Origin of the sequence: Methyloterricola oryzae, from assembly GCF_000934725.1 — a bacterium.
Lineage (GTDB): Bacteria > Pseudomonadota > Gammaproteobacteria > Methylococcales > Methylococcaceae > Methyloterricola > Methyloterricola oryzae.
Map to the genome: position 1 here is coordinate 1 of NZ_JYNS01000006.1, position 56065 is coordinate 56065.

Consider the following 56065-nt stretch of genomic DNA (forward strand, 5'->3'; position numbering starts at 1 on the left):
ATCCCCACCTTCCTCCGGTTTATCACCGGCGGTCTCCTTAGAGTTCCCGGCATTACCCGCTGGCAACTAAGGACAAGGGTTGCGCTCGTTACGGGACTTAACCCAACATCTCACGACACGAGCTGACGACAGCCATGCAGCACCTGTGTCTTGGCTCCCGAAGGCACTCCCACATCTCTGCAGGATTCCAAGCATGTCAAGGCCAGGTAAGGTTCTTCGCGTTGCATCGAATTAAACCACATGCTCCACCGCTTGTGCGGGCCCCCGTCAATTCATTTGAGTTTTAACCTTGCGGCCGTACTCCCCAGGCGGTCAACTTATCGCGTTAGCTGCGCCACTGAACACTTAATCGCGCCCAACGGCTAGTTGACATCGTTTACCGCGTGGACTACCAGGGTATCTAATCCTGTTTGCTCCCCACGCTTTCGCACCTCAGCGTCAGTGTTGGTCCAGGGTGCCGCCTTCGCCACTGGTGTTCCTTCCGATCTCTACGCATTTCACTGCTACACCGGAAATTCCACACCCCTCTACCACACTCCAGCTTGCCAGTATCCAATGCCGTTCCCAGGTTAAGCCCAGGGCTTTCACATCAAACTTAACAAACCGCCTACGCGCGCTTTACGCCCAGTAATTCCGATTAACGCTCGCACCCTCCGTATTACCGCGGCTGCTGGCACGGAGTTAGCCGGTGCTTGTTCTGTGGGTAACGTCAATGTCCCAGGGTATTAACCTAGAACCCTTCTTTCCCACTCAAAGTGCTTTACAACCCGCAGGCCTTCTTCACACACGCGGCATTGCTGGATCAGGGTTGCCCCCATTGTCCAATATTCCCCACTGCTGCCTCCCGTAGGAGTCTGGGCCGTGTCTCAGTCCCAGTGTGGCTGGTCGTCCTCTCAGACCAGCTACGGATCGTCGCCTTGGTAGGCCTTTACCCTACCAACTAGCTAATCCGACGCAGGCTCATCCACCGGCGCGAGGTCCGAAGATCCCCCGCTTTCACCCTAAGGTCTTATGCGGTATTAGCTCTCCTTTCGGAGAGTTATCCCCCACCCGTGGGCAGATTCCTACGCGTTACTCACCCGTCCGCCACTCGTCAGCACCCGAAGGCCTGTTACCGTTCGACTTGCATGTGTTAAGCATGCCGCCAGCGTTCAATCTGAGCCATGATCAAACTCTTCAGTTTTATATAGCCCTTCCGGTTTCCCGGAAAATATCTCTTGAATCGACAAGCGCTTTTATGTAAAAGACACTCGCGAAAGTTTTTTTAGCTTACGCCTCAAACCGCCGCCAGCGCCCACACAAAATTATTTGATCGTCTTGTTAAAGTCAGCGGTTCTGCTTCAGTTCCCCGCCGTTGAGCTTGAGCATTCTACACCATCCTCAAACCCTGTCAACTACCTTCCCTCAAACTCCATCTCCCATCTCCACCACTCCCTCTCGCCTTCCCTCGCCCCCCAGAACATACTCGCCCCGGAAGAGCTGCGCATTATGAAGAACACGCCCAGCCATGTCAACAACGACTTCAACCAAAGCGTGGCAGACGCTCCGACAAGCCCATCGCATGACGGGTCAGCAAGTTCTTTAAGGGCGGTAACTGGTCCAGCGCCAAAAGCCCCAAATTCCTGACGACGGACACAGGCGCCAAATCCGTTGAAAACACACCAACCAACCCATCAGTGAAGCGTATGACCGCCTCGAGATCCGAGTGGCGAGCCTTTACATAGCGTTGCAGGAAGCCGGGGTCACCAATGTCCTCGCCAAATTCACGACAGGCGGTCAACCGCTCAGCCAGCAGCGCCACATCGCGCAACCCCAGGTTGAAGCCTTGACCGGCAACCGGGTGGAGTTGGTGCATGGCATTGCCGACCAGCAGGACACGTTCCGCCTGCATCCGCTCAGCTCGTATGAGACGCAAAGGAAAACTGCGCCTAGGCCCCGTGAGCGTTAGTTTGCCCAACCAGAACCCAAATGCCTGCTGCAGACGCTCGCGAAACTCGGCATCGGACAGCACAACCAGTTCCTCGGCGTCGGCATGCTTCTGCGTCCAAACCACCGAACTCCTGCGCTTGCCCAGCGGAAGCATCGCCAAAGGGCCAGCCGCGGTAAATCGTTCATAGGCAACCCCCTGATTGGGCAAGGCGGTTTCCACCTCGGTGACAATGGCAGTCTGTCCGTATTCCCGCACAGCCTGGCCGATTTCGAGTAAGCGCCTGACGGTGGAGTTGCCGCCATCGGCGCCTATCAGCAAGCGCGCGGTGAGCGCCATACTTTCCGCTCCGTGCCTGAGAGAAACATGCACACCGCCCCTCCCTGAAGTGACTCCCATCAGACTCGCCGGACACAACATATCAAGGGCCGCCGCCGACAAAGCCCGCGCGATCGCGGTTTCTATCACGCGCGCCGTGGCCACATAACCCAGGGCCGCCACACCGAGATCGTCCGCGTGCAGGCGCACCTTGCCCAAATGCCCCCGGTCGGACACATGGATATGCCGGATGGCTGCCGCATGGGGCTCGATATCGCCCCAGATGCCCAACTGCCGGAGAATCTGAACGCTACCCCAAGACAGCGCCAAAGCACGGTCGCCAGCCGCAGAGGCGAGACGCGCACTCTCTGGCTGCGCCTCGATGACAGCGACCCGCAAGCCGGTCCCGCGCAGAGCGAGTGCGAGGCTCCCACCCACGAGACCACCACCCGCTATCAATACATCATGATCATGCGTCATTGCCTTGTCCCATCCATGCCTCGATTTCGGCTACCGATTTTGGAACCTGAGCCGTCAACACCTCACAGCCACGCTTGGTCACCAGCACATCGTCCTCGATCCGAATACCTATTCCGCGCCACATCGGATCGACATCCTGACAAGACCTGGAGATGTAAAGCCCGGGTTCGACCGTAAGCACCATCCCAGGCTCTAAGGGCCGCCATTCGTCGCCGATCTTGTAGTCTCCGACGTCATGGACATCCATGCCCAGCCAATGCCCCGTCCGGTGCATGTAGAAGCGCTTGTAAGCCTCCTCCTTGATGAGCTTGGAGGCCCGACCCTTCAATAGCCCCAGTTTTACTAGGCCCTTGGTCAACACCTGGACCGCCGCGTCGTGAGGATCGATCCAGCGCGCTCCCGGACGGACAGCCTCGATAGCAGCCAACTGCGCCGCCAACACCAACTCGTAGAGCTTGCGCTGCGGCTCACTGAACCGGCCGTTCACCGGAAATGTGCGGGTGATATCAGCGGCATAACCGTCACACTCAGCGCCGGCATCAATCAGAAGCAAATCCCCGTCACTGAGTACATCCTTGTTTTCGGTGTAATGCAGGATACAGGCGTTTTCACCGCCGGCCACAATGGAAGGATAAGCCTGGTAGCGAAGCCCGTGTCGCATGAACTCATGCACCAGCTCGGACTCTATCTGGAATTCATAAATCCCCGGCCGGCATGCCTGCATGGCCCGGCGATGGGCCCGAGCGGACACCTCGCCCGCACGCCGCATGACGGCCAATTCAGCTTCGCTCTTGAACAGCCGCATTTCGTGCAGCAAACCATCCAGATTGAGGAATTGAGAAGGCGGATGAGCTCCGGCGCGGGCCTTTTCGCGCAGGGCATTCACGGCACTCATGACCGCCCCGTCCAACTCCTCGTGGACGCCAATGCTGTAGTAGACACGCTCGCAGCCATCCATGATGCCAGGCAAAATCGAATCGAGTTCCTCGATATCATATGCCTCGTCAGCACCAAACTCCTGGCGGGCGCCCTCCAGCCCGGCGTGCTTGCCGGTCCAGATCGCCTTGGTTTGATCGTAGGGCCGACAGAACAGAATAAATTCCCCGGACGCCCGGCCCGGCGCCAGCACCATGATCGCCTCGGGCTCACTGAAGCCGCTTAGGTAGAGAAAATCACTGTCCTGACGAAACGGAAACTCCACATCCCTGTTGCGGACTGCGACTCCCGCGGAGGCGAGAACTGCGATGCTGCGCTTTTTCATCTTGCGCATCAGAGCCTTTCGGCGATGGCGAAATTCGCTGCTGCTGATCATGATTTTCTGTCAGTGGAGACGGATGGAGGGGGACGACTGGCTGAATTCCTGCCGCACCATCTGCACGGCAATGCGGACGAACTCATTGATTTCGGCAAAAGCCACCTCATCGGCTTCGCCGTCGACGTTGGAGTCCAGCCGGGAGATTTCCACCAGGTCACCCAGCACCTCGGCGGTATCGTCCGGCCAATCGCCGGCGCCCCCTTGAAAACCGACCCCATAAAGAAAGCCTTGGCACCATTCCGCCAGCGCTGCGGCGCGATCATGCAAATCGACGCCATCATCGGGCAAGAACAGCTCGAAGGTGTATTCATCTTCCTGCAAGGCTTGGCGCGTCTGTTCGCACAGATCGATCAGCGTGGGGACATCAGTATCCGGCGGAGCGTCCGCGCCTTCGTCAAACAATACCGACAGCCACTGCTGCGCCTTGAGTTCGCCGCATACACAGAGCATCCCTGTTAGCACCCCGTGCGCTTCAGCCGCACTGAGACGAGCAGGCTCCTTGCAGACCACGTCCTGGACCTGTTGATAAGGCAAGGTAAGCTTCATCTGAAATCTTGTTAGAAGGTCAGTAATTCTCTATCCTAGCATCGCGATCTTACGTCTGAAAGACGCGCCACCCGACAACAGCACCGCCTGCAGGAACCGAGGTGAACGAAAAAACCATCGACTTCGATACTGAATTTCGCCGTCTGGAAGAAAAGATCGGGGCGATGACGGAATGCTGCTCGCGCCTCAAGGAGGAGAACCGCGAGCTCAGGGTTCGCTTTGAAGAATGGTCGAAGGAACGAGCAACGCTGGTGGAGAAAGCAGCGATCGCAAAAAACAGGGTTGAAGCTATGATTTCCCGCCTTAAATCCATGGGACACGAAATATGAGCGAAGGCAAACTCCCGATCAAGGTACACATCCTAGGAAAAGAATACCCCGTCGTCTGCTCTGAAGACGAAGAGCACGAACTGATCGTCGCCGCACGCTATCTGGACGACAAGATGCGCAAGATTCGCGACACCGGCCGGGTCATCGGGACCGAGCGCATCGCCGTCATGGCGGCATTGAACATCGCACACGAACTGATTCAGGCCCAGAGCCAAAATAAACTGCTCTCCAGCAGCTTCGGGGACCGTATGAACGCCCTGCATGAGAAGATCGATGCGGCGCTCGGGACCGAATAAATAAAAGTCTTGGATGGCCTTGCAGGATGACCGCAAGCTTGTAGAATATTAGGTAGTATTCCCTGTGGCGTTCGAAGTGCTCTGGGTTTTTTCTTGAGCCTAATTCTTAACCCCGGGAACGCATCGGTTCTAGATGTGTGCATGTCCGCCTCGAGCGGAAAGCCTGATTCGGGATCGGCAGTTCCCACCTGAACCAACGGTTCAAGGGCGAAAGTGCTCTACGGCGCAGGCGGGGAATACTCCTTACGCAGTGCCTTGGCCCATTGGGACCGTCGCGCACATAGCCCCTCCTCCGACACGCCAAATTCATTTCTTCTCGTCTGAGCCACCCGCCTTATCGGGCACGGCGCTTACGGAGGGCACCGGCAAATCCAACTCGCCCTTGAGAACCGCCAGCGCCGCATTTTCAGGCGCGCCTGCGGCGACTTTGGACAAAATACCAGGATATCTCTTCCTTCTCTCACGCTTCTGCCCCGGAATAGGGTCATCGAGCACTTCCTGGGGAGCACTCTTGGCGGGGTCTTGCGTGCTTTCATCGTGCGACATGAAAAATTCTCTTGTGTAGGTTCTTGAATTGGTTGGAGCCTATTTTGATTATTATCAGGACGACAGCCAAAGGTCAGCAATACGGACGATCCCTTAGACGTCAGTTAGATTGGCTCCCGGCCGAAAGTTCGCGCCACTCCCATTCGCCCTCCGCCCGCAGGAACAGCGCTGCATCGTAGAATTCCGCCATATCGTCGCTCATCGAACGCCCGTTGCTCTCTACCGTCAAATATGTGATTTCCTGCGCGCTCAGCATACGCAGCAATTGGGCGCTTTTTTCTGGATAGACCTCTGCACTCGGCCGGTCCAGGACCGCAAACTGGGGGCGACTCAGCAGTATGCGCGCAAAGGAAATCAACTGCTGCTGGTTGGCAGACACCAGCGTATCCCAGTCATGCTCTACATCCAGACCTCCGGCCTGGGTCAGCACATCGCGGATACCGACGGACTCCAGAACCGCCACGATCTCCTCGTCGCTGACGGGCTGATCCTTGCGTTCCGGAGCCAGCGCATCCCGCAAAGAACCCGTGGACAGGTAGGGACGCTCGGGCAGAAACAGGAGCTTTCCCAGCGGCGGCCTGCAGATCCTGCCTGTTGCGGTGTCCAGAATCCCGGCCGCCGCCTTGATGAAGGCGTCTTTCACCGCCTCGCCCTGGGCCACCACAAGAACACGCTTGCCTTTGGGAATCGTGATGGAAAGATCACGCACCAGCACGCGGCCGTCGATGACGGAGCGCACGCTAAGCCTCTCAAAGCTCAGAACCCCGTCTTCTTCGCTGACATCCATGCCCGAAACCGTCTTGGTCTGCGCCAACTCGATCGCGTACCACAGGTTGATAAGCCGCTCCACGACCGCCGCGAACGAGGAAATCTGCTGAAACTGGGTGACGATCAGGGAAAATGCGCCTGACAGCATAGTGAACGCCATAGTGGACTGCGTGATGACACCGAAATCGGCGTCACCCCGGATGAACAGCGGCGCCACCAGCAGGGCGGGAATGATCTGGATCAGGTAGTTGTAGCCGGTCGTGAAATAGCCCAGGTTCCGGTTCACCACTATGATCTTGTGGAAGTTGCCCGCCACTTCGTCAAACTGCCGTGACAAGCGCGCAAGGATCGGTCTTTCCCTGTGCAGCAAGGCCAGGGACTCGGCTTTCTGGCCAACCTGAATCAGTCCCGAGCGAAAACTGGCCTCCTTGTCCAACTGCGCATAATTGAGATCGATCAGGGGCTTGCCCAGGCGCACGGCCAAAAGCGTGCCGCCAGCGGCATAGAACACGGCCACGCCAAACAACTCCGGGCTGATGGACCATAACACGCCGGAAAACGCGATGATGGTGAAGACCCCATTCAGCATCATGAGGGTGAAGGATAGGGTGCTGGTGGTAAAAACCTTGACGTCGTCCGCGATGCGCTGGTCGGGATTCTCCATCCCGCTCTTCTTGATCAGGGCATCGGTAATCCGATAGTAGGTGGGATACTCCATGTAGAGCTTCAGGAGCCGGTCGGTCATCCATTCCCGCCAGAGCAGCCCCAGGCGTTCCTCGCAGTAGCGCAGGACCACCGCCACGATGGTCAACGCGGCGAACACGGCCACATAGATCACGGCCTGGTGGATGTAGTTGGGAACATTGCGTTCCGCGATCGCCGTCATGAAATCGCGGCCGACGTAGCTGCTCAGTATGTTCAGACCGTTGACGGCGAGCAGCAGGCACATCAGCGAGACGAACAATCCCACTGCCTTCATGCCGACTTCGGAACCGGTAAAGTTCCTCATCATCTGGATGAACAGGCCCCAGCCCTGTTCATTAATCGGTATTCGCAGCATGGATGGTCCCGTTTGTTGGTTCTACGCGCCCAGGTTCCAACCCCTGTTCAGCCTTGCCCGCGGCGCAACGCGCAACTTTTGGCAATGACGCGCGCATGGTGTGAATACTAACACTTATTCCGTTCCCGGTAGCCGCGCAAGGCCCGTTGCCAAGCCCGACCGACCACTCCAATCAATTCGGCTATTCTTATTTGCCATTCCAGCGTCCGACTGGCGGCGTCCTCTCGGGGCATGGAACACGCCGAACCAAGTCGGTGCGGAGGACTCTAAACCCGGCAACAGGCCCGCAACAACCAGGTTGACCTATCGTGTCAGATCGCCCTCCCCGCAAGTTTGACGTCGTCGAGAAGATCAAGGTCGCCGTCGGCGAATTGAAGATCGGCATGTACATCTGCGAACTGGACCGCCCCTGGCTGGAAACCCCCTTCCTGTTCCAGGGCTTCACGGTGAACTCGGAAGCCGACATCGATGAAGTGTCCAAGTACTGCCAGTACGTCTACGTGGACACCCTTCGCACCAAGATCCACAAACCCGAGTTCGGCCGTTCCTCCGGCCAATCCTATTTCAAGCAGATACAGCCCAAGAGGGTCGTCAGCTTCCAGCAGGAACTGGATCAAGCCAAGGCCACCAAACAAGCCACCACCAATCTGGTGAAGAGCTTTGTGGAAGACGTCAAATTCGGCCGCGCCCTGGATGTGCAACTGGCAAAGTCGGCGGTCTCGGAATGCGTCAGCAGCCTCATGCGGAATCAGGAAGCCCTGATGTACCTGATGCAGATCAAGAGCAAGGACGATTACACCAGCCAGCATTCATTCAATGTCTGCATCTACTCCATCGTACTGGGGCGCTTCGCCGGCATGAACACCAAGGAGCTGGAAGCCATCGGCACCTGCGGCCTATTGCACGACATGGGCAAGATATCGGTGCCTCTGGAAATATTGACCAAGGAAGGAAAGCTCGAGAACGAGGAGTTCGAGACCATGAAGCTCCACACCGTCTATGGGCGGGACATCCTGATGTCCGGGCGCAACATCTTCAGCGGAACGGTGGACGTCGCTTATGGTCACCACGAGAACCTGGACGGCAGTGGCTACCCCAGGGGCTTGCAGGAAAGTCAGCTGAACCTCAACACCAAGATCGTCGCGGTGGTCGACAAATACGACGCCATCACCAGCAATCGCTGCTACCAGAAAGGCCGCACCCACCTGGACGCCATTCAAATCCTCAACAAGATCGCCACCGCACGACAGATCGACCGGAATCTGGCGCTGGGCTTCATCAGCAGCCTCGGCGTCTACCCTCCTGGCAGCATCGTCGAACTGACTTCAGGAGAAGTCGCCATCGTGGTCGAATCGAACCCAGGCCTTCAACTGCGGCCACAGATACTCATCGTACGCGACCGTGAGAAGAAACCGATTGCGCCGCGACTGCTGGACCTGCGCGATATCGAGAAAGACAAATCCGGCCAAGCTTACGGAATTAAAGCCATGCGGCACTTGGGCGATTTTGGCATCGATCCGGCGGATTTCCAGAACTGGTTCAATCACGCCGCCTGAACGCACGCGTTCAGGCGATTCGCAGAAAATGCTCGCTCGGCGCGGCCAGTGCCGCGGCAAGGTGGTCATGATCCTCAACCCCGGCGATCCAGCCGGAACAGCCACAGTGGGAATAATAGGACTCGAAGCCCGCATCCACGACGCCGGTGCCGGCCAGGTAGCCGCACTCCAGGGCCGGCTGGCTAAAACTGGCGTGTTTGATGAGCAGCAGGTTGTCGGCCTCGAGACGAGCCGCCAGCCAGGCGGCGATGCTGTCCGAAGTGACATCCCAGGAAGCGCAGATCCCGGCGGCGTTGAGCGTCTTGGGTAACGGCAACCAAACCGCACAGCGATCCCGCCACTCAAGCAGTTCCCCGGGCTCGCTGGTCATCGGCAAGCCGCCCAGATCGGCGAGCATCAGACCGTACTGGCGCATCCCCAAGATGGCCATGTCGTGCGCAATCTGTTCGCTGAATGCCCACCGCACCTGAGCCTCCCGCACAGCATCGGCAAACGGCCCACCACCGGGCACCACCACCACGCCGGGGCACTCCGCCAAGGCCTCCAGCCAGAGCGGCAGAAGGTCTGAATCCGCCAGGCTGCCGCCCAGCTTAACGACCCACATGGTCCGCGCCGGTCCGTTTTACCTTGAACTGCTCCAGCAGGTGCAGCATTGCCGCCGCCTTGTGGTAGCACTCCTGATACTCCTGCTCCTGGTCGGAATCGACCACGATGCCGCCTCCCGCCCAGAAGCGGATGCGGCCGTCGGAATGCACCAGGGTGCGGATGGCGATGTTGCTGTCCATGGCGCCATCGTATCCCACGTACCCGATGGAGCCGCAGTAGACTCCGCGCCGGCAGGGCTCCAGTTCCTCGATGATCTGCATGCTGCGGATCTTGGGCGCTCCGGTAATCGAGCCACCCGGAAAGCAGCCCCGCAGCAGATCGAGGACATGACTGCCCTGGGCAAGCTTGCCGCGCACTGTGCTGACCAGATGGTGCACAGTGGCATAGCTTTCGACCTCGAAAAGGCCCGGCACATGTACCGAGCCCGGTTGGCAATTCCGGCCGATATCGTTGCGCAGGAGGTCGACGATCATCAGGTTTTCCGCCCTGTCCTTGCTGCTGCCGCGCAATTCTTCCAGCTGTGCCTGGTCGACCGCCGGGTTGGGCGAGCGAGGCCGGGTTCCCTTGATCGGCTTGGTTTCCACGCAACGCTCCACGCACTTGAGGAAGCGCTCCGGGGACGAACTGAGCAACTGCACCTGGGGAAGGTTCAAGTAGGCACTGAATGGCGCCGGGTTGATATGGCGCAGGGACTGGTACGCAAACCAGGGATTGCCCTTGCAGTAGGCGGAAAAGCGCTGAGTGAGGTTGACCTGATAACAATCGCCCTCGCGGATGTAATGCTGGATGCGATCGAAGGCGCGGCCGTAGCGTGCGCGGCTCATGTCGGCCGACACCTCGCCCAGCACCTGGAAATCGGCCAACTGCCAGGGCATGGTCTGAACCTGGCTGAAGGCCTGGATCAGATGCGGCCAGCGCGCGAAGGTCGCAGGATCACGCCCCTGCCCCACCAGCCAGCTGCGGCGCTCATGGTGATCGACCACCACGGCCCAGTCGTAGATGCCCACCACCATGTCGGGGATATTTTCCTCCGCCGCGGCTCGCTCCGGCAGCACCTCTACTCGGCGAGCCAGATCATAGGCGAAATAGCCGATGGCACCGCCGCAGAAGGGCAGTCCGGGAATCGACGGCGCCTCATCCCCGAGACACCGCCGGACCAGGGTGAAGGGATCTTCCGGCGAGAGGGTGATGTTGCCCTCGGCCCTGATTTCGGTGAGATTACCCCGCGTGACGAGGGTGCAGACCGGCTCCGCCGCAATGATGTCGTAGCGGCCCTGCTGCTCGTGGGCGAGACCACTATCCAGGAAGACCGCCCAGCGCCGGTCTGCCCAGGGCATGAACAGCCCGGCGCTATCCTCGAAATACGGCAGTTCGTGGATTCTGCAGGTCATTTTATGCATGGCCATTGCCTCGCAAGACAAGCAACTGCTGCGGCCGGGGCGCAGTCGGCGACGTTGAATCCGGATGGTGAGCGGTCGCGCACCGGATAAAGATCATCAATGTTTTGATAAGGATGGGAAAACCTACGGGCCAATTCTTGCACCAGAAAGCGGCCGATACCAGCCCCGACGAAGGGCGCCTGCGGCGGCGTCAGGCCGCGGGACAACTGTCTTTCGCAAACCAAGCCCACACGCTGCAGTTGCAGTTCGCGAAAATAGCGGGCCAATCCGCGCCAGACCGCCCCATCCATGGACTCCGCATCGAGACCGACCATCCGCGCGATGCGCCGCGCACTCGCCGCCGCCGTCTTGGCGCCACCGTCTGCCGCCGTCATTTGATCGGCCCCTTCCGGCAACTCGCCGGTCAGGCGGTAGATGTCCGCCGTGGTGGCGAAATGCTCGGCCATCAGTCCGACCCAGTTCCCATCCAAAGGAGCGTACTGTCCCAGGCTCATCAGCGGCGTTCGGACCACGCCACAGTAGACGAGTTCATCGTAACGCATTCGTTCGCAATCGGTATAGCCTCGAACGTTCACCTGAGCATTTTGCAGGAGTATCACATCCGTGGTGGTGCTGCCGATGTCCACCAGGATGGCATCACGCACCCGGCTCGCCGCGTACAGCGCGGTGGCCAGCCAGTTGGCCGACGCCACCACAGCCGTGTGCTCGACGCGCAAGTCTGTCGCCGCCATGAAGCCCTGGTGTCCCGCAAAAAGGTACATTCGCTGCGAACCGACGTGTTCGCCCAGGGCCGCAGTCAAGGCGGCGACACCCTCCTCCCGGCTGGCGAAGACATCGGCCAACTCGCCGGTCATGGTGACCGCATGCACGCATTCGGCGCCCGGCTGCAGCGATTCGAGGATGGCATTTGCCGCCCGGTGAAAGTGCTCGAGCCCCAGCCAGAGGGGCGAGGCCTGCTGCGCCACTGCCACAAGCTCGCCGTCTTCCAGCAGACAAGCCTTCAGGTGAGCTCCGCCGATGTCCCAGCCGACGAGCTCATTCCGCAAATTCAGTCCTCCACGCAATTTCAATCGTCTCCCGCCCCCTCACGGGCCCCGGCAGGACGCCGGTCGTCTTGAGGTCCAGAAGCAAACGCGCAGGGTTGAGTCCCAGCGCGTCTCTTAGTCCCGCATAGGATGTGGTCAGTCGCGGATTGATCTCCAGAACCTGCGGACCGTCCGCTCCCAGCACCAGATCGACTCCCGCATAGCCCCAGAGTTCCGGCACCGCCTGCGCGATATCATCCAGCAGCGCCTGCCAGCTGCCATCCGTGTCTGACCGCGCATTCACCAGGCAGCCGCGCAGCACGAAAGCGTTTCCAGCACGCTCGATCATCTGCCGGTTGCAGCTCAGCAGGCGGGCAGCCCCGTTGCAAAAAAGCCCCGACAGGCTCAGGGCCTCGCCTGGCACCAGGGGCTGCACAACCCAGGCCGTCTCTTCGTTTAAAGCCGGTGCCCCATCGCCCTGATCGAAGATCCGTGTGCCTTCGCAGCCAACGCCATCGTCGGGCTTGATGACGCAGGGCCAGGTTGGAGAGGCAGACGGCCAGCGCTCGGTGGGCACCACCGGCGCCCCATGATGCGAAAGGCGCCGTGCTGTCTGCAGCTTGCTGGCGGCCAGGCGCACACCGTCAGCCGGCGTGGTGAGGAGCGGCTTTCCCGCCCGCTCGACGTCGGTGCACAGCGCCTCCAATATGCCGCCGCTCTCCGGGGCGATGGGCAAGGTGGCGTCGGTGGCCGCTACCTCGGCACGCCAAATCAAGGGCAATTCAGTGGCCGAGGCCACCCCCCGCAGCGTCAGCCCGGCCCGCTCCGGCATCGGCGCCAAGCGATCATCACGCAGGACCGTCACGCTGATCCCATCCAGATCCAGCAGATCGCCGACCACGGATTCCAGCATCAGTCCGCCTTCACGCAGCAGGCTCGCTGGCAGCCGTTCCCCGCGCAGGCCGCCGCCGGTAATATATTCGTAGACCAGTACCTTCACGACCTAGCTTCCCGCCTCACCTGCCCCATGACTGTCATACCGGTGATCGACCTCCAGGGCGGCGCGGTCGTCCACGCCCATCTGGGCCAGCGCCAGCACTACCGGCCCATAGAGACCCCCTTGTGTCCGGGCAGCAATCCATTCTCCATAGTCCAGGCCTTCCTCCGGCTTCATCCATTTTCCACCATCTACCTTGCCGATCTCGACGCCCTGACGGGCAAAGTCCCGCAAAGCGATCTTATCGGAGCACTGGCTGCCGCCTTTCCCGCCGTGCGCTTCTGGGTCGATGCGGGCTGGCCGGCACCCGTGGGCGACTGGACCCCCGTGGTGGGCACGGAATCGCTGGACTGCAGGCAATGGCGCGAACTCTCGCTCGAAGGGCGCGACTGGGTTCTGTCTCTGGATCACTTCGACGGGCAGTTTGTGGGACCTGGGGAGATTTTGAGCCACCTGGATCTCTGGCCGCAGCAGACCCTCGTCATGTGCCTGAACCGGGTCGGTAGCAGCCAAGGCCCCGATTTTGACCGGCTTCGACACCTACGCACGCTCGCCCCAGACCTCTGGCTCGCTGCGGCTGGCGGCGTGCGTGGTTCCGGAGACCTGGAAAGTCTGAAGAAAATAGGGATCGATGGCGCATTGGTGGCCAGCGCCCTGCACGATGGAAGGCTCGTCACGTTTGAATAGTTGATTTCGCGCTAGCCGCAAACAGGAAAAGCGCCTTGCGGCGCTTTTCCTGTTTGGAACCCTCGGGCTGCCGCCCTGCCTGAGCAAGGCGGCGCCCGCGTCCTCAGCTCTTAGTTGTGAGCTGCGAACGGGTGGCCCTCGGTGCCCTTGCGAGCAACGACGTCGGCTGCCTTCGGCTCGCCGGCGATGGCACGCTTGATGGACAGCTTGGTGGCCTCGTAGTTGTAGTCCTGGATCTTGGCGTCGTCTTCAGCCAGCCAGTGGATGAACACGCCAACGCAGATGAAGATATCGTCAGCCTCGTCAGCCGGAATGGTGCCGTCCTCGACGCAATCAGCAACCGCCATGGCAACACCACGCTGAGCCGGTCCAAACATCTGGGTGGCCTGCTTGCCGTTCTTGATGGTGACCTTGTTGAACATCACCGTGTTCGGCTTGCACAGCAGGTTGGGAGCAACCACTGCCAGCAGCGAAGTGAAACCGTCCTTGTTGTTGGTCAGGGTGTTTGCGAACGCGGTTTCAGCCGCGCTGCCACGGGGCCCCAGGATCAAGTCGATGTGTGCGATTTCATTGCCACCGCCACACAGCGCTTCACCGACCAACAACTTATTGATTTTTGCCATTTTCGATTTCCTCTTCTGTACAAATTTACGATAGAACTACTTGATTAAAGACACTGCCACGTACGTGCCGATGCACCCCTACGTGCCTTGGAGACCCGCGCGGCTCAGGCCGCGCGCGCATCGACAAGACTTTGCAGACGTACCGCCAGTAGGCATGTCACCGTCAGATCAGCCGTGGTTCCCGGATTGATTCCGGCAGACTTGAACTCGGCATCCGCCTCCCGCAGAAACTCCAAGAGTAGCTCAGGTCTCTCGAGACGGGACAACGCTTCATCGATCCGCGCCATCCTGTCGCTCACCATCCCGGTGAACCGGTCTCCGAACTTGCGTCCGATGTGGCTGTCCGGAATCTGCCTCAGCAGTTTCGCGAACACGGCCACGGCCGCCCATCTTCCATCCCGCCACCGGGAAAACGATGTATGATAGCTCGGAATCGCCATTTCAAAAACCGTCGCGTAGTCGCTCGCATACTGAAAGGCGATCATATCCCGATCGGAAGCGGCCTCCATCGCCTCCAATAAAGTCACCCTGGCCTCCCCGCTGACATCGTGATCCTGCACGCGCCCAAGCCCTCCGGGGCTTGCAAGGCATATGGCGCGGAACACCCAGCTGGCATCTTCCCGGCTGGTGCTGCTCAGAACCCGTCCAAGGTTTTCCCTCAGGGAATAATCTTTTTCCCCTAGCTCGCAGGCGAGAATCAGTGGTGCGGCCAGCAAAACGATGCCCAGGTTGGTATTGCAACCCACCGCCTCACGGGTGGCCCGAATGGCGTGGTAAATGCGCTCCCCCAACCCTAGCGCGGGATCGCACAGGTAGGGCGCGCTGGCCTCGGCGCTGCGGCGGAAATCCGCCACGCTCATATCGTGGCCCTCGGAATGGACGCTCACATTGCCCGGCTTGAAGGCCTGGAGCTCTTCCTCACAGGCATCAAGGTAGGCGGCCTGCAAGGCTTTTGCATCCGAAATCAGCACGAAGCAGACGCCTGGACGTCCGGAGGCGGAACGGCGCACTGGGCGAGAAAATCATCCGCCAACAGTTCCGCGATCTCCACGTCGGAAACACTCTGCAGACCCTTCCAGGCGGGCACACTGTTCACCTCGATCACGGTGTAGCGGCCCTGGGCATCGCGGATGATATCCACCCCGGCATAGGCGATGTCCACCGCCTTCACCGCATCCTCGGCCATGCGGCACAGGAGCAGGTCGTCCAGACGGACCGGTTCGCAACGCGCGCCCTGGGCCACGTTGTTCAGCCAGGTGAGGCCGCAGCGGCGCATAGCGGCGACCGTTCGGCCGCGGATGACGAAGACGCGCCAGTCGTGGGGCGCCTCGCCACAATGCACGAAGCGCTGGAGATAGAAGATGCCGTTGCTGTCCGCCAGCTGCTCCAGGTCTTCCAGGTGACGGTGGCGCTGCAGCCCTTCTCCCTGCGAGCCGAACAGCGGCTTGGACACCACCTCATGGCCCTGCTCCAATTCCCGGGCCGCAATCCGCAAGGCGTCCTCACGGCTGTTCACGACCCAGGTGGGAGGCGTTGGAATGCCGGCCTGGCGCAGCAGGAAGCTGGTCATGCCCTTGTCCACCGTGCGCTCGATGGAGCGCGCATCATTGTAGACGGTGACACCGAGCAAGCGCAGGCTGTGCAGGATATCGAGATAAAACGTCACCTGCTCCAGGGAACCCCCGGGAACGCCACGCACGAACACGCCTTTCGGCAATTCCGTTTCAAACCCCGGAACCACCACGGCGGGTCCCTCCCCCGCCAGATCGATCCGGCACTGGGTCAGCGAGACATAGCAGGAATCAAGACCCCGGGCGGCGAAAGCGCGCTTGAGCCGAACACCGTGCCACCCCGGGTCGTCGGTGACGATAGCAAGCCGGTTCACTATTCCCCGCCGAACGAGCGCTCCAGCAACTCCTCGTCCAACTGGCCGGCGTGGAAGCTGCGCCCCGAATCAACGGCGGTCACGATGACACGGGCCGGGCTGAACAGCATGGCGTCGATCTTGAAGAAGTCGTACTTGTAATCCTTGAATACCTGGGCGAAAGGCTTGCCGTAGTCGCTGGACATGGAACTGGGCAGCTTGGTGGCCAGCGTCTCCGCCGCGTCATCGCTGCCCTTGACGAACAGATGCACGGTGCCGCCGAACAGGATGGCGTCGTTGGTGCGCCCCATGGCCTCGACAAAATTGGGATGAGGCGGCGGCACCGGCGCGTAGCCCGTGCCGTCGATGATGTGCTCCAGCGGGAAATGCAGGGAATGGGCCTTGTGCAGGGACACTTCCAGCACCCGCGCAACCACCTGCATGCCGCCGGCCAGGCTGCTGGTAGGCGTGAGGATCACGGTCACGGCGGACGCATCCAGTTGGGTCGCGCGCGCCACCTTGTCGATCAACTCCACCGGCGGGATCTTGTCCACCTCCATGACGATGGCGGTTTCCCCGCACTGGTCGCGGTAACCCAGTTCCTTGTACAACTCCTCCACCGGTTCCTCCTTGCCGTCCTTGACCTTGGTCGCCAGGGCGCGCGCGGGGCCGGAGCCCAGGGCATAGAAGGCGCCCTTGCGCTCGCCGTGGGACAGACTCCAGCCGGCGTACTGGCTGCCCAGGCAGGAGATCACCGGATTGGTGGAATGCACATTCACCATAAGCGGCCAGCGTGAGAATGGCCCGCCGTGGGTCAGGGTAACGGTGCCGAGCCCGCCCATGCAGATCTCGCCGATCAGGCGTCCCGCCTCCAGGCTGCCCAGGGCCTGAATGCCCGCGTCAATGATGGTGGCGCCGTTGCTGGCACGAGTGATTTTGAGGCGCAGCTTGTCGGCATTGGCGACCAGATGCTTGACGATGGGCAAGGCGTGGGCGTTGACGCTGACTGCTTGAGACATGGCTGATTGATTTCCCGTTCGTGGTGAATGCTGACTCTTAAAGGGGCGCCCTTCGGCACGTGTTCGATCTGGCGGGCATCACTCGGACTTGCGCCGGTATTTTCGGCGCAAAAGCGTACACGCTCCCCCGCCCCGCTGCAACCGAAGCGCCGTTTCCCGTCCGTCGCGCTCGCCAACGCGCGCATTTAAGGGTCACAGGGCTGATTCCAGGCTACGGGACCACGGCAATTCCACCCTATGCAGCACCCGCGCCGCCCGCTCGGCCAGCAAGTGTTCAACCGTCTCAAAATTCGAACCGGAGGCAGTCACCGTGCAAATCGGCTCTCCAAGCTCGATGACCGACGCAGCGCACGGGCGGTCGGCGCACCAGGGCGGCCAGGCCAGATCCTCCGCAAGCGCCAGAGGTTTGTCGGCGAACACGACGCGAAAGCCGCGCACCGGACCGGATACAGGATAATGCGCTACCGGTTCGCCGCGGCAGGCCGCCCTATGCGCGGACAGCCACCCGCCTGGCCGCTCCGCATCAAACAGTTGCACGGTGGCCGTGGGCCTGGGGTTGAGCTCCAACACCCGTACCTCGCCGCCCTCCAGCATGAAATCGATGCCATTGAGCCCCACCAAACCAAGCCCCTTGGCAAGACGGTCCGCATAGTCGGCGATGACCTCACGCTGCCGCCTCGTCAGTTCCGCACGGTTGATGGCGCCGGCGAACACGAAAGGCGCCTCCGGATTTCCCGAATCGGTAAAGAGGCTGTTGAAACCGATGAGGGCAACCGACTGGCCATCCGCCAGGAACAGGACCGAAAAGACCCTGCCAGTCAGCCGGCGCTGAAAATAAGCGCCTGGGGGAACCGACCCGCCGCCGGAAGCACAGGGGCGAACGCCAAAACCGCCCTCGCTCGCCGCTTCCTTGAGCAGCCAGGAGCCGGTGTCTACGGGAGGTGAAAACACGACGTCCGGATGCCGGATGCCCAACCGGTCCAGCATCGCGAAGAAGGGGGCCGGATCATGAACGAGCCGCACCGTGTCGGGGCCATTACCCAGCAGCCTGTTGCCTCGCACCAGCCGCCGCAGCAGTTCCGGGCGGGTGTCGACGCCGCCGCCATAGACCAGCTCCGCGCCGGTCCAGGCCCGGGCGGCGGCCAGCAGGGCGTCCTCGTCAAATCCCCGATCACGGGATGGCAGCGCCACACAATGAGCGGAGGCGGCACGGGTATCCGCATCCCCGAACAGGTCCAGGCTGACCGGCCGCAAGCCACCCCGCGCGGCGGATTCGGCCATCACCCTGGCGGAGAGCGCAACCAGCAGGAGCGGGCGATGGCCTTTAGCAACCAAGGGCGCAGGACCTGCGCTCAGGCAGCCCCCGACGCCACCCGTGTGCGCGGCTCCGCCGATTCGGAGCGACCGGACGAATCGGCCCCCTGAATCTGGACCTCGGCTCCGCAATTGCGCGCGCTTGCCAGCACGAAATCCAAACCTTGAAAGCGCTGTGCGGCACCGGCCTGGAGCTTGGCCGCCAAGTCCGCGCTGTCCAGCAGACAGAACCCGGTGGGGCCCCAGGAACTCTGGCCCAGACCCACCGCGCCTTCCGCGCCCAGCCAATCCAGCGCCGCGCCCACCTCGGGGCTGGTGAAGCGCCCGCCTTGGGCCGGGGCGAAATGATCCCCCACCGCCTGCTGCAGTTCCGTGATGACCGCACCGAAATTGACGATATCGCCCTCGGCCAGGGCCGGCAGCGCCTGCATCAACAATCGGTGACAGAGCCGCGCCGCCAGGGCCTGCGGGAACGGGGGCAGGGACTCGAACGCCGACACCTCCGGCTTGCCGTGCAGCCCCTGGCCGCGCTGGTCGAAAATCAGAATGAAACGCCAGGACTGCGGCATCGCCAGCCGCGAGATCACCGGCGGCGTCACGGTGTGGGGGCCACGGCCGCCGTCCAGAATCAGACCGCCCTGCTCGAACACGGCGATGCCGATCCCGGAGCGGGCCCCGCGCTCGATGGCCTGAGCGGCATCGCGGGCGCTCAATTCCACGCCATGCAGGCGGGCCATGCCCACCGCCACCGCCAGAGCCATCTGGGTGCCGGAGCCCAAGCCCACGTGCTCGGGTATGGCCTCGTGTATCGTGATGGCCCCAGCGCAGGGAATCCGCAAGTGCGCGCAGACCGCCCGGGCGGCCCTGAGGGCCCGCGCCGCGCCCGGCCCCTCGGCTTCCAGGCTATCCGAGGGATGTAGGCTCAGGCGCGTCGCGATCTCGTTGACGCCCACGCCGATGCTGCCGAAGCGCCGCCCCAGGGCCCCGCCCAGATCGATGAAGCCCATGTGCAGGCGCGCCGGGGCGACGATCTGGATCTCGGGAGCGGGATTGATGGAGGCTCCGGGCATGTTTCCTGGGTTTCGGACGTGATGGAAGGCGATGGGCGTGCATTGTACCAAAAGGCCCAGGGCGACGCTGTCGGCCTGCCGGATCGCGCCGGGACGGACGGAAAAAAGTCGGTGTGGCCCGCAGGGCCGCGCGCAAAGGTTAATATAACAAAGGTTTAGAGCGTCTTGGCGAGCCGAAAACCGATCCAGTTGAACCGGTAGTCCGGGGGCCTGGCGCTACGGGTCGCGGACCGAACATTGCCAGGTACGTCTTCCCACGAACCGCCCCGCATCACGCGCTGGCCACTTTCGCAGCCGGCTTCTTCCCAAGCGCTGCCGTCGACGGGCGCGCCCTCGTAGCTTTCATGCGCGCAGTCTCGCACCCACTCTTGCACATTGCCGCTGGTATTCTGAAGCCCCCAGGGGTTCAGCGGAATGGCCGGATCGCCCGCTTCGGCGCTCTCTTTTCCCTCTTTCCTGCCTTCGAACTCAGCAGTACAGTCCCTGCACACGGCCTTGCTCAAATTCGTCCCGTCACCCCACCAATAACTGGTAGTGGTGCCGGCGCGGGCGGCATATTCCCATTCCGCCTCGCTGGGCAGACGATAGGCCTTGCCGGTCCGCCGACTCAACCACTGGGCGTAGCAGATCGCATCGTCCCAGGAGACGCCGATTGCCGGCCGTTTCCCTCGCCCCCAGCCGGAATCCTGATCACCGGGTGTCTCGATCTTATGCCGGTCAGCGCAGCCGCCATCGCCTTCGATGAGATAGGCGAACACCTGGTACTCATCGAAGGTGACTTCGTACCGCCCCATCTCGAAGGGCTTGGCAAAGGTGACGGGATGCTGGGGATACTCCGTATCAAACGATAGTAGATCGATTTTCTCGGACCCCATGAGAAAGCTCCGCTTGGCCGGGTCACGCCAAACGTCCTCGGGCGGAATCTGCACCATCTCCGGCTGCAAGGTGTAGATGCCGGTCTTGCCCAGCAAGGCGTAGACAGCGGCGCGGTAGCTGAACAGATGCTCATCCTTGAATGCCAGAAACTGGATCAGCAGCAAGCCTCCGACCAGCAGAACCATGGCCGAGATGGCGATGCCCTTGGCCCAGCGGGCCTCAGACCGCAAACGCTTCAACTCGGACTGCCGCAGCTCCTGCTGCAGGCGCTCGCGCTCTTCCGCTTCCTCCGTGAGGCGCTGACGGCTGGCGTCGATGTAGGCGCTGATCATGCGCCAGTCCTCGGAGCTGACATAACGCAGCGCCCAGCGCTTGGCGTCGCCACAGCGAAGCAAGCGTTCCTGCCAGCGCTCTGCCCGTTCGCAGTCATTGTTGTCCAGCCAGCCGCCCCCCGACTGCTGCCGCATGGCCCGTTGCCGCCATTCCCGCAACTCCTGGGCGTCGGCCTCGTCTTCGGTCAGCCAGTCCTGCAGCCGCCGCCATTGGCGGATCAGGGCCTCGTGGCTGAAGTCCACCACATGGGCCGCTTCAAGCGCCTGCTCGGGCGCTGGCAGCAGAAAGCCCGCGCCGGGCGAGCGGAAGGCTTCGACCACCGACAGCGCCATTGCGTCCTGCCCTTCGCCCGTCAGGGCAGCCAGTTCGGCGAGATTTTGCGGGCGGCGCACGTCGGTGTTGCCTTGGCGTTCCACCAGGGCTGGAAAAATCCGCCGCGCCGCCATCTGCGCTTCCGGCGCAAAAGCCAGATACAGTTCCTCGGCATGGCGGTCGATGGCGTAAGCCAGATCCGGCGCACCGGGCTCGTCCTCCGGCGCACTGCACACGGCTTCGAAATCTTCGGCCTCGATGCGGCTGCGGCCCTGTTCCTGCGCACGGTTCCACATGCGCAGCAAGGCATGCTGCAGCACCGGCAACTCGTCCTCGCCCTTCAAACCATTGACCAAACGGGTGACCAGCACCGGATCGATGCTGCCGCCCACCAGCCCCAGGGGCGAGGCGATCACCGACTTGAGCTGTTCCGGACTCAGGCGCGGGGTGAGGTAGAGCCCCCCATTGATGGCCTCGGGCAGGCCGAAGAAGGCCACGCAGGAACCCAAAAAATCCGAGCGCATGGTGATGACCACGTAGATGGGCACATCTTCCCTGGCCGAGCGCAGCAGCAGTTGAATGAAGCGGTCGGCCTCGTCCGGATTCTGCTGGCGGTAGCGGAAGATTTCCTCGAACTGGTCCACCACCAGCAGCAAGGCTTCTTCGCCAAATGTCTCGGCCTTGGCGCGGCGCAGTTCCGACAGGGCCAAGGGACTCACCCCCAGGCTTGCCCGAAGGGCCGACACCGCCATCTCGCGGTGCTCGCCATCCAGCCAGCGGGAATCCTCCGCCAGCCCCCGTGCCAGGTTCGCCAGGGGCGCATCCCCCGGCTTGATGATGCAGACCTGCCATGAATGGCCGGCCTCGGCCAGCGCGCCTCGGTGCAGGGCGGGAATCAGCCCGGCCCGCACCAGTGAGGATTTGCCGGTGCCGGACGCGCCCAGCACCGGGATGAAGCGCTGGCGGCCTTCCAACTTGGCCAGCAGATCGCGAACATGGGCGTCGCGGCCGAAAAACAGCAGGGCCTCTTTCTCCGTATACGGACGAAGCCCCACATAAGGCGAAAGGTTCAGCTTGAGGGCGCGCATGATTTACAGCCCTCGCAGGAAGTCCGCCAGACCTTGCTCGTCCAGCGGCACCACGTCCTCTGAGTCGATGCCGAATTCGCTCTGCACCGTGCCCTGTTCCAGATAGACGCCCCAGCGGGCCACCGGCAGGCTGCCCTCGGCCACCTGGTTGAGGAGGAAGGTCAGCCGGTTGTAGACCGTCAGGAACTTGGCCCGGTCGGCAAACACCGTGATGCCGGCCCGGCAGGGCTTGAGCACCTCTTTGACGTCGATGCCGTTGTTGCCCAGGGGCGCGTTGGGCGGGAGGCTCCGGATATCGCAGTTCTCGCCCTTGATGATGGCCCGGAGCCTATCGTTGAGGCCCGGCTGGCTGGCCAGATCGTCCATGAACACCAGCCGCCGCCGGCTAGGCTCCAGGGCCGGAGCCTGCTTGGCCAGCTTTTCCTCACGTTCACGCTGTTCGCGGGCGGCACGCAGGGTGCCGATCACTTCGGCCTGGAATCCGGCCAGGTGGGTGACCCGCAGGCTCTCGGTGGCGAACAAGGCCGCATGGCCCGGGTCGGCAATCTCACCCATGGCCGGCAGGCGCTCGCACCATTGCATGATGGGTGACTTTGCGGCGAGAGCTCGCTGATATTGGAGTTGAGGCAGAGACGCCTGATAATCGCGCGGCTTGCGGCCCGCCACCGGGGACAAGAGTTGGACGAAACGCTCGCTTTTGGCCAGATCCGCCGTGAAGTTTTGCTCGAATTCCTCGGGGCTCAGGCCGACGTAGTCCCCCTCGGGCAGCACGGCGATGCCCTCCGCCTCCAGAGCTGCCCGCATGGCATTACGCTGGGATTCCAGATCGTCGGTGACATCGGCCAGCAGCACGCTGGACCAGGCGGACTTGTCAGCCTCGGGCCTGACCTCGGCCGGAAGCGGCTGGCTGGCGGGGGCTATCGGGGGTTGGGCACGCAAACTGCGCAGCCGGCTGTCGACCGCCACGCGCAATTTGTTCAACTCGCGCCAATAGTGATCCTTCCCGGCCTCGCCACCGTCCAGCGGGCTGGGATAACCGGCCAAAAACGGCGATGGCGAGTCGGTCGGCTGAAACCAGAACTTGGCGTGGATCAGTTGCCCACGCAGTTGCTGGATGATTTCCGGAACCCTTTCCAGTTCCTCGAAAGGATGGAGTTCCACCACGAAGACGTCCGCCGGGCGCTGGGGATCGTTTGCGTGACTGCGGACGAAATGCTCCAGTTCCTTGCCGCACCAGACTGAATCCACATAGTTCTGGGAAAGCAGCACGACCAGCACCGCGCTGCCTTCGACTTTGGCGACCAGATCACCGGCGAAGGCATCGCCCGGTTGCAGACGGTGATCGATGAAGATGTCCTTGCGCCTGACACCGGGGCCGACGTTGAGATTCTCGGCCAGCAGGGTCACCCATCCCAACGGCAAGGAGGCGCCACGCGGGATGCCGTTGTCGTCGTGGGCATAACTGATGAACACATCATGCATTTCGGCCTTCCTCCTTCGCCGCAGCCTGGCCCCTTGGATTCTCCACCGGCGAGCCATGCAAGCGCGGCTCGTGCGTTTAATGATGCGCACGCCCTCTGACAGCGTCAAGAATGTTTCCCGGCTAGACCCCACCGGCTCGCTCCCCGAGGCAGACTGCGGCCCGTGAGTTGAAAAAGCGGGCTGAATTCCATATTCTTGCGCGACTATGCGGACCGCTCGATCACTCCTTAAAAAAAGGTCGGGGCGCCGCGCGCTGCCAAGTTTTGCCCTCGAGGCTGATCGGCCAGCGACATTCATCACGGGAACTGCACATTCAGAGGCTAGGGCATGACCGACAGTAGTACCCGGGTCTGGGAAAACGTACCCAGCCCCTTTTGCGGCATCGCGTCGGACGATCTCAAGATCCAGGTCAACGGCAGTCAGATCAAGGTGCTGGAGCACGGCGACGCCGTGACGGTCGCGGGCTTCGAGCAGCCCCTGGGCGATACGCAACCCCGCGTGAACGGCAAGCCGGCCAGCCTGGCCGAAGCGGTCGCCGCCGCCGCGGGGCTGTTGCGCGCCGCCGGCCTGCCCCTGTTCGGCGGCTTCGGCACCGACGTGAATGACACCCGCGCCGCCCTGTCCCTGGCCGACCGCTGCGGCGCGGTGCTGGATCAGGCCCGGGCCGAGGGCGGCCTGCGCAACCTGCTGGTGCTGGCCGACACGGGCTGGATGGCCACGACCCTGGCGGAGGTCAAAAATCGCGTGGACCTGCTGGTGGTGTTCGGCAGCGATATCGAGGCCGACTTCCCCCGCTTCTACGAGCGTTTCATCTGGAACACTGAAACCCTGTTCGGCCAGGACACGAGCAAGCGCGAGATCGTCTACATCGGCCGCGCGCCCAGCGGGAATGCCTCCACCGCGCCCGACGGCCGCAAGGCCCAGGTGCTGGCCTGCGCAAGCGAAGCCCTGCCGGAAGTGGCGGCCGCCCTCAACGCGCTGACGCGCGGCGCTCAACTGCAGGCGGAAAGCGTCGGCGGCATCGCCGTGACCGAACTGTCCTCCCTGGTGGAGCGCATGCGCCAGGCCCATTACAGCGTCCTCACCTGGGCCGCGGGACACCTCGCATTCCCCCATGCCGACCTGACCGTGCAGCAGCTTTGCCAGGCGGTGGTTAGCCTCAACCAGACCACCCGCGCAGCCGCCCTGCCCCTGGGTGGCCAGGACGGCGATCGCACCGCGAGCCAAGTGTTCGCCTGGCAGACCGGCTATCCCACCCGCGTGAGCTATGCCCGCGGTTATCCGGAATACGATCCCTACCACAACGGAACAACCCGGCTCCTGGCCAGCGGCGAGGCGGATGCGCTCCTGTGGATTTCCACCATCAACGCGCAGCTGACGCCGCCTGACGCCTCCGTGCCCACCGTGGTGGTGGGCCGCTGCGGCATGCGCCTGGACAAAGAGCCGGACGTGTTCATTCCGGTGGGCGCGCCGGGCATCGACCATGCCGGGCACATGTACCGCTGCGACAACGTGGTGAGCCTGCCCCTGCGCAAGCTGCGCGACGCGGGCCTGCCCAGCGGCGCCGAGGTTCTGGCTGCCATCGAGCGCGCCCTTTAAAGCGCAGGCTGTGCTGGCGGCTCCGCCGCCCATCGCCGGTTTGTCGGGTTACGCTGCGCTAACCGGACCTACGACAGATTTAGGAGAGCTTCCACCATGCTGATCAAACTCACAGGCGGCCGAGTCTATGACCCGGCCCACGGCGTCAACGGCGAAACGCGCGACATCTGGGTGCGCGACGGGCGCATCGTGGCGCCGCCGGGAGATGCCAGGCCGGATCAGGAATACGACCTGCGCGGCAAGATCGTCATGGCGGGCGCCATCGACATGCACACCCATATCGGCGGCGGCAAGGTGACCATCGCCCGCAACCTGCTGCCCGAGGACCACCGCGGCGACCCGGTGGAGCGCCACGGCCTGATGCGCGCCGGCTGCGGCCATGCGGTGCCCTCCACCCTCACCACAGGCTACCGCTATGCGGAAATGGGCTACACGGCGGGCTTCGAGCCGGCGGTGCTGCCCATCAACGCCCGCCAGGCGCACATGGAGATGGCCGACGTGCCCCTCATGGATGTGGGCGGCTATGTCATGCTGGGCAGCGACGACTACTTCCTGCGCCTGCTGTCTTCCGGCAAGAGCCAGGAGGAAATCAACAACTACGTGGCTTGGACCATCCATTCGTCCCAGTGCATCGGCGTCAAGGTGGTGAACCCGGGCGGCATCAGCGCCTTCAAGTTCAACCAGCGCAGCCTGGACCTGGACGAGCAGCACCAGTATTACGGCGTCAGCCCGCGCAAGGTGCTGCAGACTTTGGCCCGCGCCGTCCATGAGCTAGGCGTGCCGCACCCGCTGCACGTGCACGGCTGCAACCTGGGGGTGCCCGGCAATGTGGAAACCACGCTCAACACCATGAGCGGAATCGAGGGGCTGCCCATGCACCTCACCCACATCCAGTTCCACAGCTACGGCACCGAGGGCGACCGCAAGTTCTCCTCGGGCGCCGCGCGCATCGCCGAGGCCTTCAACAAGACCAAGAACATCACCATGGACGTGGGGCAGATCCTGTTCGGGGCGACGGTCACCGCCTCCGGCGACTCCCAGCGCCAGCACGCCAACGCCGGACACGCCCACAACGGCAAATGGGTGTGCATGGACATTGAGTGCGACGCCGGCTGCGGCGTGGTGCCCTTCAAGTACAAGGACAAGAATTTCGTCAACGCCCTGCAGTGGGCCATCGGCCTGGAACTGTTCCTGCTGGCTGAAGACCCCTGGCGCATCTTCCTGACCACCGACCATCCCAACGGCGCGCCTTTCACCACCTATCCGCATCTGATCAAGTTGCTGATGAACAAGAGCTTCCGCAACGACATGCTGGCGTCCATCAACCCGGACGCGGCGGCCCTGAGCACCCTGGGCGCCATCGACCGCGAGTACAGTCTCTACGAAATCGCCATCATGACCCGCGCCGGCGCGGCCAAGCTGCTGGGCCTGAGCGACCGCGGCCACCTGGGCGTCGGCGCCGGAGCGGACATCACCGTCTACAGCGAGCAGGAAGACGTGGAGAAGATGTTCGAGAAGCCCGACTACGTGTTCAAGGACGGCGAACTGGTGGTCAAGCACGGCGAAGTGGTGAAAATCGTCTGGGGCAATGTGCACACGGTGAAGCCCGAGTTCGACCGGTCCGGCGTGGAAAAGGATCTGAAGGACTATTACGACCGCTACCTGACCATGAAGCTGGACAACTTCATCATCCGCGACGAGGAGATCGAGGGCGACGGGCGCAGCAAGATCCTTGTGCATCCCTGCGGCCGGGCCTGAGCAGGCGGGGTGGAGCAATGAATTGGCAATATGAATGCACCGGCCAGATCCAGACGTCCCGGATATTTCCAAGCGTTGGACGAATCGAGTCGGAATACCCGCACTAGCGCCCTCGGAGCACTGCATGATCATCAACGGCGTACACATCGACCCGACCTTCGCCGAGGCTTTCCCCATGAAAGCCACGCGGGTCATCATCACCGCCCAGAACTTGAAGTGGGCCTACCATTCCGCCAACGCCTTCACCGGCTTCGCCACCTCGGTCATCGCCTGCGGCTGCGAGGCAGGCATCGAGCGGGAACTGGACCCTTCAGAAACCCCGGATGGCCGGCCCGGCGTCTCCGCCATGATCTTCGCCATGGGCGGCAAGGGCCTGGCCAAGCAACTGGAAACCCGGGCCGGCCAGTGCGTGCTCACCTCCCCCACCTCGGCCCTGTTCGCCGGCATCGAGGGTGGCGACCGCATAGCCCTGGGCAAGAACCTCCGCTACTTCGGCGACGGCTTCCAGATTTCCAAGCGCATCCGCGGCAAGCGCTATTGGCGCGTCCCGGTGATGGACGGCGAGTTTCTCACCGAGGAAACCACCGGCATGATTCCGGCGGTGGGCGGCGGCAACTTCCTGATCCTGGCGGAGTCCCAGCCGCAAGCCCTGGCGGCCTGCGAGGCGGCGATCGAGGCGATGAAAAAGGTGCCCAACGTCATCATGCCCTTCCCCGGCGGGGTCGTGCGCTCCGGCTCCAAGGTGGGCTCCAAGTACAAATCCCTCAATGCCTCCACCAACGACGCCTTCTGCCCGACCCTGAAGGGCCAGACCAAGAGCGAACTCTCCCCTGAAATCGAATCGGTGATGGAGATCGTGATCGACGGCCTGAGCGACGAGGACATCAAGAAGTCCATGCGCGTCGGCATCCAGGCCGCCTGTGAACTGGGCGCGGCCAACGGCATCCGCCGCATCAGCGCCGGCAACTATGGCGGAAAACTGGGCCCCTTCCTGTTCCACCTCCAGGACATCATGGCTTAAGCGGGAATCCAAGCATATGAGCGCACTGACCTTTACCCTCAAGATCGAACTGAAGCAGCGCCTGGACTGCTCCCCCCTGACACCCGGCGCTCTGGCGGGCAAAGGCGCCGCGGAGATTGCCGGGATCGAGCTGCAATGCGGAAACCGCAAGCTGCGCGCCGACGCCGTGTTCGACATCAGCGGCAGCGACAGCGACGCCATCGTCGTCAGCAAGGCCAGCGCCAAGCTGGACTACATCGGCAAGGGCATGGAGTCCGGCAGCATCACCGTGGAAGGCGATGCCGGCTCCTATCTCGGGTTGCTGATGAAGAACGGCGTGATCCATGTCAGCGGCAATGTGGATGCCTACGCCGCCTGTGAAATGAAAAACGGCGAAATCTGCATCGAAGGCAATGCCGGCGACTACCTGGGCGCTGCCCTCCCGGGCGACAAAAAAGGCATGCAGGGTGGGGTGGTCATCGTCAAGGGCGACGCCGCCGACCGCGTCGGCGATCACATGCGCCGCGGCGCGATTCTCATCGAGGGCAACGCTGGCGCGTACCTGGGCGCACGCATGACCGCAGGCACCATCGCCGTCATGGGCAGCGTAGGGGCCTTTCCCGGCTACGCCATGAAGCGCGGCACCCTGCTGCTGCTGAAGTCACCAGGCCAACTCCCCGCCACCTTCAACGACTGCGGCACCCACACCCTGGGATTCCTGCCGTTGTTGCTGAAAGGCTTTCAGGGCTACCCGACCCGCTTTGGCGACCTGGCGGACCAGGTCAAGCGGGTGCGGCGTTATGCCGGCGATCTGTCGGGATTAGGCAAGGGCGAGATTCTGGTCGTCGCCTGAACCACAAATCGGCTGTCACATCCAGACGAACAACTGACTGCCGCAGACTTCCACTTCTCGGTCGGAGATGGTCTGGATCTTTGACGCGCAGGCGTGGGCCTGCTCGGAATCGCTGAAGAAGCCCGTGATGAGGCCCGCGGTTTCGTAGATGTAACCGTTGAAGGAATGAATCAGGGTGACAATGTTGGTATTCATGGCATAGTCCTCCAGAAGCTGGCGGAGCTTAGAGACGGCCCTGTCAAAATTCAGTCGCCGCTTCGCTTCCTTATTAGGTTCCAAGCAAGGCGCATGCCGTGTTGCAAATATGCAAGACAATGTTGCGTCGTTACAAAAATAAAAGCACGGTTTTTGGAAAATAGCAAGCCCCCGCAAAAAGGAAATCTCACCAATTCATCGAGGAAGGGGGGTATCGTCACAGTTGGCACACCTCACCGGCGGCCGAGAAATAATCGCTAACTCGAAAGTAAGGCCTTAGAAATCGCGCTCATACGGCCTTTGACCGCGCTTAAGCATGATCATGGAGCGGAACAAGGAAGCCGCCAACGCACCGACCAGCACGGAAGAAATATCCATGGCCAGCCCCAGCCACAGATTGTGATTCTGAAACCGGATTCCAAGCGCGGGCTGCAGCACGCCGTACATCCAGGCTAGAAACCCGGCATAGTAGACGATCACCCCGCCCACCACCCATTGCAGGGCCGGAAGGCTCACCCGCTCCGCTGTCTTGTAGAACCACACCGCAATGGCCGCAATGGCGATGGCACCGATCATTTCCGCCTCTTCCGTCAATTCCGATCGCGTCACTTTATATCAAAGCCAGCCGCGAGAAAAAACGTACGCGGCTCGGGATCGCGACCCTGGACGCGCATCCACCTCAGGCAAGACAGGCAAGCACCTCGCGCAATGACGTGAACACGGCGTGCGCCAGCCGCTCCATATCACTATCCGCCTCCCGCTCACGGACCAGCACAGGGATCGCACCGGCACTGGCCGCCGCCTGCAAGCCCACAGTCGAATCCTCCAGCACCAGGCAACGCTCGGGGCGCAAATCAAGGCTGGCTGCCGCCCGAAGGTAGACATCAGGCTCCGGCTTGCCGGCAGCAACGTCGTCGCGGCAAACCATCACATTGAAACGCCCTGCCAGGCCCGCGTGCGCCAGACAGCGTCGTGCCGCGCTGCTGTCACTGTTGGTGCCCAGGGCATAGGGTATCCGTTGCTCATCCAGCCACGCCAGCAGCTCCTCGGCACCGGGCATGCACGCGATCCCGCAGGCAGCGACATGCTCCCGCCAGATTGCCCCGGCGTCAGCGAAAAAGCGCTCGCGCTGGTAGCTGCTGCCGATCTCCGCCGCCAGACGCGCGTCCACTTGACCGGCATGCAAACCGACGAGCGAGCGGAGAAAGCCCTCGCGGAAATCCACCCCCCACTGCAAACCCGCCTGCTGCCAAGCGTGCAGGTAGCTGGTTTCGCTGTCGATGAGCAGACCATCCAGATCCAGCAGCACGCCCTCGAAAGGGGGTATGCCATTTAGCTTGGCAACCCCCTTCAAGCGAGAAACCTCAGGCAGTTTGGGCGTGCTGCTTGAGGAGCACGGCGCTGCGGAACCAGGCAGCGGCAGCAACACCCAGCAGGGCCCCGGAAATTTCGATCACCACACCGGTAGCCATGGAATGGTTGGTGAAATGAGTGCCCATCAGGGGCTTCAACAGTGCGTAGGTCCAGCCGTAGCGAACCAGATAGAACACGATCAAGGCGCCGATGGCCCATTGAAATGGATTCACCCGAAGTTGGGTGGCAGTGTGATAGAACCATCCGAATACGAACACCGATAAAAGTCCGCCGATCATAATCGCTCTCCACTGGAATGGCATGTTGTCGTTATGCATGGACGCCGCCGCACGAAACTGATTGCGGAGGGTAGTGCATCAGACAGGGAGAAACGGCCGACGTTCCCCAAAAGACGTCGGGGCCGCGATTTGAAAAGCCTGGATGAACCGACGCGTTACCAGGAGGCGGGGAGTTTCCTGAGCAGGCGAATTCGGCGACCTTCCGTGGACAGATATCCTCCGGAAGACAGATCCTTCATGAGCTTGCTGACCATCTCCCGCGACGAACCCACCATGTTCGCCAGGTCTTGATGACTGACCTTATCCTTGATGGCCAGGCCGTCCTCGTCCTCCTCGGCCAGGTCATTGAGTGTGCGCACCAGTCGCCCATAGACATCGGAGAGAGCCAGGCCACGCACATTCTCGGTCAGGATGCGAATCTTCTTGGTGAGACCGCGCATCAAGGCCAACGCCGCCCCATCCGGATGCTTCTTCAGCCAGGAATGAAAGGCTTGACGGGGAATCAGCGCGCACACGCAGGGCTCCACCGTCATGACCGAAGCGGATCGCGGCTGATCGTCCAGGATGGACAGTTCACCGAAATAGGATCCCTCCTTCTGCTCCGACAGGGTCACCATCTTACCATCCTCGTTGCTGAGGTAGACCCGCACCTTGCCGGACAGGATGATGAACAGGGGTCCGGCTTCATCGCCCTCGGTGATGATGACCGCGCTTTTGGGGAAGGTCTTGCGTATGGCACTGGAAGCCAGGTCCGTCAGCACGTCGTCGGGTACGTCCGCAAGAAACGGGATGTTTTTCAGGCCAGCAAGGGTGTCGAGCTGCATGACAATAATCCTTATATCACGGCGGATGAAAGCAACATGGTTGGAACCGCAATGTTCGCTATCGCGGCCCTTTTACCGGCGGGAAGCCTGGCCCGTCACGGGGGCCATTTTCATGAATGCCGCTGGAATGGGCAAGTGAAAATTACGGTTTTCTACTTAGCTTCAGTTACTTCTATATCAGGGAATCGCTGATTTCAGAGTCAACTCCCCAGAAAATACCGAGGCAAGCCTCGATCCGTTTTGATCTGAACCGGCGTACTTGTCTTTCGCCCGGGAAGCCGCCGGGAGTCCTTGTCGCTCAGCCCCAGATGAGATGGCTTATCAATAGCCTACGCTGAACTGATTGTCGACTTTGTCACAAACACCGACACAGAGCGGAAGTTTGTTCCGCTCCATACACGGAGGCAAAGCCGCACGAAATAGGTATGTAATTGAAACGCCAACGGATTAGGCGATGGTATGCGCCTTGCTTTGCCTACAGTGTTGATGAGTAGCCAAGTGCAGGTTCAGTAAGGCTCGCCGGGGGCAGCCCGAAAAACCGCGCGGTGGAATGAACGTACTGATTGTAGGAGCAAGCGATGCAAACTGCGCACAGTGAAACAGAGGCGGCGCCGGTGAACGCCGCCGGGGGAAATGTGGACGAAATCATGCAGAAGGTTGCCGAACACAAGGGTTGCGGCACCTCGGGTGGTTCCGGAAAGGCGAGCTGCGGATCGGGCGCGGGCGAGAACGACCTGCCGCAGGAAATCTGGGACAAGGTAAAGAACCATCCCTGCTACAGCGAGGAAGCCCATCACCACTATGCGCGAATGCACGTGGCGGTGGCTCCGGCCTGCAACATCCAGTGCAACTACTGCAACCGCAAGTACGATTGCGCCAACGAGAGCCGTCCCGGCGTGGTCAGCGAGAAACTGACGCCGGAACAGGCCGCCAAGAAGGTGTTGGCGGTGGCCTCCACCATTCCGCAGATGACCGTGCTGGGCATCGCCGGCCCCGGCGATCCGCTGGCCAATCCGGAAAAGACCTTCAAGACCTTCGAACTGGTTGCCAAGTACGCGCCGGACATCAAGCTCTGCGTATCCACCAACGGCCTGACCCTGCCCGATCACGTGGAGCGCTTGTCCCAGTACAACATCGACCACGTCACCATCACCGTGAACATGGTGGACCCGGAGGTGGGTGCGAAGATCTACCCCTGGATCTACTACAACAAGAAGCGCTACACCGGCGTTGACGCCGCCAAGATCCTCACCGAGCGGCAGATGCGCGGCCTGGAAATGCTCACCGAGCGCGGCATCCTGTCCAAGATCAACTCCGTGATGATCCCTGGCATCAACGACCAGCATCTGGTCGAGGTGAACAAGGCGGTGAAATCCCGCGGCGCCTTCCTGCACAACATCATGCCCCTGATTTCCGCGCCGGAGCACGGCACGGTGTTCGGCCTGACCGGCCAGCGCGGCCCGACCGCGCAGGAGCTGAAGAAATTGCAGGACAGCTGCGAAGGCGAGATGAACATGATGCGCCACTGCCGCCAGTGCCGCGCCGACGCCGTCGGTCTTCTGGGCGAGGACCGCAGCGCCGAGTTCACCACCGAGAAAATCGAGACGATGGAAGTCACCTACGACCTGGAGTCCCGCAAGGCCTACCAGGAAGCGGTGGAGAAGGAGCGCCAGGCCGTCGTGGCCGCGCGTCAGGAAGAACTGGAAACCCTGGCCGGTGCCCATTCCGACATCAAAATGTTGATCGCCGTGGCCACCAAGGGCAGCGGCAAGGTCAACGAGCACTTCGGCCACGCCACCGAGTTCCAGATCTACGAGCTCAGCACCGAGGGCGCCAAGTTCGTCGGCCATCGCCGTGTGGACTTGTACTGCCAGGGCGGTTACGGCGAGGAAGACGCCCTCCAGACCGTCATCCGCGCCATCAACGACTGCCATGCGGTATTCGTGGCCAAGATCGGCGGTTGCCCGAAGAACGACCTGAAGGCGGCGGGCATCGATCCGGTGGACCAGTATGCCAACCAGTTCATCGAGCAGTCGGCCATCGCCTACTTCAAGGAGTATCTGGACAAAGTGACCAGCGGCGAGATCGAGCACGTCGTCAAGGGCGACGCGGAAATCCGCCAGGGCGCGCTGATCGCGGCCTAAACCGGTAACGGGTTCGCCTCCGGTTCGGCACGATGCCCGGGGGCGCGCTCACTCTATAGAGGGTTTGCACATGGCTTTCAAGATTGTCGAAGATAACTGCACGGGCTGCTGTGCCTGCGAACCGGAATGTCCGAATCAAGCCATATCCGAATTGAGCAACGGCCTGTTCACCATCGAGCCGGCCAAATGCACCGAATGTGTAGGCCACCACGACGAACCACAATGCGTCGCGGTCTGCCCCATCGAAGAAACCTGCATCATTGACGACGATTACCCGCGATACGAAGCGGCATAGGGGAACAACATGGATCTGACTATTACACCAAGCGCTGCCAAATTCATCCAACGCATGGTCCGCTTCGGCGGCGCAGGCGAGAGCGCCGGCTTTCGGCTGGTGGTCAGCCCGGGCGGCTGCTCCGGGCTCTCATCGGAATTCAGCGTCGAGGCCGAACCCTTGGCCGGTGACGCCACCGTGACCATCGATGGCATGAAGTTGTTCCTGCCCGCCGAAAGTCGGATGTTGCTGCAAGGCGTGACCATGGACTTCAAGGACACCCCCCTGCAGAGCGGCCTGGTGTTTGTCGATCCCAAGGCGACCGGTTGCGGCACCTGCGGCACCAGCGCACCGCCGCCGGCGGAAGTGGGCATTCCGATCTCCAGCATTCCCATCAAGAGCGCCTGAGCAGGCCTCGTGTATGGCAAACCCGGCAGTGAACTCCATCGACGTCGAATCCGGCTCGGCCTATACGCTGAGTGAGGAAGAGCGCATCGCCGAATGCCTGGGGGCCGGGTTACCCCCGGAAGCCGAGCAACATCTGCGCCTGGCCGGACAGAACTACGCCAATGACCAGGTGGCTCTGGCCCATCTGCAGGCGGCGTGGGATCTCGCGCCAGGGCACGCCGCCGTCTACATCGGCAAATACCGCTTCTATTTCTATAAGAACCGGCTGGCCGACGCGCTGGCCGTGGGAACGGAGTGCCTGGCCAAGGCCGCGCGCGACAATGGCCTGCCCGAGGACTGGCGCCTCGCCAGCCCCGGCTCTGCGGACTTCAGCAGTTTCGGAGCATTGCTGCCGCGGTTTTTCCTTTTCACGCTGAAAGGTTACGCCTATCTCAACCTGCGCCTGGGAAACCTCGAAGAGGGCCGGGCAGCGGTGGAGAAGCTGCTGGAACTGGACCCCACCGACAAGGTGGGTGCCAAGGTATTGCTGGAAGTGATCGAGAGGCAGGCCCGTGGGGAAGACGAGGACTGAGATTGACGAAGCGCGGGACTGGCAGGGCGCACTGCTCGACTGTGCAGCCTGTCCGCACCATTCCCTGCTGGAAGAAGGGCGCTGCCGGCTCGGCCATGCCTGTGCCTACGACCGATATGCGCGGCGCATCGACCGCTTCTTCCGCTGGAACCCGGGATTAGCGAAGGAGTTTCTCGAGCATCCGTACTTCGAGACCCGGGCGGTGGCGGCCAAGCATGTGGAGCCGTTCTTCCTGCCGCGGCTGATCGAAGACCCTGATGAAACGGTGCGGCAAAGCGTAGCCCAGCGCCTTCCGGTGCAGTCGCGCCATTTCAAGGCCCTGCTGCGGGATCCCCATCGCGAGGTCCGTATCCGCGTCGCCGAGCGGGTCGAGGCCGCCGAATTGGCGGTCATGATCCACGACGAAGATTACTTCGTGCGTCAGATCGCCGCGCGGCGTCTACCCCCCGGCATGTTGGTCATGATGATGCACGACCGCGATCCGGAAGTGCGCAAGGTGGTAGCGGCGCGCATCGGCAGCGAGTGGCTGCCTGCCATGGCGGGCGATCGCGAAACCAGGGTGCGCCTGGTAGCCGTGCGCCGCATGAACGCGGCGCAGCTCAAACAACTGATACGGGACCCGGATTGGCAGGTGCGTTACGAGGTCGCCAGCCGCCTGGATCTGGATGATCTCCTGCCGATGCAGGCGGATCCAGATCCGGCGGTGCACGAACTGGTGGCGCAGCGCTTGGCCAGCCGCAACGGGGACGGACTGCCGAAAGCCAGTTAATTCAACCAGAGGTAAAGACGATGGGTGACATCAGCCGCGACAGCGATTCCAACGAACTGAACGACCCGCCCAAGTTCAATTTCGGCGAGAAGGTGAAGTCAAAAAAGGTGGTGCGCAACGACGGTACCTTCAATGGCGCCGAGATTGGCGAAGTGCTGGTGAAGAAAGGCGAGGTCGGCTACGTCAAGAGCATCAACACCTTTTTGCAGCAGTTCTACATCTACGCCGTCGATTTTCCGGACCGGGGCTATGCCGTGGGCATGAAGGGTCGCGAAATCGAATCCCTGGATAATCCGCCGCCGCCGAAGCCGGCCAAGACCGCCGAGGAGGAAACCGCATGATCGAGCCGCGCCAGCCCATTTATCAGTGGGGACAGAAAGTGTGCGTGGAAGCCGACATCCTCAACGACGGCAGCTACCCGGGCCACGAGCCGGAAGCTTTGCTGGTCGCGGCCGGCACCGAGGGCGAGATCGTGCAGGTGGGATATCACGAGGAAGCCAAAATCCCGGTGTACCTGGTGGAATTCCCGGGCGGCTATGTGATCGGCTGTTTCGAGGAAGAGCTGAGCTCGGACCACAAGACCGAGCAGGTCGCGGGTCTGCTTTAGCAGCCTCTTCGGAATTCACGGGCAGCCGCCTTCCATGCACGCCTTGAGCGGACACTACGAACGGGAACACGCCATGAACGGACATCCCGCCCGCACGAACCCCGCCGTGCCCCTGCACCCCAATGAGTTCGACCGGCGCCGCATTGCGCGCGCGCTGGAGAACCGCAAGCGCTACCGCTATGTCACGCCGGAGGTGCAGACCTGGGAGCGCGGCTACCTGATCCGAAGTTCCTGTTGCTCGCGCAATATCGACCCGGAGGGCGGCGTCATCGACATCGCCAAACTGGAGTTCCACAACGAACGGCACTGCTGGTGGCTGTACCACAAGGATCACGAGATCGATCACTGGATCAGGCAGGGAGAATTTCTCAACCTCGCGGACATCCTGGATCTGCTGAACCAAGACCCGGACAGGCGCTTCTGGCAATGAACGAAACCCTGATCTACCTGGACAACAACGCCACCACGGCCGTGGCCCCGGAATGCACCGCGGCGATGACGGAGTGCCTGCAGCGGCACTACGGCAACCCCTCCAGCAAACACAAGGCCGGAGAAGCGGCCAAGGAACAGACCCTGAAAGGGCGCGCCCAGGTGGCCGCCCTCCTGGGAGCCTCCCCTGCGGAAATCGTCTTCACCAGCGGCGGCACCGAGTCCATCCATCAGGCCATACTCGGCGCGCTGGCGCTGTCGCCAGGCAAAAGGCGCATTGTCACCAGCCTGGTGGAGCACCCGGCCACCCTGATGGTGCTGGATCACCTGGAAACCCAGGGCGTGGAGATCGTGCGACTGGGCGTGGACGCCTCGGGCCAGTTGGACCTCGCCGAACTGGACGCCGCCCTGACACCCGAAACGGCGCTACTGACTTTGATGTGGGCCAACAACGAAACCGGCGTCCTGTTTCCCATCGAACAGGCGGCCGTACTGACCGCAGCGAAAGGCATCCTGTTCCACTGCGATGCGGTGCAGGCGGTGGGCAAGCTCCCCATCGACCTGAAACAGATCCCTCTGGATTTCCTGTCCCTGTCCGGACACAAGCTGCATGGCCCCAAGGGCATCGGCGCCCTGTTCGTGCGCAAGGGACGCAAGCTGCCCCCGCTGCTGTTCGGCCACCAGGAGCGCGGACGCCGCGGCAGCACCGAGAACGTGCCTGCCATCGCGGGGCTCGGTGTGGCCGCGGAGCTGGCCGCCGCCCAGTTGGCCGCAGACGGCCCACGCATCGCGGCGCTGCGCGAGCGCCTGGAGCAGGGCCTTTTGGGTGCCCTGCCCGAGGCGTCCATCACCGGAGTGGAGGCGCCACGTGTTTCCGGCACCACCAGCCTGAACCTGGGCGGCCTGGAAGCGGAAATCGTGCTGGACAAACTGGATCGCGCCGGCATCTGCGCCTCCGCGGGCGCCGCCTGCAGCGCCACCGGCACCGAACCCTCCCATGTGCTGATCGCCATGGGGCTTTCGCCGGAAGCGGCGCTTTCCACCATCCGCTTTTCCCTGAGCCGCTATACCACGCAGGCGGAGATCGACCGCGTGCTGGAACTGCTGCCGGCCCTCGTGCGCTCAGCACTGGCGGAGGCCGCCTAAAACCTGAACCCGAATTCGAACCGATTTATTCAACCAGCCTGGAGAACCTATGAAGGTCATGATACGCAGAGATGCCGCCGGAGTCCTTTCCGCCTATGTACCGAAAAAAGACCTGGAGGAACCCATCGTCTCCCAGGAAAAACCGGATCTTTGGGGCGGAACGGTGACCCTGGCCAACGGCTGGCAACTCTCCCTGCCGGAAATGGCCGAAGGCACGACCCTGCCGATTACCGTCGACGCCCGCAAGCTGAGTGAAGACTGAGATTATGGCGATTCCCAGCCAGGCTATGAGTCATCTCGGCGCGCTGCTGGAAGCGGCCGGGCCCAGTCCTGCGGAAAAAATGGCCGCGCTGCGTGCGGCCCTGCCCGGCATCTCCGTGACCTGCTGTGACTTCAGCGACATCGACACGGAAGCGCCGGTACTGGAAACGCCCCGATTCAACCTGTACCTCATCGATACCCGGGAACACTGCGTGAAGATCACGACCCAACCGGAGACGGCGACCGGCGTGATCCTGGCCGAGAAGCCGCCGTTGGCGAGAGGCTGAACCCATGCAACAGTCTTCACCGAGCACGCGCCTTCCTACATTTAAAAGCTGCATCCTGAGCCTTGCCGCGGGAGCCCACACATGAGTTCACAGCCCAGCATCCTGCTTTCCGACCCGGACATCAGCATGGCCGAACTGGAAGCGGTGGAAGAAGTCCTGAAGTCTCCGCGGCTTTCCGCCGGCCCCATGGTCGAGGCCTTCGAAGACGCCTTCGCCGAATACCTGGGCCGCAAGCACGCCGTCGCCGTCTCCAGCGCCACCCTGGGGCTGGTCATGGCGCTCCGCGCGGCGGGCATCGGTCCGGGCGACGAAGTCATCGCGCCGCCCTTTGGCTTTCGCGAAACCCTGCACGGCATCAGCCTGGCCGGCGCCATGCCGGTGTTCGCGGACATCGACTACTGGTCCTGCACCCTGGCGCCGGAAAAGGCCGCCGCCGGCATCACCGACAAGACCAGGGCCATCGTCGCCAGCAACGTCAACGGCCATCCGGCCATGTGGGGACCTTTGCGGGAACTGGCCAGCAAGCATGGACTGATGCTGATCGAGGATTCCAGCGAGGCCATCGGCTCCCGTTACCAGGGCAACTTGGTGGGGACATTCGGCGACTGTTCCATCTTCGACCTGACCCAGCCTGGAGCCCTGACCGCCGGAGAAGGCGGCATGGTGGTTACCGACGACGAAGACCTGGCGATCAAGCTGCGCGCGGTGCGCGGGCGGCGCCCGGAAGAACGCCAATCAGTGGTGCTGGGTGAACGCCCCCCTTACCGCGCGGAAATGAGCGAGCTGAATGCGGCCTTGGGCCTCACCCAGCTGCGGCGTCTGGACGACATTCTGGATCGCCGCAAGGGCATCGAGGACTACTACGACAGCCACATGCAGTCCTTCGAAGGCATCAAACCGGCCTACATGGCGCCCGAAGTGGATGAGATCCACTGGATGGTCTACCTGGTGCACTTGGGCACCCGCTTCACCCGCTCCAGCCGCGACTCCATCCTGCAGGACCTGGCCACGGAACAGATCGAGGCGGTTGCCTTCTCGTTCCCGCTGCACCGGCAGACCCACTACAGCGCCATGGGTTACCGCAAGGGGGATTTCTTCGTCACGGAAAAGCTGGCGGATCGCGCCGTCGCGCTGCCCTTCCACGGCCACCTTAGCGAAGATCAGATCGGTTTCATCGTCAAGACTGCGAAGGACTCCTCCATCAACGTGGGGGCGGGTGCCGCGATCTATCTCTGAGCGCGCACGATGTCGGGATTCCTGCGTACAGGCCTCAGGCGCGGCGGCTTGATCGCGGTCACGGTGCTGCCCCTGGGCCGGACGGTGGAATTGGCGAGCGGCAAGCGATTGCTCGACGCCCTGCTGCTGGCAAGCGGCGTGACCGAGACGGAGGACTGCAGCGGCCCGGCCCGCTGCCGGATCTGTCACGTGCTGGTCGTCCGGGGCGCGAGGGGCTTGTCCAAGGTCCGCAAGGACGAGCGGGACTGGCTGGACCAAATCGCCGGGGCAGAGCCTGAGTCCAGGCTGTCCTGTAAAGCGGTACTGGGAAATCACGAAGTAACCATCCAATTGATCAACCACTAACCAGAGGAGCTTGTCATGAGCACAGTAGAAGCGGCCGCAGAAGCCACCCAAAACGTAGAATGCCTGATCCACGTGCGTTTCAACCCGGACGGCACGGTCGCTGAAATCGGCGAGCGCCCGCAGGGTGTGGTGGCCCAGACCTGGTTCAAGTTCCTGAGTCACAACACCCTCAACCGCTACCAGGCATTGGCCGGGGGCCGGGGCCTGTTCAAGTTGCCGCGGCCGGACGTGGACGCACTGAAAAGCGCCTGCGCAACGGAGCAAAGCGCATGACGGCGGCGATTTCAACAGCCATTCTGGAAGGTCTCGCCAAGGGCCAGGTCATCCCGTACCTGGGCCCGGCGGTGCTGGAACTGGACGGCCCCTCGGCCGTCCCCAGCGCACCGGAAACCCTGGTGGAACTCCTCACCGCCAAGGTGACGGTGCCCCACAAGATTCGCAAAAACCTGACAGCGGCCGGGCAGTACATCGAGAACTTCAAGCATCGCAAGACCCTGGTGAACCTCACCAACGAGGCCTTCAGCGCCCCGCCGGCACCCACCGGGCTGCACCACTATCTGGCCGGCCTGCCCCTGCCCCTGATCGTGGACGCCTGGTACGACGCCGGCATGGCGACCGCACTGGCGAACCGTAGCGATTTCGGTCAAGTGCAGGGCGTCAGCCAATCCGAGCACTTTGGCGAGTGGGTACACTATTTCAACGCCGACGGCAGCCCGGCGGAAGCCGAGGCGGCAGCCGGCTGGAAAACCCTGCTCTACAAGCCCCTGGGTTCGGTCGCCCCGGCCAGCAACTACATCCTGTCGGACTCGGATTATGTGGAGGTGCTGACGGAGATCGACATCCAGACGCCGATTCCCGAGCGGGTGAAGGAAATTCGCGCCGGTCGAAACTTCCTGTTCCTGGGTTGCCGCTTCCGCACCCAGTTGGAGCGCACCTACGCGCGCCAGGTCATGAAACGCTCTTCGGACAAACACTGGGCCGTGCTGCCGGATGAACTGACCCGCAACGAACTGCGCTTCCTGTCCGAGCAGAATATCGAGCGCATCGATCTGCCGCTGAAGGAGTTCGTGGAAGGACTTTGCGCGCAGGAAACATCGGCGCCCATCGCCGCCGTGGCCTGAAGTCCAGGCCCGGTCGCCGAAAACGCGGGGGTGACGTAAAGTTGGGTTGCGACCGGATTCAGCGAGTGGCCGCGAGCGGCGCCGCCTGCCAAAGGCGGACCTGGTTGCGGCCGGCGTGCTTGGCTTCGTACAGGCCGTTGTCCGCTGCCTTGATGAGCTGATCGCGGCTCTGCTGCTGGGGCTGAAACAGGGCGACGCCCAGGCTCAGGGTGATCCTGATCTGCCTGCCATCCGGCAGGGAGATCGGCGATTGCTCGATCTTGGCGCGAACCCGCTCGGCCACCAACATGGCGGCCGCGGCGTCGCTCACCTGCATGACCAGCAGGAATTCCTCTCCGCCGGTGCGCGCCAGCACATCCCCGGTGCGCAGGGATGATCCGATGATGGCCACCACGGCCTTGAGCACATGGTCGCCCGCATCGTGCCCGAAGGAATCGTTGATCTTCTTGAAGTAATCGATATCGGCCACGACCACCGCCAGATGGTGCAAGTAACGGCGCGCGTCAGCCATCTTCTTATCAAGCACCTCGTTGAGGAAGCGCCGGTTGTAGGCGCCCGTCAGCGGGTCCTTGATGGCGAATTCCAGCAGCTTGCGGTTGGTTTCCTCCAGCTTTTTGGTCAGGCGCTCATTGGTCTCCTTCTCTTCCTTGAGTTTCTGCAGCAGTTCCTCATATTCCAGGTTAATAGCCAAGAGCTCTTCATTAGCCCGCTCCAGAATGTCGAAATACGCGGGAAATTTCTCCGCCTCAAATCCGAAGAAAGTGGACAGTTCCTTGACCCGTCCACCTATATCCGCCAGCATGCGATCCATTTCATTCGCCGGAAGTCCGAGAGCATCTTCGATGCTGGCCTTGATGCCCCTGGCCCCACGTACGCCTTGGTAGAAAAGGTGGGTCACATGGGCCGCGCTGTAGGCCACACGGCAGAATTTCTCGATATCCGCCTCCTGGGAACCCAACGCAGCGCTCTCCGTATGGTGCGCGGCGATAGCCTTTAATAGCCGGTCCGGAATCTTGTAATGGGCCAGCAACACACAGGACATCTCCGGGTGTGTCATGCCGAACAGTTCCTTCTCCAGTCGCAGCCGTTCGGTTTCACCCAAGTGCGGATCCATGAGGGCCTGATATTGCTCATGAAATGTGCGGAATAGGAATATGTAGCTGATATCGGAGAGCAGGCCAGCCACGAAGGCCTCCTCGGGGTCCTTGAGCCCAACCCGTTCCGCCAGCATCTTCGCCGCCACCGCATGGAACAGCGAGCGCTCCCAGTAGGTCGAAATCTCTTGACGCGCCTCGTCCTGGGCCATGCCTTCGATGATCGAAACCGAAAGGGCAATGCTGGCCACAGCCTTCTGGCCCAGAATGGAAATGGCGCTGTTCAGGGTCGTGACTTCGCCCTTGCGTGAAAAGAAACTGGAATTGGCGATACTCAGGAGCTTGGCCGTGACGGAGGGCGACGCCTTGATCACCGCGGCCAGGTCGTCCATGGTCGAGGCGGGATTGCCGATGGTCTCCAGCACTTTCAGGGAGATCAGGGGCAGATCTGGAATCGGCTGTTTCGCTGAAATGTGCTTTCTGATATCGATCATCTTGCTGGCGAAGGGTATGTCTGGGAACTGACGGGGCTTGAGCGAATTCATGGTGCCGTCGTCCGTGATGGCGGAAACGCATGCAGGGTCTTAGACGGTGCAGCCACAAGGGGCTTTGACTGGACTTGACGCCCTGCACCCCATGCAAAGCGCCTATTTTCGACCATAGCGGGTCTGGGCTATGGTGAAGCAATGGCTTCCGGCGGATTCCAGGCCGGACAAGGATTTAGGCAATCAACGCGCGGGCATCACCCCTGCCATCGCAAATCCAATTGAAACTTATAGTTCAGGCCGCCTGATTCGACAAATGGCAGGCGCGAACCGGCCTGCACCACTGACGCAGGAGTGGCCTGTACAGTAAAGAGCAACGGGAATAGTGGCAATAACGGTCTGGTATTTGACGCCTGTGGCTGCGAACTCGGTAAATCAGAATGGCATTTGGCCATGAACCATTGCATGAACATCGCGGCTTGCAATGATCCTGAATGGAAAGACGGACCGCCTGGGCATCGTTGCCAGACACCCGCTGAATGCGACGCTAACAAGGGACGCTGGCAGTGTGGAGACCCTGGGGTCTCCTGCGAATAATGCGCACTAGAAACGACGGCGCCTTGGAAGCCAGTTGCCTGCCCGCCCGGCGTACTCCGCGAAAAGATCAGGAGCCCGAAGGCTCCTGATCTTGGTCGCTCGTCCCTGAGCGCTACTAGCTTTACAGAAGCGAAGGACGTTCCTATCAGGAAACGCCCTTGCCGTTCAGATAGGGACCATAGCGCATGTCGATGGCCGGGATATGGCTCACCAGCCAATCCTTCACGAAGGCGGTGGTATCCGCGGTGATTTCGATCTCGCCGGCATGGAACTTCTTCTGCACATCAGCACAGGTGTTCACCAGTTTGTCGTGCTCGGCCTTGTGAGCGGTGAAGTCCGGGTAGGCATTGGCCTGCATCAGGTCTTCCTCGGTCTTGAAGTGCTTCACCACGAAGTCGATCAGGGTATCCAGATTCTTGCCTACCACCGCACGGTTGCCGCCGGCCACCGAGGAATGCAGGTCGTTGAGCATGTTGAAAAGAGTCTGGTGCTCGCTGTCGGTCACGGAAACGCTGGTGCCAAACTGTTCTTTTGTCCAGGTGATTAACGTCATGTCTCCCCCTATCTGTGGGTTGTTTCTGGATCCGGATTACCTCCGGTCTTATAAACCCCGGCGATCTGTGCCAAGGTGGCGTGCAATCTAAACCGCCTGTCAAAGCTGCGGTTTGAGCTGTGTCAAGATTTGGGGGATTTTCCACTTCCCGCCTCACACCGCGGGCGAACTCCTGAAACCGGCGAAATCTGCTTTATAATGCGCCGCAACGACAGATTCCGGACGATTGATGACCAGCGCAAACAAATCTTGGGGCGGCCGCTTCAGTGAGGCCACGGACGAATTCGTGCAGCAGTTCACCGCCTCCGTGGACTTCGACCAGCGCCTGGCGGCCTTCGATATCGAAGGCTCCATCGCCCATGCCACCATGCTGGAGCGGATCGGCGTGCTAAACGAGAAGGAATGCAAGGCCATCGTCGATGGGCTGAGCGATATCCGCGAGCAGATCGCCCGGGGCGACTTCCATTGGGCGGTGCAACTGGAAGACGTGCACATGAACGTGGAAGCGCGTCTCACCGACCGTATCGGCGATGCCGGCAAGAAGCTGCACACGGGACGCTCGCGGAACGATCAGGTGGCGACGGACGTCCGCCTATATCTGCGCGCCGAGATCGACGTCATCAGCGCCGAATTGATACGCCTGCAGACGGCTCTTATCGACCTGGCGGAACGCGAAGCCGACGCCATCATGCCCGGCTTCACCCACCTGCAGGTGGCCCAACCCATCACCTTTGGGCACCACATGCTGGCCTGGAACGAGATGCTGGCGCGCGACCGCGAACGGCTCGCCGACTGCCGCAAGCGTGTCAACGTCATGCCCTTGGGCGCCGCCGCCCTGGCCGGCACCAGCTATCCGCTGGACCGGGAGTTCACCGCGCAGTTGCTGGGATTCGCGCGGCCCTGCGCCAATTCCCTGGATGCGGTCAGTGACCGTGACTTCGCCATCGAGTTCGGCGCCTGCGCCAGCCTGATCATGATGCATCTCTCGCGCTTCTCGGAGGAACTGATCCTCTGGACCAGCGCCCAGTTCGGCTTCATCGACCTGCCCGACGCCTTCTGCACCGGCTCCTCCATCATGCCCCAGAAGAAGAACCCGGACGTGCCGGAACTGGTGCGGGGCAAGTCGGGCCGTGTCTTTGGGCATCTGTTCGCCCTGCTCACCCTGATGAAGGGCCAGCCGCTGGCCTACAACAAGGACAACCAGGAAGACAAGGAACCGCTGTTCGACACCGTCGACACCCTGAAAGGCTGTCTGCGCGCATTCGCCGACATGATGCCCCACGTCAAGCCGCGCCGCAGCGTGATGCTGGAAGCCGCCAAGCAGGGCTTCGCCACGGCGACCGACCTCGCGGATTATCTGGTGCGCCAGGGCGTACCATTCCGCGATGCCCATGAAATCGTCGGCAAGGCGGTGCGCATCGGCGTCGAAACAAGACGCGACTTGGCGGAATTGACGCTGGAGGAACTGCAGGCGCTGTCTTCAAGCATCGGCGATGACGTCTATAGCGTGCTGACCCTGGAGGGTTCCGTCGCCGCCCGCGACGTTCTTGGTGGCACCGCGCCGAAGCGCGTGCGGGAAGCGGCGGCCAAGGCGCGCCAGTCCCTACAGGATTGACGAACCTGTGATCACCGAGGAGCGAGTCACCACCCTGATCGACCTGATGCGTCATGGCGAGCCAGTGGGAGGGAGCCGCTACCGGGGTCAGATGGATGACCCCCTGAGCGCGACAGGCTGGGAACAAATGCGAGCGGCCGTGGGAAACCGTCACCCCTGGGAAGTGGTCGTGAGTTCCCCGCTGGGCCGTTGCCTGGCCTTCGCGGAGGAACTGCGCGACCGCCACGGAATTCCACTGGAGATTGAGCCGCGGCTGCAGGAATTGGGCTTCGGGTCCTGGCAGGGCAAGACCCGGGACGAAATCAGCCGCTACGATCCCGGCCTGCTGCAGCGCTTCTACCGCGACCCCATGAATAACCGGCCCGAGGACGCCGAAGGCCTGGCGGATTTTCGCGAGCGCATCCAGTCAGCCTGGAACGAAATCCTCAATCGCCACGCCGGCAAGCATATCCTGATGGTTTGCCATGCGGGCGTCATTCGCATGGTGCTGGCCCTGATCCTCGACATACCGCTGTCCAACCTTTTCCGCATCAAGGTGGCATCGGCGGGCATCACCCGCATCGAATGCTTGGAGCAAGGCGAGGAATTTCTCGGCCAACTGGTCTTTCATGGCGGCAGCCTGTAAGTTTCGGCCGCTGCCTCGCCGCCCTTGAGGCCTGATCTTCGACCTGCCTCCTGACGAGAGAGTAAGCCGACATGACCGACCCAGCCTTCATACGATCCATTGAGAGCTCCATCGCCCAAGCCACTGGCGAAAACTTCCGGATCGTCAAGACCACATCCGCGGGCGGGGGCTGCATCAACAGCGCCTATCGCCTGCTGGGCGAGAACCGCAGCTACTTCGTCAAGGTCAACGCCCAGAACCTGCTGCCCATGTTCGAGGCGGAGGCCGCGGGTCTCAGGGAAATCATCGCCACCGGCACCGTCAAGGCGCCCGAACCCGTATGCCATGGCGTCGCCGGCGGGCAAGCCTACCTAGTGATGGAATACCTCGACCTGGGCAGCGGACGCGGAACGGTGGGGCGAGTCCTGGGAGAGCAGCTCGCAGACATGCACCGAGTGCCGCAGCCTTATTTTGGTTGGCATAGGGACAATACTATCGGTTCTACCCACCAGCCGAACGAGCCCGGCGATGACTGGACAACTTTCTGGGCCGAGCACAGGCTGGGCTTTCAACTCGAACTGGCCGCCCGTGACGGCTACGGAGGGCGCCTTCAGCGCAACGGCGAAAAACTGGTGGAAAAGCTACCCGCTTTGTTCGACGGCTACACGCCGCAACCCTCGTTGTTGCATGGCGACCTGTGGGGGGGCAATTGGGGCTCCGCCGGGCAGGGACAGCCCGCCATCTTTGATCCGGCCTGCTACTACGGAGACCGAGAGGCGGACATCGCCATGACGGAATTGTTCGGTGGTTTCGGCGGCGATTTCTACGCCGCCTACCGCGGGGCCTTTCCCCTGGATGCCGGCTACGGCACGCGCAAGATCCTCTACAACCTGTATCACATCCTCAATCACCTGAACCTGTTCGGCGGCAGCTACCTGGGTCAAGCCGAATCCATGATCGACCGCCTGCTCTCCGGACTGCGCTAGCCACGCTACGCCAACTTCCACCCACCACGGGCGCTCAGTGGCTCGGACAGCAGATTCCGAACCGGTTGGTAACCCTGGAATAGCCTTGTCCGTCAAATTGCTCTTGAAATCCGCCGAACTCGGCAGCACATTGTAGGTGCAGAAGAAAGGCGCAAGACCAACCATGGGAGTAGACCATGAACATCAAAGACGAGTTGGAAAAATTCCGCGACGGGCTGCTTCAGCAACGCGACGAACTGAAGCTGCAGATCAATCTGGCCAAGCTGGAGGCCAAGGAAGAATGGGAGAGTGCCGAATCCAAGATTGACAGTCTAATGGCGAAGCTGGAAAGCGCCGGTTCGGAGGCGAAAGAAGCCTCTGGCGACGTGCTGGAGAGCGCGAAAGCCTTGGGCGAGGAAATCAAGTCGGCTTACGAGCGCATCCGCAAGCAACTCTGAAACCGTCTCGCGCCGTGGGGCTGCCTTGCGCTCCCCACGGCTTCAGCAACAGCGTTTGATCCCGCTCCATTTCCGCTCCTGCTCCGCGCGAAAGAACTCGCTGCGGCTGAGCGGGGCCTTTCCGGTATCCGCGTGCTCCTCGTGCCAGTGCGCGAGATAGCGCTCATAGGCGTCGTCCCCGCTCAGTCGCCTGAGCGCGCGCCATAACCGAAGCCAGCCCTTCTTCACGGTATCTCCTCAGGTTTGAACGATCGACAGGCCGCCTATCGGCTGCGGCGGCTGAGGGTTCGCATCATTGATGCCATAATACCGGCTCCCGAGAGCAATAGGCCACAGGCCATCGATCAAAAAGGACCCACGCCGTCATGCCCGAAATCCGCCGCCCTACCTTTTCCTTCCTGATCTGGTCGCTGATTGCCGTCGCGGGCGCCGGGGCTGTCGGCGGCATCGCCCTGCACCGCGGCGAGACCATCAACAGTTTCTGGTTCGTGCTCGCCGCTGTCTGCGTCTACGCCCTGGGCTACCGCTTCTACAGCGCCTTCGTGGCCGCCAGGGTGCTCATGCTGGATGCGTCCAGGGCCACACCGGCGGAACGTTTCAATGACGGGCGCGACTTTCTACCCACCAACCGCTGGGTGGTGTTCGGCCATCATTTCGCGGCCATTGCAGGACCGGGCCCCTTGATCGGCCCCACCCTCGCCGCCCAGTTCGGCTACCTGCCCGGTACCCTGTGGATATTGGTCGGCGCGGTTCTGGGGGGCTGCGTTCAGGATTTCGTCATCCTGTTCTGCTCCTTGCGGCGCGATGGCCGTTCCCTGGGCCAGATGGCCCGGGACGAGTTGGGCCCCATCGGCGGCACCGCCGCCATGCTGGGCGTCATGGCCATCATGATCATCCTGATCGCGGTGCTCGGCCTGGTGGTGGTCAATGCCATGAAACACAGTCCCTGGGCCACCGCCACCGTGGCGGCGACTATTCCCATCGCGATGCTGGTGGGCCTCTATATGCGCAGTATCCGCCCCGGCCGTGTCCTGGAAGCCACCGCCCTGGGTGTAAGCCTGCTGCTGCTGTCGGTGGTAGGCGGCGGCTGGGTGGACGCGCTGCCCGATCTGCGCGGCTGGTTTGACTTCGAGGGCCCGCAACTGGCGCTGCTGGTCATCGCCTACGGCTTTGCCGCCGCCGTCCTGCCTGTCTGGCTGCTGCTGGCGCCGCGCGACTACCTCTCCACTTTCATGAAGCTGGGTACCATCGCTGCCCTGGCCGTGGCCATCCTGTTCCTTCGCCCGGAAGTACAGATGCCCGCGATCACCCGCTTCGTGGACGGCACCGGCCCGATCTTCGGCGGCAAGCTGTTTCCCTTCGTGTTCATCACCATTGCCTGCGGCGCCATCTCGGGCTTCCACTCGCTGATTTCCTCCGGCACCACCCCCAAGCTGCTGGCCAACGAGGCCGACGCCCGCTTCATCGGCTACGGCGCCATGATGATGGAATCCTTCGTCGCCATCATGGCACTGATCGCAGCGACCGTTCTGGAGCCCGGCGTCTATTTCGCCATCAACAGCCCCGCGGGCGTGGTGGGCGCTTCCGCCGCGGATGCGGTGGCCAAGATTTCGGCCTGGGGCTTCCCGGTCACGGTGGAGCGTATGCAGGATCTGGCCAGCGCCATGGGCGAAGCCACCTTGTTCGCCCGCACCGGAGGCGCGCCGTCACTGGCGGTCGGCATGGCCAGCCTGTTCGCCAGCGCGTTCGGTCAAGGTCTGCTCGCCCTGTGGTATCACTTCGCCATCATGTTTGAGGCCCTGTTCATCCTCACCACCCTGGACGCCGGCACCCGCGTCGCCCGCTTCATGCTGCAGGACATGCTGGGCAACTGGTTTCCCGCCTTGGGCCGCACCAGCTGGTATCCGGGCGTACTCCTGAGTTCGGCCCTGGTAGTCACCGGCTGGGGCTACTTCCTCTACACCGGCACCATCGACCCCCTGGGCGGCATCAATAGCCTGTGGCCGCTATTCGGCATCGCCAACCAGATGCTGGCCACCATCGCGCTGTGCGTGGCGACCACCATCCTGGTGAAATCGGATCGGGCGCGCTTCGCCTGGGTTACCGGGGCACCGCTGGCCTGGCTCATCATCATTACCAGCACCGCTGCCTGGGAAAAGCTGTTCAGCCCCGAGCTTCGCGTGGGGTTCCTTGCCCATGCGTCCGACCTGGCCGCCAAACTGGCGGCGGGAAGCCTTCCCGCAGGCCAGCTAGCTTCCGCACCCCAGTTGATCTTCAACGATTACCTGAATGCCGCCCTCACCGCCGCATTTTTAGGCATCACCTGGATTCTGCTCCTGGATACGCTCCGGGTCTGTGCCTGCGTCATGACAGGCCGCCCGCACCCACCTTCCAGCGAATCGGCGCACATTCCGAGCCGTCTGACCGAGGTCTGGGTGCGAGATTGAGCCCCATTTGCCCGCCAGCCCGCAACGTTTATCGGGGTAGCGCCAACCTTTGGCAAAAAAATAAGCAAACTTCCGACATCTCAGGCCATCAAGATCGCGGTTCTGCATCCGATACACCGAGAGTGTGCGTCCAACACCAGTAGCACGCGGTATCGGACGCCGATCTTGTCCTTTCATTCCGTTGGAGATCCCCAATGTTCCGGCTTCTGCTCGTCACCTTCCCCCTTTTGATCCTTTTGAACATGCAAGCCGCCTCGGCTCTGGAGCTCGACGGTACCTGGAATGTCACCTTCAAACCGCGCCCCAAGGTCACCGTCACCGCCTTCGGACAGCCGGTCAAACTGACTGGACTTCCTGAATTGCCCAAGACCGATTCATTCACGTTCACGGCCGACCTCGATGCGTCTGAGACCGGAAGCTTCACCTCCACCCTGCTGGAAGGCGAATGGCTGATCGATGGCAAGAAGGTCACGAGTACAGCGGCGAGCAGCGCGTTTGTCGATAACACCATGAATCAGTTTCTGGCTGCAGGCGAATTCTTAGGTTACACCTTCACCGATGGCCGGCTCCTGTCCAGCAAGAATGTCCTGCAAGCCAAGGAGCGGAAGAACGGGAGCCTTGCGGGCAACCTTAACCACCTCAGCAAGTGGTCGGTACACCTCACCAAGCCGAGAGAAATGGACGTAACCGTGACGGTTAGGCTAAACGGAAAATTCGTCGGAACTCGCGCCAGCACCGACTGATAAAAAAGATGCCCCGGCCAAAAACTGGTCCCGGGGCATCGAGCCGCCTCTGGAACTGAAAAGAAGAGGCGAACGGGAAGAAATTCAGGGTATCAAGCAAAATGCCGGCGGAAGAACCCGTCTTCCGCCAGATCCTCCGTCACCAGTTCGGAGAGTGACAGTGGACGGCAAAAAGATAGTAGAAAAAACCAGTGTGCCAGTGCGATAACATGTAGAGGGTGGTGCGGCTATCCGCCTCGGCAACCCTGAGCGCGCGCCGGAAAGGTCAAGTTAAAAAACGTGAACCAAGCAATTTCCCTATCCGCGCAAAATCTCAAACGGCATCAGATAGACCCCAGTGACGTCAACCCTTCCACAGAGCGCGATAAAGAAGTTTTTGTCAGTGCAAACTGACATAATAGATTCAAAAGCATAGCTATCTTTATGATTTGTCAAGGCAAACGACTGTAAAAAATTTGGTCACCATAACGGCAGGACTGATGAAATCTGAAGTTGCCTGGACAGAAATACATTTTATGCACTGACTTATCCACAGAAGCTGTGAATATTTGATGACAAGCAGTGCTATTTGCTTATGCAAGCCTGCGGAAAAATCCGCACAGGCACGATCATGGCCAGGACTCAGACCTTCGGGAACACCTCGTCGGAGAGACCGAACCTAAACCCGGCTCCGCTAACCCGACCGTTAAGCGCTCGGCTTCCCGCCGGGGCACTCACTGCGGCTCATCGGCCCAGTCGCGCCAGATCGACATAAGGACCGCCATGATCGTGGGTCCCAGGAACAGGCCCAGCAACCCGAAATTCTCCAGCCCGCCCAAAATTCCCAGCAAAGTCCAGAGGAACGGCAGCTTGACGGCACCGCCAATGAGGGCGGGCCGGACATAATTGTCCGCCAACAGCAGCACCACCAGTCCGAAGACGAACAGTCCGCCGCCTGCCACCGTTTGGCCCTGTGCCAACAGAACTAGGGAGCAACCGCCGAAAATGAGCTTGGCGGCAAAGGGAACCATGGCGAACACCGCGGTCAGCCCCCCCAGCATGGCCGGGTGACTCAGTCCGGCAAGCGCGTAGCCGACACCAAGCAACAAGCCCTCCCCTAGGCCCACCAAAACCAGGCCATTGACCGTGGCCCGCACTGCCGACGCCGCGTGCGCCGCGTAACGCACCCCCGATTCGCCAAACAGCTTGCGACAGGAGCCCAGCACCTGCTGGCCCAGGGCATCGCCGGCCCGGTAAAGAAAGAACAGCACCAGCAGGGTGATGAAAAAGCCAAACAACCGATGCACCAATTGGCTGGCTAGGGCCTTGGTATAGCCAAGCGCCGCACTGGTCCCAAGCCAGTGCAGGGTATCGCGGGCGGACGCAGGCGTGCCCAGCAGGTCCGCCCAGTGGGAGGCCGCCCAAGGCCCGATCCAAGGTAGGGTTGCCAGCCAGTCCGGGGCCGGGATACCGTGCGCCTGGGCCTCGGCCACCAGTTGAGAGACTGACTGCGCCTCCTGTACCAGCCGCCCGAGGCCATAGACCAGTGGCACCAAAATCAGGGCGCCCATCGCGAGGGCGAGACCCAGGGCTGGCCAAAACGTCTTTTCCGCGCTACTGCGCTGGCGCAGGTAGTGAAAGACCGGCCAGGTGGCCAAGGCCAGCACCACCGCCCACACCAGCAGGGTAAGGTAACTATGCAGGATCCAGGCGCCCAGCAGCAGGATGACAAGGCCACCGATCAATCGGGCCCTGCTTTCCGGAAGCAAGGCGCCCGTCGCGTTGGCGCAGGCCACTTCCTCGCGCGCGCTCACAAGCGATCGAGCCAGGTGGGTTCGATGCGGCAGTCCCCCAGTTGCGGATTGCTCAAGACATCCTGCCGGAAATCGCGGAACGCGGGGCTTTGCAGGGCGATGCGCAGAATATGACCTCCCTCGAACTCGAACTCCAGCGCGCCGCCCTTGGCAAGTGGACTGTCGGACGCCGTGGCGAACAGCAGGATGGCAACATTCGGCACAGGGCGTCCCTGCTCAAACGCGGGCCTGGCACAGGAGACCTCCTGCACCTTGAGGGCGGCCAACAGTTGAGCCAGTTGTGCCGAAGTCAGGACCAGTCCGTCGCCAGGCACCGCGTTGACGCCGAGCAAACGTTCACTGCCAAAGTTGCCAAGGCGGTCCTGCAGCAACACCGTGCCGGCACCACTCTGGCGGCTGGCGATGAGGGGATACACCTGACGCTCCATTTCAGCAGGATTAGGGTTGCTGACTACCGCTGTCAACTGACGTTCCAAGGATCGGATTGCCGCCAGGTAGGACTCCTTTTCGCGCAACTGCTGCAAGGTATTGCTCCAGTCCTGCGGCCCGTTGACGGCAAGGCCCAGCGCCTTCATGACCTCGTAGTCGTCATCGGAAAGACAGGCGGAAAAGCCGTTTGCGCGGTAACGCTCCAGCTGCGCCACCGGTTGGCCGGCACTGAGAGCCCTCTGGCCGGTCAGGTTGTAGTTCTTCCAGTCGCGCGACTTGTCGAGGAAATAGTAGAGCACGGCATTGCGGTCAAACGAGTTGAATCCCAGGTCGCGCATGACCACCTTGAGCTTGCGGCAATTGCTTTCCACCTCGGCATAGTTGTTCCAGTCCGGCTGCAAGTTAGGGCGGTCGGGATGCTCGGCGGTCTCGATGTATCGCTGCAGGCTGGTGCCGGACGCGCCATCGCGGATGGACGAGCGCCACAGCTCCTCAAGGGAAAGATCGCGGGCATCGGGTACTCCATCCCTGCCGGCTTTCAGCAATAAGGTGGAGCGGATATCCGCGTATAGCTTCAGCTCACCCAGATTTCTAGGCTTGGCGAAAGGACTGTAGGAGCCGGTCTCCGTCTCGCGCACCGGCAAGCCAATGCGATTGACCGTGGCGTGGCCTGCAGCGACGTCCAGCACGGACGGCAGGGAACGGGTTTCCTCGCGACGCGAGGGGGCCGCGCTGGGCGACGGCGAGGGTGTCGGTGCGGGAGGCTGGTTCAGCATCCAGCCGGAGGCCAGCTTGCCCACCAGCGCGACCCCCGTGCCGACGCCGGTGAGTGCCAGCACATTGCTGGCCAGGTTGATGTCGCTGCCCAGCTTGCCCGTATCCAATTGATCATCGCTGGTGGTGGCGAGACGGTAGTCCACCTGCGCGTCCTGTCCGGCGTCCAGCCGCATCCAGGGGCTCAGATAAACTTTCTTGGCGTCCAGGCTAAAGCTGCACCGGGACGAGGCGGAACGATAGGCCAGCGCCGGCGCTTCCCGATGGAACTTGAGAGTGTCGTTGCGCACGTCGAACAGGACCAGCGAGGTGGTTCCGCCCTTGCGGTAGCTACCGCCCAGGTCGCGGCATACCTCGTCCTCCGCGACATCCGGGCTGAGTTCAAACTCCGAAACCAGTTGCACATAGTAGGCGTCAGCCTCCACCGTGCCGCGCCCGGCGAGCGCCGGTACCGGCTCGGACTGAACGGAAGGGCGGCCAAGGCTCAACTCGCGTGTCCCGGAACAGCCGCTCAGTACTGCGGCGATGAGCAAGGCGGCGCTCCAGGCCGCAGCCTGTCCGTACCGGTTTGATTCCAGGCGGATCATGTCTCGCTCCGGGCCGCTCAGGCCGGTGCTTCGCAAACGGTGCAACAATCGACTCCCCCGGCGCCGGGCGGCGCCTGAACGCATAGGCAGGGTCGGGATTCTACTACGAAAAGGCTAAACGCGGCGGCGATGGCCCGGCGGTCAGGCCAACAGGGGCCTAACCGAAACGGCCGGTGATGTAGTCTTCGGTCAGCTGATGACGGGGGTTGGTGAACACTTGTGCGGTATCGCCCACCTCAATCAGCTTGCCCAGGTGGAAATAGGCCGTGCGCTGCGAAACGCGCGCCGCCTGCTGCATGGAATGGGTCACGATGGCGATGGTGTAGTCCTCGCGCAACTCGTCGATCAACTGCTCGATCTTGGCGGTCGCGATGGGATCCAGGGCCGAGCAAGGCTCGTCCATGAGGATCACCTCGGGGCTGACGGCGATGGTTCGGGCTATGCAAAGCCGCTGTTGCTGACCACCGGAGAGCCCGGTGCCGGGGTGATGCAGGTAGTCCTTCACCTCGTCCCAGAGTCCCGCACGGCGCAGGGATGTTTCGACGATCTCCTCCAGTTCCACCTTGCCCGAAGCCAGTCCGTGTATGCGCGGACCATAGGCGACATTCTCGAAAATGCTCTTGGGAAAGGGATTGGGCTTCTGGAACACCATGCCCACCTGGGCGCGCAAGGGCACCACATCCATCCCGCCACTGTAGATGTCCTGGCCGTCCAACAAAATCTCGCCGGTGACGCGGCACCCGACGATGGTGTCGTTCATGCGGTTCAGGCAGCGCAGAAACGTGGACTTGCCGCAACCGGAAGGACCGATCAGGGCGATGACCTCATTGCGCCCCACCTCCAGGCTGACACCGTGGATGGCGTGCTTTTCGCCGTAATAGACGTCCACACCACGGCACTGAATCCGGGGGTTCTGCGCCTTGATCTCTCCCACTGTCTTCCCGTGATCGCGGGAAAACGCGGCGGAGGAAGGTGTCTTTTCCGGATTTCTCATCCCAAGGCTCTCTGTTTTTTCGAATTCTAAGGCGTGGCCAACCATAGGACAACTCGGACTCCAGCGGTAATCACCAACGCCGCTCGTAACGCTTGCGCAGGTAGACGGCCACCCCGTTCATGATGATCAGGAACGTGAGCAGCACGAGGATGGCGGCGGACGTACGCTCCACAAACCCGCGCTCCGGACTGTCGGCCCAGAGATAGATCTGCACCGGCAACACGGTAGCCGGCTGCAGCGCGCTGGTGGGAATGTCGACGATGAAGGCCACCATGCCGATCATCAGCAAGGGGGCGCTTTCTCCCAGCGCCCGCGCCATGCCGATGATCGCGCCGGTAAGCATGCCAGGCATGGCCAGGGGCAGTACGTGATGAAACACGGTCTGCATGTGCGAGGCGCCTATGCCCAGTGCCGCCTCACGGATCGAAGGCGGAACGGCCTTGAGCGCGGAGCGGCCGGCGATGATGATCACCGGCAGGGTCATCAGCGTCAGCACCAGGCCACCGACCAGGGGCGAGGAACGCGGCAGCCCAAAGAAATTGATGAATACCGCAAGCCCCAGCAGACCGAAGACAATGGAGGGCACCGCCGCCAGGTTGTTGATGTTCACC

Annotated in this window: 58 protein-coding genes, 1 rRNA gene and 1 other RNA gene (1 of these 60 cut by a window edge); 30 read left to right on the top strand and 30 right to left on the bottom strand. The window is 62.0% G+C overall.

Annotation, left to right across the window (positions count from 1 at the left end):
- The 4 genes from EK23_RS09635 to EK23_RS09650 all read right to left on the bottom strand — a co-directional run.
- A 16S ribosomal RNA gene (locus EK23_RS09635) occupies nt 1–1183 on the bottom strand; the annotation flags it as partial.
- A gap of 339 nt (nt 1184–1522) precedes the next feature.
- Nucleotides 1523–2725 (bottom strand): 2-octaprenyl-6-methoxyphenyl hydroxylase, encoded by a 1203-nt coding sequence (gene ubiH, locus EK23_RS09640; RefSeq protein ID WP_045225162.1) that lies wholly within the window; start codon nt 2723–2725, stop codon nt 1523–1525.
- Nucleotides 2715–4034 carry a Xaa-Pro aminopeptidase gene (gene pepP / locus EK23_RS09645; protein ID WP_097990940.1) on the bottom strand — a complete coding sequence of 440 codons (1320 nt, stop codon included), beginning with the start codon at nt 4032–4034 and terminating at the stop codon, nt 2715–2717. Before pepP ends, ubiH begins: the two co-directional genes overlap by 11 nt.
- A gap of 12 nt (nt 4035–4046) precedes the next feature.
- On the bottom strand, nt 4047–4586 hold the full coding sequence (locus tag EK23_RS09650; RefSeq protein WP_045225164.1) for a UPF0149 family protein: 540 nt from the start codon (nt 4584–4586) through the stop codon (nt 4047–4049).
- A 101-nt stretch (nt 4587–4687) separates the two neighbouring features.
- Here EK23_RS09650 and EK23_RS09655 point away from each other — a divergent pair, with 101 nt between their 5' ends.
- From EK23_RS09655 to ssrS, 3 genes are all read left to right on the top strand, one after another.
- Nucleotides 4688–4915 (top strand): TIGR02449 family protein, encoded by a 228-nt coding sequence (locus EK23_RS09655; protein WP_045225165.1) that lies wholly within the window; start codon nt 4688–4690, stop codon nt 4913–4915.
- A complete protein-coding gene (locus EK23_RS09660) occupies nt 4912–5211 on the top strand; it encodes a cell division protein ZapA (RefSeq protein WP_045225166.1) in 300 nt (99 codons plus the stop codon). The genes EK23_RS09655 and EK23_RS09660 overlap by 4 nt, the downstream gene beginning before the upstream one ends.
- Before the next feature lie 56 nt (nt 5212–5267).
- A non-coding RNA gene (gene ssrS / locus EK23_RS22470) (6S RNA) lies at nt 5268–5451 on the top strand.
- 66 nt (nt 5452–5517) lie between these two features.
- Here ssrS and EK23_RS09665 read toward each other — a convergent pair.
- Complete coding sequence (locus EK23_RS09665; RefSeq protein WP_045225167.1) at nt 5518–5757, bottom strand: hypothetical protein; 240 nt, start codon at nt 5755–5757, stop codon at nt 5518–5520.
- Nucleotides 5758–5857: 100 nt separating this feature from the next.
- On the bottom strand, nt 5858–7585 hold the full coding sequence (locus EK23_RS09670) for an ABC transporter ATP-binding protein/permease (protein WP_045225168.1): 1728 nt from the start codon (nt 7583–7585) through the stop codon (nt 5858–5860).
- A 308-nt stretch (nt 7586–7893) separates the two neighbouring features.
- On the opposite strand from EK23_RS09670, the gene EK23_RS09675 reads away from it, so the two are divergent.
- Nucleotides 7894–9141 (top strand): cyclic di-GMP phosphodiesterase, encoded by a 1248-nt coding sequence (locus tag EK23_RS09675; RefSeq protein ID WP_052808084.1) that lies wholly within the window; start codon nt 7894–7896, stop codon nt 9139–9141.
- A gap of 10 nt (nt 9142–9151) precedes the next feature.
- Here the strand turns inward: EK23_RS09675 and EK23_RS09680 are convergent, their stop codons facing one another.
- The 4 genes from EK23_RS09680 to EK23_RS09695 are packed head-to-tail and all read right to left on the bottom strand — an operon-like array spanning nt 9152 to nt 13172.
- Entirely contained in the window at nt 9152–9745 is a 594-nt protein-coding gene (locus EK23_RS09680; protein WP_052808085.1) for an amino acid kinase family protein, read from the bottom strand.
- Nucleotides 9732–11138 (bottom strand): aminodeoxychorismate synthase component I, encoded by a 1407-nt coding sequence (gene pabB / locus EK23_RS09685; RefSeq protein WP_045225170.1) that lies wholly within the window; start codon nt 11136–11138, stop codon nt 9732–9734. The genes EK23_RS09680 and pabB overlap by 14 nt, the downstream gene beginning before the upstream one ends.
- Nucleotides 11135–12193 carry a hydantoinase/oxoprolinase family protein gene (locus tag EK23_RS09690; RefSeq protein ID WP_045225171.1) on the bottom strand — a complete coding sequence of 353 codons (1059 nt, stop codon included), beginning with the start codon at nt 12191–12193 and terminating at the stop codon, nt 11135–11137. Before EK23_RS09690 ends, pabB begins: the two co-directional genes overlap by 4 nt.
- Nucleotides 12183–13172, bottom strand: a complete 990-nt coding sequence (locus tag EK23_RS09695; RefSeq protein ID WP_045225172.1) for an ATP-grasp domain-containing protein — start codon at nt 13170–13172, stop codon at nt 12183–12185. Before EK23_RS09695 ends, EK23_RS09690 begins: the two co-directional genes overlap by 11 nt.
- Before the next feature lie 27 nt (nt 13173–13199).
- Here EK23_RS09695 and EK23_RS09700 point away from each other — a divergent pair, with 27 nt between their 5' ends.
- Complete coding sequence (locus EK23_RS09700) at nt 13200–13856, top strand: HisA/HisF-related TIM barrel protein (RefSeq protein ID WP_045225173.1); 657 nt, start codon at nt 13200–13202, stop codon at nt 13854–13856.
- A 110-nt stretch (nt 13857–13966) separates the two neighbouring features.
- Here the strand turns inward: EK23_RS09700 and fae are convergent, their stop codons facing one another.
- From fae to EK23_RS09740, 8 genes are all read right to left on the bottom strand, one after another.
- Nucleotides 13967–14479 (bottom strand): formaldehyde-activating enzyme, encoded by a 513-nt coding sequence (gene fae, locus EK23_RS09705; protein ID WP_045225174.1) that lies wholly within the window; start codon nt 14477–14479, stop codon nt 13967–13969.
- A gap of 104 nt (nt 14480–14583) precedes the next feature.
- Complete coding sequence (locus EK23_RS09710) at nt 14584–15450, bottom strand: triphosphoribosyl-dephospho-CoA synthase (protein WP_327037042.1); 867 nt, start codon at nt 15448–15450, stop codon at nt 14584–14586.
- Entirely contained in the window at nt 15444–16364 is a 921-nt protein-coding gene (locus EK23_RS09715) for an ATP-grasp domain-containing protein (RefSeq protein WP_045225175.1), read from the bottom strand. The genes EK23_RS09710 and EK23_RS09715 overlap by 7 nt, the downstream gene beginning before the upstream one ends.
- On the bottom strand, nt 16364–17362 hold the full coding sequence (mch, locus tag EK23_RS09720; protein WP_045225176.1) for a methenyltetrahydromethanopterin cyclohydrolase: 999 nt from the start codon (nt 17360–17362) through the stop codon (nt 16364–16366). Before mch ends, EK23_RS09715 begins: the two co-directional genes overlap by 1 nt.
- Nucleotides 17363–17554: 192 nt before the next feature.
- A complete protein-coding gene (locus EK23_RS09725; protein ID WP_052808086.1) occupies nt 17555–18697 on the bottom strand; it encodes an ATP-grasp domain-containing protein in 1143 nt (380 codons plus the stop codon).
- Nucleotides 18698–18714: 17 nt separating this feature from the next.
- Complete coding sequence (locus tag EK23_RS09730) at nt 18715–19746, bottom strand: beta-ribofuranosylaminobenzene 5'-phosphate synthase family protein (RefSeq protein WP_082054085.1); 1032 nt, start codon at nt 19744–19746, stop codon at nt 18715–18717.
- Nucleotides 19747–19901: 155 nt separating this feature from the next.
- A complete protein-coding gene (locus tag EK23_RS09735; protein ID WP_045225177.1) occupies nt 19902–22355 on the bottom strand; it encodes an nSTAND1 domain-containing NTPase in 2454 nt (817 codons plus the stop codon).
- 3 nt (nt 22356–22358) lie between these two features.
- The gene (locus tag EK23_RS09740) at nt 22359–23837 is read right to left on the bottom strand and encodes a TIR domain-containing protein (protein WP_045225178.1); all 1479 of its coding nucleotides are present in this window, start codon (nt 23835–23837) and stop codon (nt 22359–22361) included.
- 327 nt (nt 23838–24164) lie between these two features.
- Here EK23_RS09740 and EK23_RS09745 point away from each other — a divergent pair, with 327 nt between their 5' ends.
- The 4 genes from EK23_RS09745 to EK23_RS09760 all read left to right on the top strand — a co-directional run bounded on the left by EK23_RS09745 (nt 24165) and on the right by EK23_RS09760 (nt 29047).
- Complete coding sequence (locus EK23_RS09745; RefSeq protein ID WP_045225179.1) at nt 24165–25436, top strand: formylmethanofuran dehydrogenase subunit B; 1272 nt, start codon at nt 24165–24167, stop codon at nt 25434–25436.
- A gap of 96 nt (nt 25437–25532) precedes the next feature.
- Nucleotides 25533–27194, top strand: a complete 1662-nt coding sequence (locus EK23_RS09750) for a formylmethanofuran dehydrogenase subunit A (RefSeq protein ID WP_045225180.1) — start codon at nt 25533–25535, stop codon at nt 27192–27194.
- Between the two features lie 124 nt (nt 27195–27318).
- Nucleotides 27319–28215, top strand: coding sequence for a formylmethanofuran--tetrahydromethanopterin N-formyltransferase (gene fhcD, locus EK23_RS09755; RefSeq protein ID WP_045225181.1), 897 nt, complete (start codon nt 27319–27321; stop codon nt 28213–28215).
- Between the two features lie 16 nt (nt 28216–28231).
- The gene (locus tag EK23_RS09760) at nt 28232–29047 is read left to right on the top strand and encodes a formylmethanofuran dehydrogenase subunit C (protein WP_045225182.1); all 816 of its coding nucleotides are present in this window, start codon (nt 28232–28234) and stop codon (nt 29045–29047) included.
- A 15-nt stretch (nt 29048–29062) separates the two neighbouring features.
- On the opposite strand, the gene EK23_RS09765 is transcribed toward EK23_RS09760, so the two are convergent.
- From EK23_RS09765 to EK23_RS09785, 5 genes are all read right to left on the bottom strand, one after another.
- Nucleotides 29063–29242 (bottom strand): hypothetical protein, encoded by a 180-nt coding sequence (locus EK23_RS09765; RefSeq protein ID WP_045225183.1) that lies wholly within the window; start codon nt 29240–29242, stop codon nt 29063–29065.
- A gap of 276 nt (nt 29243–29518) precedes the next feature.
- A complete protein-coding gene (locus EK23_RS09770) occupies nt 29519–29851 on the bottom strand; it encodes a hypothetical protein (RefSeq protein WP_235281983.1) in 333 nt (110 codons plus the stop codon).
- A 70-nt stretch (nt 29852–29921) separates the two neighbouring features.
- Nucleotides 29922–30596 carry an HAD family hydrolase gene (locus EK23_RS09775; RefSeq protein WP_045225185.1) on the bottom strand — a complete coding sequence of 225 codons (675 nt, stop codon included), beginning with the start codon at nt 30594–30596 and terminating at the stop codon, nt 29922–29924.
- A 10-nt stretch (nt 30597–30606) separates the two neighbouring features.
- The gene (locus tag EK23_RS09780; RefSeq protein WP_045225186.1) at nt 30607–30894 is read right to left on the bottom strand and encodes a hypothetical protein; all 288 of its coding nucleotides are present in this window, start codon (nt 30892–30894) and stop codon (nt 30607–30609) included.
- A gap of 155 nt (nt 30895–31049) precedes the next feature.
- Nucleotides 31050–31718: a Crp/Fnr family transcriptional regulator gene (locus EK23_RS09785; protein ID WP_045225187.1), complete on the bottom strand. Its 669-nt coding sequence runs from the start codon at nt 31716–31718 to the stop codon at nt 31050–31052.
- A 578-nt stretch (nt 31719–32296) separates the two neighbouring features.
- Between EK23_RS09785 and nifB the strand changes: the two genes are divergently transcribed.
- The 15 genes from nifB to EK23_RS09860 all read left to right on the top strand — a co-directional run bounded on the left by nifB (nt 32297) and on the right by EK23_RS09860 (nt 41316).
- Complete coding sequence (gene nifB / locus EK23_RS09790; protein ID WP_082054088.1) at nt 32297–33862, top strand: nitrogenase cofactor biosynthesis protein NifB; 1566 nt, start codon at nt 32297–32299, stop codon at nt 33860–33862.
- A 70-nt stretch (nt 33863–33932) separates the two neighbouring features.
- Complete coding sequence (locus tag EK23_RS09795; RefSeq protein ID WP_045225188.1) at nt 33933–34157, top strand: 4Fe-4S binding protein; 225 nt, start codon at nt 33933–33935, stop codon at nt 34155–34157.
- A 9-nt stretch (nt 34158–34166) separates the two neighbouring features.
- The gene (locus EK23_RS09800; RefSeq protein ID WP_045225189.1) at nt 34167–34544 is read left to right on the top strand and encodes a HesB/IscA family protein; all 378 of its coding nucleotides are present in this window, start codon (nt 34167–34169) and stop codon (nt 34542–34544) included.
- A gap of 13 nt (nt 34545–34557) precedes the next feature.
- Nucleotides 34558–35115, top strand: a complete 558-nt coding sequence (locus EK23_RS09805; RefSeq protein WP_045225190.1) for a hypothetical protein — start codon at nt 34558–34560, stop codon at nt 35113–35115.
- Complete coding sequence (locus EK23_RS09810) at nt 35096–35884, top strand: 4Fe4S-binding leucine-rich repeat protein (protein WP_045225191.1); 789 nt, start codon at nt 35096–35098, stop codon at nt 35882–35884. Before EK23_RS09805 ends, EK23_RS09810 begins: the two co-directional genes overlap by 20 nt.
- A 20-nt stretch (nt 35885–35904) precedes the next feature.
- Nucleotides 35905–36225 carry a nitrogen fixation protein NifZ gene (locus EK23_RS09815; protein ID WP_045225192.1) on the top strand — a complete coding sequence of 107 codons (321 nt, stop codon included), beginning with the start codon at nt 35905–35907 and terminating at the stop codon, nt 36223–36225.
- Complete coding sequence (locus tag EK23_RS09820) at nt 36222–36491, top strand: nitrogen fixation protein NifZ (protein ID WP_045225193.1); 270 nt, start codon at nt 36222–36224, stop codon at nt 36489–36491. Before EK23_RS09815 ends, EK23_RS09820 begins: the two co-directional genes overlap by 4 nt.
- A 34-nt stretch (nt 36492–36525) precedes the next feature.
- On the top strand, nt 36526–36921 hold the full coding sequence (locus EK23_RS09825; RefSeq protein ID WP_235281984.1) for a DUF3024 domain-containing protein: 396 nt from the start codon (nt 36526–36528) through the stop codon (nt 36919–36921).
- Nucleotides 36918–38066: a cysteine desulfurase family protein gene (locus EK23_RS09830; RefSeq protein WP_045225194.1), complete on the top strand. Its 1149-nt coding sequence runs from the start codon at nt 36918–36920 to the stop codon at nt 38064–38066. Before EK23_RS09825 ends, EK23_RS09830 begins: the two co-directional genes overlap by 4 nt.
- A 49-nt stretch (nt 38067–38115) precedes the next feature.
- Nucleotides 38116–38328 (top strand): putative nitrogen fixation protein NifT, encoded by a 213-nt coding sequence (gene nifT / locus EK23_RS09835; protein WP_045225195.1) that lies wholly within the window; start codon nt 38116–38118, stop codon nt 38326–38328.
- Entirely contained in the window at nt 38318–38614 is a 297-nt protein-coding gene (locus EK23_RS09840) for a DUF6129 family protein (protein ID WP_235281985.1), read from the top strand. The genes nifT and EK23_RS09840 overlap by 11 nt, the downstream gene beginning before the upstream one ends.
- Before the next feature lie 81 nt (nt 38615–38695).
- Entirely contained in the window at nt 38696–39850 is a 1155-nt protein-coding gene (locus tag EK23_RS09845; protein ID WP_045225197.1) for a DegT/DnrJ/EryC1/StrS family aminotransferase, read from the top strand.
- A 9-nt stretch (nt 39851–39859) separates the two neighbouring features.
- Nucleotides 39860–40195 (top strand): 2Fe-2S iron-sulfur cluster-binding protein, encoded by a 336-nt coding sequence (locus tag EK23_RS09850; protein ID WP_045225198.1) that lies wholly within the window; start codon nt 39860–39862, stop codon nt 40193–40195.
- Between the two features lie 15 nt (nt 40196–40210).
- Nucleotides 40211–40468 (top strand): hypothetical protein, encoded by a 258-nt coding sequence (locus tag EK23_RS09855; RefSeq protein ID WP_045225199.1) that lies wholly within the window; start codon nt 40211–40213, stop codon nt 40466–40468.
- Entirely contained in the window at nt 40465–41316 is an 852-nt protein-coding gene (locus tag EK23_RS09860; RefSeq protein WP_045225200.1) for an SIR2 family NAD-dependent protein deacylase, read from the top strand. The genes EK23_RS09855 and EK23_RS09860 overlap by 4 nt, the downstream gene beginning before the upstream one ends.
- Nucleotides 41317–41374: 58 nt before the next feature.
- Here EK23_RS09860 and EK23_RS09865 read toward each other — a convergent pair whose 3' ends face one another.
- Nucleotides 41375–42955: a sensor domain-containing diguanylate cyclase gene (locus EK23_RS09865; protein WP_045225201.1), complete on the bottom strand. Its 1581-nt coding sequence runs from the start codon at nt 42953–42955 to the stop codon at nt 41375–41377.
- Between the two features lie 682 nt (nt 42956–43637).
- Nucleotides 43638–44045 (bottom strand): bacteriohemerythrin, encoded by a 408-nt coding sequence (locus tag EK23_RS09870; protein WP_045225202.1) that lies wholly within the window; start codon nt 44043–44045, stop codon nt 43638–43640.
- 229 nt (nt 44046–44274) lie between these two features.
- On the opposite strand from EK23_RS09870, the gene argH reads away from it, so the two are divergent.
- The 4 genes from argH to EK23_RS09890 all read left to right on the top strand — a co-directional run bounded on the left by argH (nt 44275) and on the right by EK23_RS09890 (nt 47687).
- Nucleotides 44275–45660 carry an argininosuccinate lyase gene (argH, locus tag EK23_RS09875; RefSeq protein ID WP_045225203.1) on the top strand — a complete coding sequence of 462 codons (1386 nt, stop codon included), beginning with the start codon at nt 44275–44277 and terminating at the stop codon, nt 45658–45660.
- A gap of 7 nt (nt 45661–45667) precedes the next feature.
- Nucleotides 45668–46285: a histidine phosphatase family protein gene (locus EK23_RS09880; protein WP_235281987.1), complete on the top strand. Its 618-nt coding sequence runs from the start codon at nt 45668–45670 to the stop codon at nt 46283–46285.
- Nucleotides 46286–46356: 71 nt separating this feature from the next.
- Complete coding sequence (locus EK23_RS09885) at nt 46357–47250, top strand: fructosamine kinase family protein (RefSeq protein ID WP_045225204.1); 894 nt, start codon at nt 46357–46359, stop codon at nt 47248–47250.
- A 176-nt stretch (nt 47251–47426) separates the two neighbouring features.
- A complete protein-coding gene (locus EK23_RS09890) occupies nt 47427–47687 on the top strand; it encodes a hypothetical protein (protein ID WP_045225205.1) in 261 nt (86 codons plus the stop codon).
- Nucleotides 47688–47729: 42 nt separating this feature from the next.
- Here EK23_RS09890 and EK23_RS09895 read toward each other — a convergent pair whose 3' ends face one another.
- Nucleotides 47730–47915, bottom strand: coding sequence for a CstA-like transporter-associated (seleno)protein (locus EK23_RS09895; RefSeq protein WP_045225206.1), 186 nt, complete (start codon nt 47913–47915; stop codon nt 47730–47732).
- 137 nt (nt 47916–48052) lie between these two features.
- Between EK23_RS09895 and EK23_RS09900 the strand changes: the two genes are divergently transcribed.
- Nucleotides 48053–50134, top strand: coding sequence for a carbon starvation CstA family protein (locus EK23_RS09900; RefSeq protein WP_045225207.1), 2082 nt, complete (start codon nt 48053–48055; stop codon nt 50132–50134).
- A gap of 194 nt (nt 50135–50328) precedes the next feature.
- Nucleotides 50329–50877, top strand: a complete 549-nt coding sequence (locus EK23_RS09905; RefSeq protein ID WP_045225208.1) for a hypothetical protein — start codon at nt 50329–50331, stop codon at nt 50875–50877.
- 713 nt (nt 50878–51590) lie between these two features.
- Here the strand turns inward: EK23_RS09905 and EK23_RS09910 are convergent.
- The 4 genes from EK23_RS09910 to pstA form a co-directional block, all read right to left on the bottom strand.
- Entirely contained in the window at nt 51591–52670 is a 1080-nt protein-coding gene (locus tag EK23_RS09910) for an AI-2E family transporter (protein ID WP_235281989.1), read from the bottom strand.
- Nucleotides 52667–54460 (bottom strand): hypothetical protein, encoded by a 1794-nt coding sequence (locus EK23_RS09915; RefSeq protein WP_045225209.1) that lies wholly within the window; start codon nt 54458–54460, stop codon nt 52667–52669. The genes EK23_RS09910 and EK23_RS09915 overlap by 4 nt, the downstream gene beginning before the upstream one ends.
- Before the next feature lie 157 nt (nt 54461–54617).
- Nucleotides 54618–55454, bottom strand: a complete 837-nt coding sequence (pstB, locus tag EK23_RS09920; RefSeq protein WP_045225210.1) for a phosphate ABC transporter ATP-binding protein PstB — start codon at nt 55452–55454, stop codon at nt 54618–54620.
- A gap of 70 nt (nt 55455–55524) precedes the next feature.
- Nucleotides 55525–56065 carry the 3' portion of a phosphate ABC transporter permease PstA gene (pstA, locus tag EK23_RS09925; RefSeq protein WP_045225211.1) on the bottom strand. It continues 776 nt past the right edge of the window, so 541 of the gene's 1317 nt are visible here — the last part of the coding sequence; its start codon lies off the right edge, out of view; it ends in the stop codon at nt 55525–55527.

What these genes read in the sequence shown, in the direction of transcription:
- EK23_RS09855 (WP_045225199.1), top strand. Translation starts at nt 40,211, where the DNA reads ATGAGCACAGTAGAAGCGGCCGCAGAAGCCACCCAAAACGTAGAATGC.
- EK23_RS09670 (WP_045225168.1), bottom strand. Translation starts at nt 7,585, where the DNA reads ATGCTGCGAATACCGATTAATGAACAGGGCTGGGGCCTGTTCATCCAG.
- EK23_RS09890 (WP_045225205.1), top strand. Translation starts at nt 47,427, where the DNA reads ATGAACATCAAAGACGAGTTGGAAAAATTCCGCGACGGGCTGCTTCAG.
- nifB (WP_082054088.1), top strand. Translation starts at nt 32,297, where the DNA reads ATGCAAACTGCGCACAGTGAAACAGAGGCGGCGCCGGTGAACGCCGCC.
- EK23_RS09825 (WP_235281984.1), top strand. Translation starts at nt 36,526, where the DNA reads ATGCACGCCTTGAGCGGACACTACGAACGGGAACACGCCATGAACGGA.
- argH (WP_045225203.1), top strand. Translation starts at nt 44,275, where the DNA reads ATGACCAGCGCAAACAAATCTTGGGGCGGCCGCTTCAGTGAGGCCACG.
- fae (WP_045225174.1), bottom strand. Translation starts at nt 14,479, where the DNA reads ATGGCAAAAATCAATAAGTTGTTGGTCGGTGAAGCGCTGTGTGGCGGT.
- EK23_RS09765 (WP_045225183.1), bottom strand. Translation starts at nt 29,242, where the DNA reads ATGAATACCAACATTGTCACCCTGATTCATTCCTTCAACGGTTACATC.
- EK23_RS09750 (WP_045225180.1), top strand. Translation starts at nt 25,533, where the DNA reads ATGCTGATCAAACTCACAGGCGGCCGAGTCTATGACCCGGCCCACGGC.
- EK23_RS09915 (WP_045225209.1), bottom strand. Translation starts at nt 54,460, where the DNA reads ATGATCCGCCTGGAATCAAACCGGTACGGACAGGCTGCGGCCTGGAGC.
- EK23_RS09845 (WP_045225197.1), top strand. Translation starts at nt 38,696, where the DNA reads ATGAGTTCACAGCCCAGCATCCTGCTTTCCGACCCGGACATCAGCATG.
- EK23_RS09800 (WP_045225189.1), top strand. Translation starts at nt 34,167, where the DNA reads ATGGATCTGACTATTACACCAAGCGCTGCCAAATTCATCCAACGCATG.
- EK23_RS09680 (WP_052808085.1), bottom strand. Translation starts at nt 9,745, where the DNA reads ATGTGGGTCGTTAAGCTGGGCGGCAGCCTGGCGGATTCAGACCTTCTG.
- EK23_RS09805 (WP_045225190.1), top strand. Translation starts at nt 34,558, where the DNA reads ATGGCAAACCCGGCAGTGAACTCCATCGACGTCGAATCCGGCTCGGCC.
- EK23_RS09740 (WP_045225178.1), bottom strand. Translation starts at nt 23,837, where the DNA reads ATGCATGATGTGTTCATCAGTTATGCCCACGACGACAACGGCATCCCG.
- EK23_RS09860 (WP_045225200.1), top strand. Translation starts at nt 40,465, where the DNA reads ATGACGGCGGCGATTTCAACAGCCATTCTGGAAGGTCTCGCCAAGGGC.
- EK23_RS09830 (WP_045225194.1), top strand. Translation starts at nt 36,918, where the DNA reads ATGAACGAAACCCTGATCTACCTGGACAACAACGCCACCACGGCCGTG.
- pabB (WP_045225170.1), bottom strand. Translation starts at nt 11,138, where the DNA reads ATGACCTGCAGAATCCACGAACTGCCGTATTTCGAGGATAGCGCCGGG.
- EK23_RS09730 (WP_082054085.1), bottom strand. Translation starts at nt 19,746, where the DNA reads ATGCCCGGAGCCTCCATCAATCCCGCTCCCGAGATCCAGATCGTCGCC.
- EK23_RS09745 (WP_045225179.1), top strand. Translation starts at nt 24,165, where the DNA reads ATGACCGACAGTAGTACCCGGGTCTGGGAAAACGTACCCAGCCCCTTT.
- EK23_RS09850 (WP_045225198.1), top strand. Translation starts at nt 39,860, where the DNA reads ATGTCGGGATTCCTGCGTACAGGCCTCAGGCGCGGCGGCTTGATCGCG.
- EK23_RS09660 (WP_045225166.1), top strand. Translation starts at nt 4,912, where the DNA reads ATGAGCGAAGGCAAACTCCCGATCAAGGTACACATCCTAGGAAAAGAA.
- EK23_RS09820 (WP_045225193.1), top strand. Translation starts at nt 36,222, where the DNA reads ATGATCGAGCCGCGCCAGCCCATTTATCAGTGGGGACAGAAAGTGTGC.
- EK23_RS09700 (WP_045225173.1), top strand. Translation starts at nt 13,200, where the DNA reads ATGACTGTCATACCGGTGATCGACCTCCAGGGCGGCGCGGTCGTCCAC.
- EK23_RS09870 (WP_045225202.1), bottom strand. Translation starts at nt 44,045, where the DNA reads ATGACGTTAATCACCTGGACAAAAGAACAGTTTGGCACCAGCGTTTCC.
- EK23_RS09780 (WP_045225186.1), bottom strand. Translation starts at nt 30,894, where the DNA reads ATGATCGGCGGACTTTTATCGGTGTTCGTATTCGGATGGTTCTATCAC.
- nifT (WP_045225195.1), top strand. Translation starts at nt 38,116, where the DNA reads ATGAAGGTCATGATACGCAGAGATGCCGCCGGAGTCCTTTCCGCCTAT.
- EK23_RS09785 (WP_045225187.1), bottom strand. Translation starts at nt 31,718, where the DNA reads ATGCAGCTCGACACCCTTGCTGGCCTGAAAAACATCCCGTTTCTTGCG.
- EK23_RS09665 (WP_045225167.1), bottom strand. Translation starts at nt 5,757, where the DNA reads ATGTCGCACGATGAAAGCACGCAAGACCCCGCCAAGAGTGCTCCCCAG.
- fhcD (WP_045225181.1), top strand. Translation starts at nt 27,319, where the DNA reads ATGATCATCAACGGCGTACACATCGACCCGACCTTCGCCGAGGCTTTC.
- EK23_RS09760 (WP_045225182.1), top strand. Translation starts at nt 28,232, where the DNA reads ATGAGCGCACTGACCTTTACCCTCAAGATCGAACTGAAGCAGCGCCTG.
- EK23_RS09795 (WP_045225188.1), top strand. Translation starts at nt 33,933, where the DNA reads ATGGCTTTCAAGATTGTCGAAGATAACTGCACGGGCTGCTGTGCCTGC.
- pstB (WP_045225210.1), bottom strand. Translation starts at nt 55,454, where the DNA reads ATGAGAAATCCGGAAAAGACACCTTCCTCCGCCGCGTTTTCCCGCGAT.
- EK23_RS09905 (WP_045225208.1), top strand. Translation starts at nt 50,329, where the DNA reads ATGTTCCGGCTTCTGCTCGTCACCTTCCCCCTTTTGATCCTTTTGAAC.
- EK23_RS09735 (WP_045225177.1), bottom strand. Translation starts at nt 22,355, where the DNA reads ATGCGCGCCCTCAAGCTGAACCTTTCGCCTTATGTGGGGCTTCGTCCG.
- mch (WP_045225176.1), bottom strand. Translation starts at nt 17,362, where the DNA reads ATGTCTCAAGCAGTCAGCGTCAACGCCCACGCCTTGCCCATCGTCAAG.
- EK23_RS09865 (WP_045225201.1), bottom strand. Translation starts at nt 42,955, where the DNA reads ATGAATTCGCTCAAGCCCCGTCAGTTCCCAGACATACCCTTCGCCAGC.
- EK23_RS09815 (WP_045225192.1), top strand. Translation starts at nt 35,905, where the DNA reads ATGGGTGACATCAGCCGCGACAGCGATTCCAACGAACTGAACGACCCG.
- ubiH (WP_045225162.1), bottom strand. Translation starts at nt 2,725, where the DNA reads ATGACGCATGATCATGATGTATTGATAGCGGGTGGTGGTCTCGTGGGT.
- EK23_RS09900 (WP_045225207.1), top strand. Translation starts at nt 48,053, where the DNA reads ATGCCCGAAATCCGCCGCCCTACCTTTTCCTTCCTGATCTGGTCGCTG.
- EK23_RS09650 (WP_045225164.1), bottom strand. Translation starts at nt 4,586, where the DNA reads ATGAAGCTTACCTTGCCTTATCAACAGGTCCAGGACGTGGTCTGCAAG.
- EK23_RS09885 (WP_045225204.1), top strand. Translation starts at nt 46,357, where the DNA reads ATGACCGACCCAGCCTTCATACGATCCATTGAGAGCTCCATCGCCCAA.